Annotated in this window: 41 protein-coding genes, 1 tRNA gene and 13 pseudogenes (2 of these 55 only partly in view); 26 read left to right on the top strand and 29 right to left on the bottom strand. The window is 34.7% G+C overall.

From position 1 onward, the window contains the following. The 3 genes from wVul_RS07170 to wVul_RS07160 all read left to right on the top strand — a co-directional run. Positions 1–695: the final stretch of a hypothetical protein gene (locus tag wVul_RS07170; RefSeq protein WP_047759714.1), read on the top strand. It extends 1,177 nt beyond the left edge of the window; only the last 695 of its 1,872 coding nucleotides appear in the window; its start codon lies off the left edge, out of view; the stop codon is at positions 693–695. Positions 696–807: 112 nt separating this feature from the next. Next, on the top strand, positions 808–1,071 hold the full coding sequence (gene infA, locus wVul_RS07165; protein WP_047759713.1) for a translation initiation factor IF-1: 264 nt from the start codon (positions 808–810) through the stop codon (positions 1,069–1,071). Further along, complete coding sequence (locus wVul_RS07160; RefSeq protein WP_047759712.1) at positions 1,049–1,645, top strand: Maf family nucleotide pyrophosphatase; 597 nt, start codon at positions 1,049–1,051, stop codon at positions 1,643–1,645. Before infA ends, wVul_RS07160 begins: the two co-directional genes overlap by 23 nt. A 16-nt stretch (positions 1,646–1,661) precedes the next feature. Here wVul_RS07160 and wVul_RS07155 read toward each other — a convergent pair whose 3' ends face one another. Together wVul_RS07155 and wVul_RS07150 are read right to left on the bottom strand one after the other, a co-directional pair. Next, a complete protein-coding gene (locus tag wVul_RS07155; protein WP_153295700.1) occupies positions 1,662–3,989 on the bottom strand; it encodes a hypothetical protein in 2,328 nt (775 codons plus the stop codon). Positions 3,990–4,218: 229 nt separating this feature from the next. Further along, positions 4,219–5,562, bottom strand: a complete 1,344-nt coding sequence (locus wVul_RS07150; protein ID WP_047759711.1) for an alanine:cation symporter family protein — start codon at positions 5,560–5,562, stop codon at positions 4,219–4,221. A gap of 532 nt (positions 5,563–6,094) precedes the next feature. Here wVul_RS07150 and dapB point away from each other — a divergent pair. The 3 genes from dapB (at position 6,095) to wVul_RS09220 (ending at position 8,524) form a co-directional block, all read left to right on the top strand. Next, the gene (gene dapB / locus wVul_RS07145) at positions 6,095–6,889 is read left to right on the top strand and encodes a 4-hydroxy-tetrahydrodipicolinate reductase (RefSeq protein WP_047759710.1); all 795 of its coding nucleotides are present in this window, start codon (positions 6,095–6,097) and stop codon (positions 6,887–6,889) included. Further along, on the top strand, positions 6,886–7,644 hold the full coding sequence (pstB, locus tag wVul_RS07140) for a phosphate ABC transporter ATP-binding protein PstB (RefSeq protein WP_047759709.1): 759 nt from the start codon (positions 6,886–6,888) through the stop codon (positions 7,642–7,644). The genes dapB and pstB overlap by 4 nt, the downstream gene beginning before the upstream one ends. 109 nt (positions 7,645–7,753) lie before the next feature. Continuing rightward, positions 7,754–8,524, top strand: a complete 771-nt coding sequence (locus tag wVul_RS09220; RefSeq protein WP_153295698.1) for a hypothetical protein — start codon at positions 7,754–7,756, stop codon at positions 8,522–8,524. Positions 8,525–8,588: 64 nt separating this feature from the next. Here the strand turns inward: wVul_RS09220 and dxr are convergent, their stop codons facing one another. The 10 genes and pseudogenes from dxr to wVul_RS07085 all read right to left on the bottom strand — a co-directional run bounded on the left by dxr (position 8,589) and on the right by wVul_RS07085 (position 21,715). Next, entirely contained in the window at positions 8,589–9,764 is a 1,176-nt protein-coding gene (gene dxr, locus wVul_RS07130; RefSeq protein WP_047759708.1) for a 1-deoxy-D-xylulose-5-phosphate reductoisomerase, read from the bottom strand. 42 nt (positions 9,765–9,806) lie between these two features. Further along, the gene (locus tag wVul_RS07125; RefSeq protein WP_047759707.1) at positions 9,807–10,298 is read right to left on the bottom strand and encodes a hypothetical protein; all 492 of its coding nucleotides are present in this window, start codon (positions 10,296–10,298) and stop codon (positions 9,807–9,809) included. 117 nt (positions 10,299–10,415) lie between these two features. Further along, a complete protein-coding gene (gene hemA, locus wVul_RS07120; protein WP_047759846.1) occupies positions 10,416–11,621 on the bottom strand; it encodes a 5-aminolevulinate synthase in 1,206 nt (401 codons plus the stop codon). A 71-nt stretch (positions 11,622–11,692) separates the two neighbouring features. Beyond that, positions 11,693–14,278, bottom strand: coding sequence for a host RNA manipulator TomO (locus wVul_RS09955; RefSeq protein ID WP_238580440.1), 2,586 nt, complete (start codon positions 14,276–14,278; stop codon positions 11,693–11,695). A 42-nt stretch (positions 14,279–14,320) separates the two neighbouring features. Next, a complete protein-coding gene (gene htpG, locus wVul_RS07110; RefSeq protein WP_047759706.1) occupies positions 14,321–16,225 on the bottom strand; it encodes a molecular chaperone HtpG in 1,905 nt (634 codons plus the stop codon). A 150-nt stretch (positions 16,226–16,375) separates the two neighbouring features. Next, positions 16,376–17,578 carry a KAP family P-loop NTPase fold protein gene (locus tag wVul_RS07105; RefSeq protein ID WP_047759705.1) on the bottom strand — a complete coding sequence of 401 codons (1,203 nt, stop codon included), beginning with the start codon at positions 17,576–17,578 and terminating at the stop codon, positions 16,376–16,378. A 51-nt stretch (positions 17,579–17,629) separates the two neighbouring features. Beyond that, on the bottom strand, positions 17,630–18,466 hold the full coding sequence (locus tag wVul_RS09490) for a hypothetical protein (protein WP_047759704.1): 837 nt from the start codon (positions 18,464–18,466) through the stop codon (positions 17,630–17,632). Between the two features lie 151 nt (positions 18,467–18,617). After that, the gene (recR, locus tag wVul_RS07095) at positions 18,618–19,211 is read right to left on the bottom strand and encodes a recombination mediator RecR (RefSeq protein ID WP_047759703.1); all 594 of its coding nucleotides are present in this window, start codon (positions 19,209–19,211) and stop codon (positions 18,618–18,620) included. Positions 19,212–19,369: 158 nt separating this feature from the next. Next, a pseudogene (locus tag wVul_RS09205) lies at positions 19,370–20,094 on the bottom strand (transposase). A 294-nt stretch (positions 20,095–20,388) separates the two neighbouring features. Next, positions 20,389–21,715: pseudogene (locus wVul_RS07085) on the bottom strand (IS110 family RNA-guided transposase). A gap of 271 nt (positions 21,716–21,986) precedes the next feature. Here wVul_RS07085 and wVul_RS07080 point away from each other — a divergent pair. Continuing rightward, positions 21,987–22,473: pseudogene (locus wVul_RS07080) on the top strand (IS4 family transposase); the annotation flags it as partial. 231 nt (positions 22,474–22,704) lie between these two features. On the opposite strand, the gene frr reads toward wVul_RS07080, so the two are convergent. Genes frr through rpsB form a run of 4 tightly spaced genes read right to left on the bottom strand, consistent with a single transcriptional unit; the run spans position 22,705 to position 25,687 of the window. After that, positions 22,705–23,262, bottom strand: coding sequence for a ribosome recycling factor (frr, locus tag wVul_RS07075; RefSeq protein ID WP_047759701.1), 558 nt, complete (start codon positions 23,260–23,262; stop codon positions 22,705–22,707). Between the two features lie 7 nt (positions 23,263–23,269). Continuing rightward, the gene (gene pyrH, locus wVul_RS07070; protein WP_047759700.1) at positions 23,270–24,013 is read right to left on the bottom strand and encodes a UMP kinase; all 744 of its coding nucleotides are present in this window, start codon (positions 24,011–24,013) and stop codon (positions 23,270–23,272) included. Next, entirely contained in the window at positions 23,997–24,851 is an 855-nt protein-coding gene (gene tsf / locus wVul_RS07065) for a translation elongation factor Ts (protein ID WP_047759699.1), read from the bottom strand. Before tsf ends, pyrH begins: the two co-directional genes overlap by 17 nt. Then, complete coding sequence (gene rpsB / locus wVul_RS07060; protein ID WP_047759844.1) at positions 24,848–25,687, bottom strand: 30S ribosomal protein S2; 840 nt, start codon at positions 25,685–25,687, stop codon at positions 24,848–24,850. The genes tsf and rpsB overlap by 4 nt, the downstream gene beginning before the upstream one ends. A 181-nt stretch (positions 25,688–25,868) precedes the next feature. Between rpsB and wVul_RS07055 the strand changes: the two genes are divergently transcribed. From wVul_RS07055 to wVul_RS10340, 4 genes and pseudogenes are all read left to right on the top strand, one after another. Continuing rightward, positions 25,869–25,945 (top strand) — tRNA-Asp (locus tag wVul_RS07055). A 128-nt stretch (positions 25,946–26,073) separates the two neighbouring features. Next, positions 26,074–26,487 (top strand): preprotein translocase subunit YajC, encoded by a 414-nt coding sequence (yajC, locus tag wVul_RS07050; RefSeq protein ID WP_047759698.1) that lies wholly within the window; start codon positions 26,074–26,076, stop codon positions 26,485–26,487. A gap of 15 nt (positions 26,488–26,502) precedes the next feature. Continuing rightward, positions 26,503–28,314: a glutamine--fructose-6-phosphate transaminase (isomerizing) gene (glmS, locus tag wVul_RS07045; protein ID WP_047759697.1), complete on the top strand. Its 1,812-nt coding sequence runs from the start codon at positions 26,503–26,505 to the stop codon at positions 28,312–28,314. A gap of 242 nt (positions 28,315–28,556) precedes the next feature. Next, positions 28,557–29,288 (top strand): annotated as a pseudogene (locus wVul_RS10340) (transposase family protein); the annotation flags it as partial. Between the two features lie 205 nt (positions 29,289–29,493). On the opposite strand, the pseudogene wVul_RS09200 reads toward wVul_RS10340, so the two are convergent. Further along, positions 29,494–30,487: pseudogene (locus wVul_RS09200) on the bottom strand (IS630 family transposase). 138 nt (positions 30,488–30,625) lie between these two features. Between wVul_RS09200 and wVul_RS07030 the strand changes: the two are divergent. Then, positions 30,626–30,898 carry a hypothetical protein gene (locus tag wVul_RS07030; protein WP_047759696.1) on the top strand — a complete coding sequence of 91 codons (273 nt, stop codon included), beginning with the start codon at positions 30,626–30,628 and terminating at the stop codon, positions 30,896–30,898. Here wVul_RS07030 and wVul_RS10135 read toward each other — a convergent pair. From wVul_RS10135 to wVul_RS07020, 3 genes and pseudogenes are all read right to left on the bottom strand, one after another. After that, positions 30,878–31,045 (bottom strand): annotated as a pseudogene (locus wVul_RS10135) (transposase); the annotation flags it as partial. The gene wVul_RS07030 and the pseudogene wVul_RS10135 sit on opposite strands and share 21 nt — an antisense overlap. 114 nt (positions 31,046–31,159) lie before the next feature. Next, on the bottom strand, positions 31,160–32,089 hold the full coding sequence (locus wVul_RS07025) for an AEC family transporter (RefSeq protein ID WP_047759695.1): 930 nt from the start codon (positions 32,087–32,089) through the stop codon (positions 31,160–31,162). A 254-nt stretch (positions 32,090–32,343) separates the two neighbouring features. Beyond that, a complete protein-coding gene (locus tag wVul_RS07020) occupies positions 32,344–32,901 on the bottom strand; it encodes a GNAT family N-acetyltransferase (RefSeq protein ID WP_047759694.1) in 558 nt (185 codons plus the stop codon). A gap of 16 nt (positions 32,902–32,917) precedes the next feature. On the opposite strand from wVul_RS07020, the pseudogene wVul_RS07015 reads away from it, so the two are divergent. The 8 genes and pseudogenes from wVul_RS07015 to wVul_RS06975 form a co-directional block, all read left to right on the top strand. Then, positions 32,918–33,555, top strand: a pseudogene (locus wVul_RS07015) (MFS transporter); the annotation flags it as partial. Between the two features lie 527 nt (positions 33,556–34,082). Continuing rightward, positions 34,083–35,102 (top strand): RhuM family protein, encoded by a 1,020-nt coding sequence (rhuM, locus tag wVul_RS07010; RefSeq protein WP_047759693.1) that lies wholly within the window; start codon positions 34,083–34,085, stop codon positions 35,100–35,102. 37 nt (positions 35,103–35,139) lie between these two features. Beyond that, positions 35,140–35,608 (top strand): annotated as a pseudogene (locus tag wVul_RS07005) (crossover junction endodeoxyribonuclease RuvC). 109 nt (positions 35,609–35,717) lie between these two features. Continuing rightward, positions 35,718–36,901 (top strand): annotated as a pseudogene (locus tag wVul_RS07000) (DNA modification methylase). Between the two features lie 13 nt (positions 36,902–36,914). Then, positions 36,915–37,388, top strand: a complete 474-nt coding sequence (locus tag wVul_RS06995; RefSeq protein WP_047759843.1) for a hypothetical protein — start codon at positions 36,915–36,917, stop codon at positions 37,386–37,388. A gap of 3 nt (positions 37,389–37,391) precedes the next feature. Next, positions 37,392–38,858: pseudogene (locus tag wVul_RS06990) on the top strand (ankyrin repeat domain-containing protein). Beyond that, positions 38,855–39,440: pseudogene (locus tag wVul_RS09190) on the top strand (phage terminase large subunit family protein); the annotation flags it as partial. The pseudogenes wVul_RS06990 and wVul_RS09190, both read left to right, overlap by 4 nt. Before the next feature lie 234 nt (positions 39,441–39,674). Then, positions 39,675–40,877 (top strand): annotated as a pseudogene (locus tag wVul_RS06975) (IS256 family transposase). A gap of 169 nt (positions 40,878–41,046) precedes the next feature. On the opposite strand, the gene wVul_RS09185 reads toward wVul_RS06975, so the two are convergent. The 9 genes from wVul_RS09185 to wVul_RS09165 all read right to left on the bottom strand — a co-directional run bounded on the left by wVul_RS09185 (position 41,047) and on the right by wVul_RS09165 (position 51,127). After that, positions 41,047–41,772 (bottom strand): hypothetical protein, encoded by a 726-nt coding sequence (locus wVul_RS09185; RefSeq protein ID WP_153295696.1) that lies wholly within the window; start codon positions 41,770–41,772, stop codon positions 41,047–41,049. Positions 41,773–42,009: 237 nt separating this feature from the next. After that, positions 42,010–42,513 (bottom strand): hypothetical protein, encoded by a 504-nt coding sequence (locus tag wVul_RS09180; protein WP_153295694.1) that lies wholly within the window; start codon positions 42,511–42,513, stop codon positions 42,010–42,012. Between the two features lie 373 nt (positions 42,514–42,886). Continuing rightward, positions 42,887–44,209, bottom strand: coding sequence for an ankyrin repeat domain-containing protein (locus tag wVul_RS09175; RefSeq protein WP_153295692.1), 1,323 nt, complete (start codon positions 44,207–44,209; stop codon positions 42,887–42,889). A gap of 154 nt (positions 44,210–44,363) precedes the next feature. After that, positions 44,364–45,215 carry a hypothetical protein gene (locus tag wVul_RS06960; RefSeq protein WP_047759689.1) on the bottom strand — a complete coding sequence of 284 codons (852 nt, stop codon included), beginning with the start codon at positions 45,213–45,215 and terminating at the stop codon, positions 44,364–44,366. Next, complete coding sequence (locus wVul_RS06955) at positions 45,181–45,582, bottom strand: hypothetical protein (RefSeq protein ID WP_047759688.1); 402 nt, start codon at positions 45,580–45,582, stop codon at positions 45,181–45,183. Before wVul_RS06955 ends, wVul_RS06960 begins: the two co-directional genes overlap by 35 nt. A gap of 217 nt (positions 45,583–45,799) precedes the next feature. Beyond that, positions 45,800–46,624, bottom strand: coding sequence for a P44/Msp2 family outer membrane protein (locus wVul_RS06950; protein ID WP_047759841.1), 825 nt, complete (start codon positions 46,622–46,624; stop codon positions 45,800–45,802). 74 nt (positions 46,625–46,698) lie between these two features. After that, positions 46,699–48,660, bottom strand: coding sequence for an ankyrin repeat domain-containing protein (locus wVul_RS09170; protein ID WP_153295690.1), 1,962 nt, complete (start codon positions 48,658–48,660; stop codon positions 46,699–46,701). 336 nt (positions 48,661–48,996) lie between these two features. Continuing rightward, positions 48,997–49,131, bottom strand: a complete 135-nt coding sequence (locus wVul_RS10090) for a hypothetical protein (protein WP_255351245.1) — start codon at positions 49,129–49,131, stop codon at positions 48,997–48,999. Positions 49,132–49,567: 436 nt separating this feature from the next. Beyond that, positions 49,568–51,127, bottom strand: a complete 1,560-nt coding sequence (locus wVul_RS09165) for an ankyrin repeat domain-containing protein (protein ID WP_153295688.1) — start codon at positions 51,125–51,127, stop codon at positions 49,568–49,570. A 564-nt stretch (positions 51,128–51,691) separates the two neighbouring features. Here wVul_RS09165 and wVul_RS06930 point away from each other — a divergent pair. From wVul_RS06930 to wVul_RS06910, 6 genes and pseudogenes are all read left to right on the top strand, one after another. Further along, positions 51,692–53,236: an ankyrin repeat domain-containing protein gene (locus wVul_RS06930; RefSeq protein ID WP_047759686.1), complete on the top strand. Its 1,545-nt coding sequence runs from the start codon at positions 51,692–51,694 to the stop codon at positions 53,234–53,236. Between the two features lie 49 nt (positions 53,237–53,285). Further along, positions 53,286–53,618 (top strand): hypothetical protein, encoded by a 333-nt coding sequence (locus tag wVul_RS06925; protein WP_047759685.1) that lies wholly within the window; start codon positions 53,286–53,288, stop codon positions 53,616–53,618. A gap of 47 nt (positions 53,619–53,665) precedes the next feature. After that, positions 53,666–55,063: pseudogene (locus wVul_RS06920) on the top strand (IS4 family transposase). Further along, entirely contained in the window at positions 55,056–55,250 is a 195-nt protein-coding gene (locus wVul_RS06915; protein ID WP_047759684.1) for a hypothetical protein, read from the top strand. The pseudogene wVul_RS06920 and the gene wVul_RS06915 overlap by 8 nt, the downstream one beginning before the upstream one ends. Further along, entirely contained in the window at positions 55,247–55,375 is a 129-nt protein-coding gene (locus wVul_RS10085; protein ID WP_255351244.1) for a hypothetical protein, read from the top strand. The genes wVul_RS06915 and wVul_RS10085 overlap by 4 nt, the downstream gene beginning before the upstream one ends. A gap of 18 nt (positions 55,376–55,393) precedes the next feature. Further along, a protein-coding gene (locus wVul_RS06910) for a DUF1601 domain-containing protein (RefSeq protein ID WP_047759683.1) crosses the window boundary here: on the top strand, positions 55,394–57,671 show its beginning. Its footprint extends 3,008 nt past the window's final position; only the first 2,278 of its 5,286 coding nucleotides appear in the window; the start codon lies at positions 55,394–55,396; the stop codon falls past the right edge of the window.

Raw genomic sequence — 57,671 nt, 5'->3', positions numbered from 1 at the left:
ATCATAAAGTTGATGCTGATAATAGCCTTCCTTCTATTAATAGCAATGCATCAATTCAATCAGAAGTCAATTTACAGCACACTAAAACTCAACCAGAAATTGCTTCACAACAAATCGGAACTCAAGCAGAAACTAACTCACAACGAATGAATGAATTGATTCCAGATAATCAAATGCTATCTAAAGAAAATGTTGAATTAAAGCAAGAAATAGAAGCAGAAACTAATCAAACAATTGTAAGGTTAGAGAGGCAGGGTAGCAATTTGAAAGATGAACTTGAAGAAGAGAGACTAAAGTTCGACATTGAAGAGTCAGAAAACGAGTACGAGGAATTTCCAGAAGATATACTTGAACTCACTAAAGATGAAGATAATGAATGCAATGATGATCACATTATAGAAATGCTTGATAGACTAAAAGAAAAAATTCGTGCTGATGGACAAAGGAGCCTCAACGATCAATTTTATATTCTAAAAGGGGGCGTTTCTAGTGAGCCTGATAATGAGTCTTATGTTCCACTGAAAGAAAAGACAACATTACGCAGATCTTTAAGCTTTGATGGCGGATATGGTAGCGATGAGGAAAATTGTGATAATGATTTATCTTCTAACATAAGTTCTATAAGTTCTATTGAGAAGGTGGCAGAGAGTAGAAACGTAGGTAGCTCGCTTTCCTCTTGCATTATGTGGAGATGATTGGGGTTAAGTTGCAAGAGCAATACTCAAGTAGAATATAAAAATCTCTTGTATTGATAATAGTTTAAAATCTATAGTAGACTGAAAAAGATTATTAAATTATAATACGACAATGATAAAAGACGATAAATCAAAAACAATTTTTGAAGTAGAAGGGGCAGTAACTGCTTTACTACCTGCAGCAGAATTTAGAGTGAAGTTGGACAATGAACGTGAGGTTATCTGTCATGTATCAGGGAGAGTAAGAAGAAGTAAAATACGCATAATTATAGGCGATAGAGTATTAGTTGAGATGAGTGTTTATGATAGAAATGCGAGAAAGGGTAGGATCATTAGAAGGCTTAAAGGTACAAGTGACAGAACGATCTCTAAATAATCTTATTCTCGCTTCATCATCGGAAAGGCGTATAGCTTTACTAAAGCAAGTAAATATTAAACCAGGTTTAATTCTGCCAGCAAACATAGATGAAACTCCTTTGAAGAAGGAACTTCCAAAGGATTATTCAATCCGTATGGCAAAAAGTAAAGCTGAGGGAATACAAAGCTCAAATCCAAGTTATTTTGTGCTTGGTGTTGATACAGTTGTTGCTTGTGGTAGAAGGATATTGTTCAAAGCTGAAAACGTTGAGCAAGCAGAAAAATGCATCCGCTTGTTATCAGGAAGAAGGCATAGAGTATACACCAGCGTATGTCTATTAACTCCCGATCAATCCAAACAACATATTAGAACTGTGGTTACAATAGTGAAATTTAAACGTCTCAGTGAGCAAGAAATTAAGTACTATTTAGCATCAGAAGAGTGGAAAAATAGGGCAGGAGGATGCAATATACAAGGCCTAGCTGGGATGTTCGTATTGTTCTTACGCGGCTCCTATTCTTCCGTTATCGGATTGCCGTTACACGAAGCCTATTGTTTACTAAGTAATTATTTTAGTCTTAATAACAATTAGTTGGTTTCGTCCCTAATTAGCGGTGGTGCGAGTTTTTGTCAGCATTTTCTCGTTCTGCTAATGTTTTTTCTAACCATTGATGTATAGGTTTATCATGTTTTATTTGTCCCAGGAATGGATTTTTTGAATTTGTAACAAGAGTGCTTGCGATTTGTCGTGCTGGTCTTTTTAATCCTTTACCTGGCTTTCCTAATGCCTCTCTTAACTCGTTCATTACTTGGCCAGCTGGATCAATAGGTTGACCAACTGGCTCATTACGAACCTTGTTAGAACTTACTTCAATTTTTTCCTCAGCTTCAAGCTCTCTATTTAACGTTTCCTTAAATTCATCGTTTCTACTTTTAAAAGCTGCCACTGTTTTTACATCTGCTAAATCGTCTTTTTGCAATTCAGACTGAATTTTCTCTGGTGTATTAAAACTAGTTTCTTTAACATCTTCGTTAATTCCTTCTTCAGACTCTTGTCCACTCCTGCGAGAGCTTTTCTGTGATCGAGTGTCACTACCTTGTTCAACATCTATCAAACTCTCCTTACTTCCATCAATGTTCACCGAAGATAGAGGTTTGCCACCATCGTTCTCTCTTTTTTCTACAATATTACCTTGACCATATTTTTTGGATAGTTTTCCCTCTAGTGCATCCAGGTTTTGATTATCTTCTTTACCTTCAATTTTATCCTTTAGCCACTTACGTATAGTGTCATATTGTTTACCTTCTCCTATCTTTTCTAAAACGTTTTCTGAGAATGAATCTTTAGAAATATTTTCTTTAGTAACCTGTTGTTCTGGTTCTGTTAATCCTCCATTTGGTTTTTCCAATACTTCTTTTAGCTCACCCATCACTTGATCAGCTGGGTTAGTAGGTTGAGCACTTTTTAACTTTTCATCAATTGACTCATTTGATGTTTTATGAGTTTCACTATCGTGATTCTCACTATTTTGTCCATGCTTTTGCGATGATTTGTCTTCCTTTTGGTGATTTAACTTCTCTTCCTCAAGCTTCTGGGTTAAATCTTCAGGATCCACTTTAGATTGTCCATGATTGGCATGAGTTGGAGATGAATAGCCCGAGTCACTTTTATTATTGAGCGCTGTAGTAGAAAGCGGCTGTCCACCTTCTTGTTGCGGAGTTTTAGGTTGTTGCTGATTATTAGGTGTTTGCTCACTTCTATCTGGTTTTCGGCTTCCAGGTACAGCATGCCCAAATGTAGCAAATATAGGATTGTCATACCGTTCATCCTCTTGCCTATTATCTTGATTGTGGATCACAGACTTGGTGAAAATAGTACTTTTTGAAGGATCAGAAGATGGAAATCTGTAGCCGTTTCCACCTGATAAAATAGTTCGCTGATACTCACCTTTTTGCTGATCATTAGGTAGTGAACTAGTTCTGAGCGGTGGTGATGGTGGAGTTCTTTTGCTCTGTGAGTTCTCTGCAAGAGGGGACTGAAAGTTTTCTAAACTTTCTTTTCCGTCTGGTTTTCGGCTTCCAGGTACAGCATGTCCAAATGTAGCAAATGTAGGATTGTCATACCGCTCATCCTCTTGCCTATTATCTTGATTGTGGCTTAGTGTACGATGTGTTTGAACACCAATATTTTTACTGTTACTTTCTATAAAAGTTTCTGATGATTGTTGATTCTCTTGTTCTCGTCCTTTCTTCCTGAATTGTATTTGATATAAGAATAACCCACCTATTTTTACGTCTTTGTTTGCTTTTAATTCCTCTGCAGTAATACCATTACGTTCAGTAAGATCTACACCATCTTTATCAATCTTGATTTTGATGGTACATTTCTTTCCATTTTTATCATGCCAATTCAAAGTCATTTCATATGAACCATCAGTTACAACATAATGCCTTATTTTTTTCCCTCCTTCCTCGGCAACAAAACCGTGCATTCCGCTCTTTCCATCGCTGTGCAACGTTGAAAATCCCGAAATTCCATTCTTCTGACAAAAATCACTATTTAAAAACTCGCTGATTTTAAACTCTTTTTTATTATTTTTCAATTCGATACTTGCGTGGTCACCGTATATTGAAATTTCTTTAACACCATCATTAACATCACCATAAATATACTCATTCAATATCTCTTTAGCTTTTCTTTGAAGCCCTTGTCTATCTTCTTTTATCTTGTTGTGTTCTTGAAGGATCACTTTACACGCTTCATTTTTGTCTTCATCTTCATCCAAATTCCAGGTGGAGTGCTTTATTAGAAACTTTACTGCGTTAAAACCAACCCTAGAATTATAAATTGGATTGTCTTCCTTTTTTATTTCATCAAATAAAGTAAAAAATCCTCGAATGAATTCGTGATACTGTTGTGTGTTTTGAGTATACATATTTTCCCTCACTAATAACCCTCTGCCTTTTAGCCTTAGCTAATATAATTATCAAGAGAATTGGTTGAGTTTTTATTAAAGGAGGTTGTATTGCTAACGTGGTGACACTAGCTATAGCTCCATCCTATGACTTGTAAAAAAATCTGGATCAATCCCCCGTGACGCTGGAATGATAACTTAAAATATCACTTATAATTAGCTATAAACATATTTTTCAGCCTAAATTGCTTTAGCTATAGCGCTTCTTTTGCAACTTCAAATATTTGTTACTCATAGTAAATACTTCTGGATCTTGAGAAGTGAGTTTGAGTATAGCAAATATGTTAATAAATAGCAAAGCAGCAATCGAGATATCAGCGATGTCCCAGAGTAGCTTAACTCCACCGATTGCACCAAGTGGAATGATTAAGGTAAAAACTATAGTCCAGATTTTAGTGTATTTATTATGCATAGACACATAACGTATTGTTTGTTTTGAACAAAAAAACCAAGTAAAAATAGTAGTAAAGGCAAAGCAAAACATTATGGCCATAATTAAACAGTCAATATAGGGCCAATTCATAGCTTTTCTAAAAGCAAATATGCACATGTTAGTGCTCTCTAAATCAGTAATCCAAGAATCTGTGACAAGTAGTACCATTGTCGTAATGAACACTATAAGTGCAACTATAAAAGGCGATATTATTGTGATTAGGCTCTGCTCAATGATAAATTTATTATTGTTTTTCTTAGGAACAATTGAAGAGTGAACGATACCTTCGAGGCCAAGCCCTATATCTGTTGCAAAAATACCTCGCAGAGTTCCTACTTGAATAATAGTCAACATTTCTAAAATCAAACCCAAAGATAAACCAGAGTTAAAGCTACTAGTTGTAAAAAAAGTGCTTGTTATTAGTTTTAGAGAAGGAAGAATATTTTCACTAAACTTAAATAATATGATACCGCAAAGTGTGAGGTAACTCACCGTCATTATCGGTATCATAGCCGATATAAAAATTTTAATTTTTTTTAAACTGAGAGCTGTAACAATAAAAAATATTATAGCCATTACAATGCCGCCAATGACTACAGGTACATCTACCATGCTGAGTGGTATTGATAGAGAATTTACTTGAACAAGGTTACCAACTGTTATTGAAGCTATTATCATAACAACTAGAAAAACAATTGTAGCTTTGCTAGAGTTAAATGCATCAATTATGTAGGCTACAGGGCCACCTATAAACCGTCCATTTTTTTCCTTTCTGGTTTTTATACTTAGATAACAAGTAACATATTTTATCACAGAAGTGATAACAATAATTATTACCATCCATAAAATAGAGCCCGGTCCTCCGGTTTTTAGAGCAACAGCAGTTCCTGAAATATTTCCTACTCCTAAATTTCCTCCTAAGATTGTAAACAGGGCAGCTATAGAAGAAAATTTATTTCCTCCTTTTTTAGCTCCAAGGAGTGAAAGGGCGTATGGTAATCTAAATATCTGTAACCATTTTAATTTAACCGATAAGTAAACACCAGCGATTAGTATGAGTAATATTGTTGGCAGTAATAAGACAAACTTTACTGTATCCATCTGTAAAAGTCAGATTTTCACTTGAGTATACAACAAAAGTTGAAAATACCTAACCTATTTTTTGTTTCTGCATCCTAGCACTATTATCTTGCCATTTAAGTAGCTGATACTGGGACCAGTTTTCTATGTCAAAAATTTCCTTAAAAGACAAATACAGAAAAACAAGAATATCAACTTTGAGTGCACTAAATTTGCTCATTTTCTCTTAACTTGACGCATATGCTTTTTTGAACATTTTCAACATTCCCTCATTAATCTAACTCTATTCAGATTAACTTCATAATGTTTCACAGGGGGATCTTTAAGAATTTAACAATATACCGTGGTATCTAGACACCACGATATCACAAACACTCAAGCAAGAAAAAGGAGTTTTTGCTCTGGTACTTAGTTTACTATATACCCCATATTGCAATAGTTGTGGTCAAGGCACTGGAATCTGGTAGGCCTAAATGCAGTATTCATACAGTTATGCTATAGCTTATAAAGATGACAAAGCTTCAAAAAAAGGCTAATATAGTGAAAAAGCTTTATGAAAATCAGAGTTGGAGTAATAGGCTGCTTAGGCAGAATGGGTAAGAAAATACTCAATGAATTAATTACGAATACCAAAGTGGAAGTAGCAGGTGCTGTTGCTCGCTTGGGCAGTGAGTATATAGGCTTAGATATTGGGCTTATTGTAGGCCATAGTTGCAATTTAGGGATCAAAGTTACAAGTTCTATTAATGAGGTATTTGAATCGTCCGATGTTGTAATAGATTTTACAACTAAAGAATGTATGCTAGACTGCCTTAAGGCGGCCGTGAAATTTAAAAAACCGCTAGTTAGTGGCACAACTGGAATAGAAGATCTAAATTTAAAAGAATATGCTGCTAAAGTTCCAATATTATGGTCAGCAAATATGAGTATAGGAGTTAATGTGTTGCTGAAATTGGTAAAAGAAGCTGCCAAGCTTTTAGGTAATGAGTATGACGTTGAAATTTGGGAAATGCATCACAATTTAAAAAAGGATTCACCATCTGGAACAGCTATAGAGTTTGGTAAAGCAGTTGCTAACGCTGCAAAAGTGGATTTTGAGCTCAATCAATATTCACATAATAATTCAAATATAAGAGGGAAAGGAGGAATAGGCTTTGCAGTATCTCGTGGAGGTGGAGTAATAGGAGATCACAGTGTCATGTTTGTTAATTTCGATGAACGAATAGAATTAAATCACAAAGCAATTAATCGTACAACGTTTGCTAGAGGGGCGGTTCAAGCAGCAATATGGTTGTGCGAGAATAAAAAGGAAATACCAGGACTTTATTCAATGCAGGATTTAGTATGAGCGATAAATACGCTTTCGTTAAAAATTTAAATCTTTGGTATGGCTCTAAACAAGTTTTATTCGATATAAATTTGAATATTTGCAAAAAGAAAGTCACAACTTTTATCGGACCTTCTGGGTGCGGTAAATCGACATTTTTGCGTTGTTTTAATCGTATGAATGATTACGTACCTGGATGTAAAGCGACCGGTGAGCTGGCAATCGATGGACTGGGTAATATATATTCACGTGATATGGATGTCGTATTGCTCAGAGCAAAAGTTGGTATGGTATTTCAAAAACCAAATCCTTTTCCAAAGTCAATATATGATAATGTTGCTTATGGGCCTAAATTGCATGGCATGGTGAAAAATAAGCAAAAATTAGATGAAATAGTAGAAAGTAGTTTAACTAAAGTTGGTTTATGGGAAGAGTTGAAAGATAGATTGCAAGATAGTGCACTCAATTTATCTGGTGGCCAGCAACAAAGATTATGCATTGCTCGTGCAATTTCAATAAAGCCAACTATTTTATTAATGGATGAACCATGTTCTGCTCTTGATCCAATGGCAACCAATGCAATCGAAAATCTTATACAAGAGTTGAAATTGAGGTTCACCATAATTATGGTAACTCATTCAATGAAGCAAGCTAAGAAATTATCTGACAGTATAATTTTTTTCTGCAACGGCAAGATTGTTGAATCCGGAAGTACTCAAGAAATATTTGAAAATGCTCAATCTCCCTTAACGAAGGAGTATATCCTAGATCATTAAAAGCCTATCATAAAAAAACGCTCTGGAATTATATAACATTCAGAAAAAAAAGTTGACTTTTCATGGCAACATATTAGTAGTTAATTCAAGTTTTTATAGAGGTAACTATATGTCTAAAGCAGAACAACAAAATTTTCATAGACGGTTAAGGAAAGGTAATCAGGGCGCTCTGAAGGTAGTATCAAAAGATGATTTACTGAAAGTTTTTACTACTACGAATATAATTAAAGAATTCCTAAATGGCGAAAAACATACTCTAACACCGCTTGGCTATGCTATAAGTATTAATGGTCAATATGGTATTCAGGCCACTTTAGATGCAGCTAGAGTAAAGAATGCATTAAAAGAAGTTCTTACTACTGCAAGTACAAGTATAGAGTTTCCAAATGGTATAATAAAACATACTCTAACACCGCTTGGCTATGCTATAGGTACTAATAGTCAGCGAAGCATTAATGCCATTTTAGACGCAGCTAGAGCGGGAAATATATTAAAAGAAGTTCTTACTACTGCGGGTGCAAGTGTGGAGTTTCTACATGGTATAAAACATATTCTAACACCGCTTAGCTATGCTATAGGTACTAATAATCAGCAAAGCATTAATGCCATTTTAAATGCAGCTAGAGCGGGAAATATATTAAAAGAAGTTCTTACTACTGCGGGTGCAAGTGTGGAGTTTCCAAATGGTAAAAAATATACTATAGCACCGCTGAGCCATGCTGTAAGTATTAATAATCAGCAAAGCATTGGTACCATTTTAGATGTGGCTAGAGTGGAGAATATGTTAAAAGAAGTTCTTATTACTGTGAATGCAAATGTAGAATTTCCAAATGGTGAAAAACGTGCTATAATACCACTTGGTCCATGCTATAGGTATTAGCAGGGCTACTTTAGATGCAGCTTTGGTACATCAGAAGAAGTTTTTGTTACTAAATGCTGCAGTGCTAACAAGCGGTAGTTGTACACAAATTTTTGATAATTTCATTGGCAATAATACGGCTTTCAAAATTAATGCTTATTATATCAGATAGTGAGTTAATATCAGTGTGCTTGTCAAAAATTTCTATTGTTGATTTTACTACCTCTACTATTTCTAAAAAACCGATTCGTGATTTCAAGAATTCATTAACAGCTATCTCATTTGCAGCATTGAAAACAATACTATTTATATGTGGAGAGGAAGAATTTAACACTTCCATACTGAGCTTTAGTGCAGGAAAACGTTTGTGATCTGGTTCTTGAAAGGTTAATTTTTCTTGCTTTGTTAAATCTAATTTACGATTTAAAGCCGATCTTTCTGGCCAAGACAAAGCGTATCCAATAGGAATTGCCATGTCAGTTTCTGCAAGCACAGCAAAGCTGAAACCATCCTGATAAACTACAACTCCATGTACTATCGATTCAGGGTGAACTACTGCTTCAATTTTATTTGGGCTGATATTGAATAAATGATGTGCTTCTATTATTTCTAGTGCCTTATTCATCATTGTTGCACTATCAACTGAGATTTTCTTTCCCATGTTCCAAGTAGGGTGACTTAGAGCCTGATTTACTGTAATATTTTTTAATTGTTCAAGGCCATAATTTAAAAATGGTCCACCAGAGGCAGTGAGTATAATCTTTTCTACACATTTATCATCATTTTGCAAAACTTGAAAAATTGCGTTGTGTTCAGAGTCAATAGGGATTATTTGTACGTTTTTTTCTTGAGCTTTTTTAAGCAGTAACTTGCCACCACAAATAATACTTTCTTTATTTGCCAGTGCAATAACTTTAGTATCGCTTTCTATAACCTGCATAACCGGCTCAAGGCCTGCGATGCCAACTATTGCAATAACTGAGAGATCAACAGGTAGAGAAGCAATATTTGCTAGACCTGGAGCACCAACTTCTACTTTGACGTTTGTACCAAACAGATCTTCTTTTAAATCTTTGTAAAGCCTTTCATCAGAAATGGCAACATATTTTGCATTAAGCAGTTTTGCTTGGTGTGCTAACAGAGCAAAGCTTGAACAGGCACTCAGTGCTTCTACCTGATATTCTTCTTTTCTCTTTGAGAGCAAATCTACAGTCTTTTTTCCAATGCTTCCTGTTGATCCTAAAACTGAAACTTTTTTCACTAAGACAAATTCATACTTAACTATAATAAAATCTTCTTTCCATTAACCAAGCTCATGCCCATGATCATCACCAACAGATGGTGAAGGACCAGGCGAAAAAGATTGGCCATGGTAATCACCTGCATCATGCATGTCATGCAGACCATCAGCACTATGAGCCATTTCATTATTAGCATAGGGATAATCATCTGGATGAGGACCTCCATCACCTTCCATTCCTTCTGATGGCATATCTTCTCCACCACCACCACCTGAAAAATATTCAGCAAGGCTTTCAAGAAATTTTATGCCAAACATATTACCTGATTTCCCAAATAACGTTACTAGACTGCTACCACTGACCAAACCTTCGAACACATTACCATAAGCAGCAATTGCTCCTTCATGAAAGTTGAACATCCACTCCATTCCATCCACAATTGTTGCAACAGAGTCACTATGACCAAGACCGAAACCACTTTTCTCACTAGCGGCTTCCTGGTGTTGCTGCTGTGCCTGCCATTCTGCAATATTTGGACCTTGTGCTTCACTCATAAACTTTTATTCTAAGCCTTAAGCTATTATTTTATCACAAACATCGCAAAATATCAATAAGGCTCTTAAGTTGACGCCATTGCCTGAACAGGTACGTCAATGATCCTTCAGTTACATCTAGTGGTCAAACAAATTCAAAGGGATGTTGATCTTCTCAAAAACTTTTACAAGAGATGCTGTTAAATGCTCTATCATTTCATCTGTATGATAAGGTGTAGGGGTAATACGGAAGCGCTCAGTTCCCTTTGAAATTGTTGGATAATTTATATGTTGAACATATACTCCATACTCATCAAATAACAATTTTGACGCTTTTTTGGACAATTCGGGATCACCAATTATTATTGGAATTATATGAGTTTCTGTTTGAATAAAATTCACTCCTGCATTTCTCAGTGAGTCTTTTACTTTTTTAACAACCTGTTTTTGCTTCTCTCTTTCAACATTGCTTGATTTTAAATGTTCAACGCTTGCTTTTGCTGCCGCTGCTAAAACGGGCGACATAGCAGTAGTAAAAATAAATCCTGGAGCTGAACTTCTTATTACATCCACCAAGCTCTTTGAAGACGCTATATACCCACCCATCACTCCAAACGCTTTTGATAACGTACCCTGAATAACGGTTATTCTATCCATCAAGCCTTCTCTTTCTGCAATTCCACCACCACGAAGGCCATACATGCCAACTGCGTGCACCTCATCCAAATAGGTAATTGCATTATACTGATCTGCCAGATCACATATCGCTTCAAGCGGTGCTACATCACCATCCATTGAATATACGGATTCAAGCGCTATTATTTTCGGCATTTTTACATCTATAGACCTTAGCAGCTGCTCTAAGTGATCAATGTCATTATGCCTAAATATGTGTTTTGGTCTTTTGCCTGATTTTATACCTTCTATCATTGAAGAATGGTTTTTCTCATCTGAAAAAATTACCACACCCGAAATAACAGACGATAAAGTGCTAAGTGTAGTTTGATTAGCAAGGTAGCCACAAGCAAAAGTTAAAGCAGCTTCTTTTTGATGCAAATCAGCTAAAGACTTCTCAAGCTCAACAACTTCTTTTGTCGTACCGGATATATTTCTTGTTCCTCCAGCGCCAACAGATGAATTTTGAATAGCAGCAATAACACTTTCATTTTGTGACATTCCCAAATAATTATTACTGCACCAGACAATAACTTCCCTATTTCTTTCATAATCCATAATATAGGGAAGCCTGCCAGGCAATGACGCGAAATGTGTGAACTCACGATAGCGCCCTTCTTCTTTTATATCTTTGATTTTACTTGAAAATATTTCTTCGTAGTCTACCAAGTTTTTATCTATTAATAATAAATACAATTATAATAAATTATTAAACGATAGACTACTATATTTATTCATTATCAGCGACAATAAGATGTACTTTTATCAAACTTTTCAACCTCATTATCCTCAAGTGAGCTTTTAGGCCTATAGCAGTACGTAATTGTAGCCGCAATAAGACAACAAGCTGCTGCAACTGCTACTCCTACCGCTAACATTTCCAAGTAAACTGCAACAGCCACTCCTAAGGCAATACCAGCTATTGCAAGTACAGAAGCAGCTACAACGTACTTTTTTGTATTTAGAGCAGTTGTTTTTTGGTTACTTTCGCTGCTTTGCTTATTAATTGTTGGCAACGTTGGTTTTGGCTGTGTATTTTCGTTAGACATTTCCTCTACACACTCAGCAGATTGCTTTTCCCTGTTATTATCAATTGATATTACAGTGTTAAGATTTTCACTTGCAAAATTTGATGATGGTGATGGAACAGTAAAATCTTCATCGTGCGTAGTACCACGTTGACTATCATGAACAGGACTTTGAGCTGATCTATCCTGATTTACAGAATTTGATACTGCAGGATTATCTTTCTCGTCATTTAGATTATCAAATTGCTCATTATTGGATTCAGCTCCCTCAATCTCCACTGAGGGCATTTCTGATGCAGAAACTGTTGCTTTAGGTTCCACTGTTTCAATTATAGGTATTCTTGTTTCATGACTTTCTTTATTAATTTCTTCAAATGGAGAATTACTATTAGAGTCTGAAGAAGTTCCGGCAGAGTCATCACTCTTATTACCTTCAAGTTTAGAAAAATCATCATCCTCAGAACTCGGCGATAGTGAATCCGGCTCGCTTTCTTTACGCTCCGCTACAGGAACTTCTTGGCTACTTGCAGCAGCACCCATACTTTTTACACTATCGTCCACTGGTGGTATAGAAATGTTTTCGAGCTCTTTTTTAAGAAGTTTTTTAATCTCGCTTAGGGACCTTTCACCTTTCTTTTCAACTTTCATCTCATTAGCTTTCCTCAAAGCCTCATTAATGATTTGCTTTGGACTATTGTCCTCTTGCTTTACCTGTTCTACTAAAGACCTTATCTTTTCATAATTAAGACCGAAGATAGCATCAGATAATTTTTCCTCTATAGTTTCTGTACTTTTAAGCATTTTACCCTCCTCAAAATTATTACCTACAGCTTCTTTTGAAGCATCTTCATTATTCATAATATTTTCTCCTTTATCAACATTTTCTTGTGGCTGTTGGCTGTCAGTACTTTTGGATTCTGAATTTTCTGATAAAACATCACTCTTTATGACAGAAATTGCTGATCTATTTGCATCGATAACATCGTTATTGCATTCAGGATGTCTTTTGCATAAGTGCTCAATAAATGTGATATTACCAGCATCTAATGCAGTTTTCAGAATCAAATTATAAATTTCTTTCCTACAACGAGCTTCTATATTTTTCAAGATTTGCTGATTGAGTACTTTAATAACTCTATCGTCCGCAAATGCTTGCTCATATATATCATAACCTTTTTTATTGATATATCGCCCGCACAAGTACTTGATGGTGGGCAGATGTTCCTGACTTATTGCAGTTTCTAATAGAGTAACAAAACTCCTTTTTAGCAGATCTTTCACATCTTTAGTTGGCTCATTAATATACCTTTCAAATGCATTTAGCACTATCGTGATAAATTTTTCATTTTTGACCAGAGATGCTGTTTCAAGTACGCCATATAAAGGATCGGGATCACTTGTTTTTAATACATGCTCAAAATCCTTTAAGACGTGTTCTACAAGAACTGTCTCTAGCAACTCTTGTTCTTTTCTTAATGCTATGACTGAGAAAAAGCCAATCTTATTAAGCTCACCAAATTGTATAGTTTGATCCTTCACTTTATCATAAACCCCATCGATACCATGGAATTTTTCTATAAAAACTTCTATGTATTTTTGACTACCAACAAGTAAAGGTAAAAGACTTAAATTCCCTTCAGCAAAAAGTATGTCCCGATATTTTTCTGCCAATTTATCATTAGCTGCAATTGCGAGTAGCACCAATTCTTTTACTGAATAATGATACTCAAAATTCTCTTGATCAAATTTATATCGTGATAATATATTTGAGTATATATGCTGATTATTTTGTAAATTCAAGTTAAGTTGTTGCCTACAAAAACTCTTTAAATTTACAGTATCGAGCGTAATAGACCTACCTTCATACTCTTCAATATTTTGTACAATCTTATCTAATTCTTCACAATTGTCTTCCCTTACAGCTTGATTGAAGATATTTACTGTTTTAGCAAAGGTTAAATTTTTAGGAATGATGTCATACGAATCTTCATCTTTTGACTCCACAATGAACAACTTATCACAATCACCAGGAAAGTTTGCAAGCATTGCATTCCCTAAGCTTAAATCCTTAGCATGTGAAATATTTAGTATCTCTTGATTTTCATTACCTAAAGCTTCAGAGTCTTCTTGACTCTCATTACCTGAATCTTCAGAATGGTGACGTTCTTTAATTTCTTCTTGCTCTAAAATTTCAAATTCTTCTTCAGCACCTGAATCTCTGGAATCTGATTTATTAAAAACTTCACTTGGCTGACCCTGCTTCTGTGATACAAAGTCTCTAAAATTAGAACCAAACATATTTTTCCCCTAATTATAAGCTAAGCTAAGCTAAGTATAGCATTAAACAGAAATTTTGCCAAGCAAATTATTAAGTCTTTTAGCAAACAGACTTGCATCGTCCATCTCTTCGCCTTCCACTATACAAGCTTGATAGAACAATAGGTGAATCATATCCTCGAGTGTTGGGTTTTCACCACTTTCAGCGTGAGATTCCATTATACTTCTTATCACAGGATGCTTGGTATTAATTTCCAGCACCTTTGGTGTACGATAATTTAGCTGCTTTTGTTCGCGCAAAAAACGCTCCATGCGAAGATCCATAGCTCCTTCATCAACCGCTAGACATACAGGACTGTCGGTCAATTTTTTTGAGATTTTCACGCTTTTTACTGAATTACCAAGAATCTTGGTGAAATATTCGAGTATAGAATCCGTGCTTTCTTCGCTTTTGTTTTCATCTAATTTATTTTCTTTATCTTTCTTGCCTTCTTCTGAAGAGAATTTTTCTAAGTCAACATCAGCGCGAGTCACAGACTTAAATTTTTGATCTTTATATTCATGAATCACGCTAGTCCAGAAATCATCAACTGGATCAACAAATAAAAGAACTTCCAATCCTTTACTGACGAACCCTTCAAGTTGTGGACTGTTTTTCACTGAATCAAGGCTATTGCCTGTGAGATAGTAGATATGCTCCTGCTCAGCCTTCATTCTGCTTATATAGTCATCAATACTGACTAACTTCTCATCACCAGTGCTATTAAATCTGCAAATGGAAAGTAGTGCTTCTCTCTCATCAGTTGGCATAGCTTCGCAAAGCCCCTCTTTTAATACCGCACCAAAATTGGCCCAGAATTTTGTGTATTCCTCTAAATTCTCTTTTGCTTTTTTACCGAACTCTGATATAGCACGCTTAGTTAAAGATTTCCTAATTTGCTCAACAACACGATTATTTTGCAGTGTTTCTCTGCTGATATTGAGAGGCAAATCCGGTGAATCAACCACGCCTTTCATAAAACGCAAGTACTGTGGTATTATTTGCACGTTATCTTCAGTGATAAACACTTTATTTACATATAATTTTACAGAGCAGCGTCTATCTGGATGAAACAAATCAAAAGGTTTGATAGAAGGAACATAAAGCAAATTCGTATACTCTATTGCACCTTCATTTTTATTATGCAGTATCATCCAAGGCTCACCACCTACATGCGCAACACCGCGGAAGAAGTCGTTATGCTCTTCTTGAGTAACGTCATTTTTTGGCTTAGTCCAAATTGCAGCTTTGCTGTTTAATTTTTCACTTTTTCCTTCTTCATTTACAAATTCAACGGGAAAATTTATGTGGTCAGAGTAAGTAGTAACAATGTTTTCAATACGAAATTTGTCCATAAACTCGCTCTCTTCAGGACGCATGATGAGCGTAATTTTTGTGCCACGAGCGATTTGATCATCTAACTTGCTAATTGAATATTCTCCATCTCCTTTCGATTTCCAGATCCAAGACTCTTCTTCTCCAGCTTTTCTCGATTCCACTATCACTTCTGATGCAACCATGAAGCTTGAATAAAAACCAACACCAAATTTTCCAATCAGCTCTACAGCTTGATTTGAATCTTTATTATTCTTGATCGCATCTAAGAATTTTTGCGTACCAGAACTCGCAATCGTGCCAAGATTATCTATTAAATCCTGCCTGCTCATCCCAATACCATTATCGGTTATATACAGCTCATCCTTATCTTTATTGGAGCTAATGGTAATCTTCAATTCATCACTTGAATCTAGTAAATTAGGATTTAGCTGTGATTCATAGCGCAATTTATCACATGCATCTGATGCATTTGATATTAACTCACGTAAAAAGATATCTTTATTGGTATAAAGCGAGTGGATTACTATATTCAGTACTTTTCCTACTTCAGCATCAAATTTTAAATTTTCAGTTTCTTGTACGTTGTGCATTTTGAGCTCCATTATTAGCCTACTATTCTAATAATTTAAGTATTGCACAGCGATCTTTCAAGGTCATATATGCTAAAATTTATGTGAGCCAATTTGTCATGCAAGCTGAAATGATAAGAAGAGGGTTCTGTTCTGCAATTCTCTTTATTCTTAGAATAAGATATCTCTTATTTGCTTCAAAGATTTGTGAGTCTTTGATTCTTTTTCTTTAAAAGTAGTCTCAAGAGAAGTTTTAAGCTTTTCCCATTCTTCCTGACCGTTTAGAATCAAAGCGCTCTCAATCTTCTCCAGTGCTTTCTGAGGTGATGAATATAATTCCTCATACAAATTAGTGTTTACTGACTGTAGTACTACTAAAAATGTAAATAAATTCGGATCAATTTTCGCATAACATAGCTTTATTTTCTTTACGCAGTATTCTATTGCCTGCAATGATAATGAGAAGCTTTCTGCATAAAATATAAAGCTATCTATAATTAAGCTCTTTGATTTTTTCGGCAATTCAATATTTTGAAACAGCTTTCTTGTAAATTTCTCTATTGGCTGTTTTGGCAAATGCAAAGAGAGATCAGTAAAAGATTTTAGGCTGAAATTTGGTCCAAGTATTGTGCTGATTGCTCTTTGCACGTTACTTTTATCTTGACTAACAGAGATAATGAAAACCAGTCCCTCAACATCAAGCATGTACTTTATGGATTCTAAAAAATCGACAATGAATTTAGGGCGACATATATCAAGATCATCCACCATTATATAAATATTTTTGTCTTTCCTGATTTTATTAACCACATCTGCTAGTTGTATCTTAAAATCTCTAATGTTCTCTTTTCTCCTTTGGAGAAGATTTAATTCACCCAAGACAAAACCTATGTCTTTCTTATCAGCCTCTTTTGCAGCATCGAGAAATACTGAAAGCATAGCGAGTGGAGATTTACTGATTAGCTTTCCTAATGTATTGAGAGAAAATAGTTCTTGGTTTATGTTTTTGAACTGCTGTATAACACTCCTTTTTACTTTGTATGATGCGAATAGATCCTCAAACAGAAAATGCAAAAAAGAAGGCAATGGTTGATCTAGCGCACTAATATCCCATGCGCTGTAATAAGCTGCAATTTCATTTTGCTGCTCTAGATCCTTTACCCATTCTTTCAAAAAAAATGTCTTACCCCACTTATCATATCCTTCTAAGGATACGATTGAAAAAGACTTATCGATTGTCTTGATTATAGAACTAAATTTACTTGCAACTTGTTTATAACCTAAGCAATCATTCTCCCAAGTTGTTACCTTAGGCAATTGCTCCTCTTCTTTTTTTCTAAATGTTATTAGCGATGTAAGTTTCTTTAAGCACATAAGATCCTTATGCTATATTTTACTATAGCATTTTATAAGTTAAGAGTCCACTTACTTAAATAATCCATAATTTTCTATCACTGCATGAATGGAAAGGTTCTTCAAACTGCTTTTGGGACTATATTGAATATCTATGCCGGTTAACTCTTTTACCCTTCCTTCTGTATCTTTTGTTAACCTTTCTACTAAGCCATGTAAATTGCCAGAATTTATCATTTGCATAATAGAAAATTTCCCATTTGAAATATACTCTTTCTCTATAAGTGGGGATATTTTAATTATCCCATCTAGGCTTTCACGACTATTTATTGATAACTTACCTTCTTCTTGAAGTGAATATAACTTTTCTATCATCTCAGCTCTATTACCGGAGTGATTTTTTACAAGATCCTCTAATAGTTCTCCATGTTCATCTATAGGTACATGAACATACATTAGCCACAAAAGAAGAACTAAGTCCGTATTATCTTTTGTTATTCCCTTTATTTTATGTGCCTGACTGATTGCATAAAAATAAGGATCTTGCCCATCATAACAATAACTAAACCTCGACACCCCCGACCTAATTTGATCATCAATTCTTACTCGAATCACATTTTTCAGATTTTCAATAGATCTATGTTCTTGTTCCATTACTTTAAACATTTTTGAAAAATCTATTTTTGGGACATATTTGATTTCAAGTTCAGGCTCAATATTTATCAGATCTTTTCTAACCAGATGATCTTCTATTATATATCCAAGATGATCTTCTATTATATATCCAATTCGTTTACTATCTGCGTATTCTTTGTTAAATAGCGCAATGAAATCAAGAGCGGTTGATCTTGATTTTTTGATTAACCAATTATAAGTATAACGTACTCCATCTAGTGCAAAAGTTAACATAACCCTCCATTTTAAAACATCATATTTAAATGTATAATATTTTCAATTAGTAAGCAAGTTTCTAGGCTGAAGTATGCCACTAAAATTTAGTATTTTATAAGTAGTGGTAGTATGATAAAAAACTTATAGCTTGCTAAAAAGAAATGGAATATTATTTAATATCCTGTCTTGACGTAAGCGCTATCTTCAGCGTCCCTTCATCTAGGTAGTCAATTTCTCCACCTATTGGTATGCCGCAAGCAAGGCGCGATATTTTGACATTCGAGTTTTTTAACAATTCAATTATATATTGCGCAGTAACTTGGCCTTCTAATGTCGGATTGATTGCAATAATGACCTCTTCAATTTTAAATTCTGTAACTCTTTTAGGAATGCTATCAAGATTGAGTTCTTTTGGACCTATGCCATTTATTGCTGACAATCTGCCACCTAAAACATGATACATACCTGAATATATATTTCCTTTTTCAAATGCCCATAGATCACCTAATTCTTCTACTACACACATTAATTTGGTATCACGTTTAGGGTTAATGCAAATAGAACACGGTGATTTGGTATCTAGATTTCCACAAATCTTACACTCTATTATAAGATTCGCTAATTCTCTAATCAAAGATGCAAGCGGTAGCATGACTTTCTCTTTGTTTTGGAGTAAATGTATAACTAACCTTCTTGATGATGATGGCCCTAAACTTGGCAATTTAGAAAAAGCATGAACTAAATTTCTTATATTAGTATTCATTCAATAAATTCAGGATAGCTCATTAAACCATAACATCAAACCTTTCATAAAGAAAGCAGTAAGTCTTTAACTTTATGGAAAAATTTCCCACTTTTCTCAGAACCTGTCTTGAAAAAAAAGTTAAGCATATCATATTAAAAGAAATATTATAACCCTTCTCATAATAGTGGAAACAAATGAAGAAAAGCAGAATCGACAGCTTGGCAAAAAGATTTAAACAGAGCTTCTGGCTCTGTTTTTGATAGCAAATCAATGGTGTTCAATGTCATTAAAATCAGGAGAATACGGAGAGAATTTCTGCATCAACGCTTTTGGCAAATTCGACAATCTTTATAGACTTATGAAAAATTGTATTATCCAAAATTACCGTTTGTCCAGATCGGTGCCAGAAGTTGCTCGAACCAGCCATTAAAAACCTCTGTATCACAATAATCTTCGAAGGTCGACCCTTGTTTAAAGCTGCAATTATGCTGAGTTTTTTTACCTGACTTTAGTGCATTCTCCCTTTCTACAATACCCGTACATTTTGTATCCAGATTCATCAATATACACCAGATTTTTAGGAGATTCTGCAAATATAACTTTCAAAAATTCAGCTCGTTATTCCTTTCTTTGTATCCATAAGTCTTTTTTTGCGTGTAAATCCATTTTTTTAGAGCTCTATGAATCGTTTGACGACTTATATTGCCTCAGCACCTCTGATTGTGTTTTACCGCCGTACAAATTCTGCAAACGCATTCCAGTCGGTGATTTTATCCCTATTCCCCAGTTTCTTCGATTCCTGTTTCTTTGCGCCTTTCTCCCATTTGTACAATGTTACTCTACCAATTTTGAACCTCTTTGCTACTGCTGTTTTACCCTCTCCTTCATCCAACGCCTGAATGGCTTTTTTCCTTAAGTCATAGCTGCTGCTGGCACTTTTACCTTCTTGTTACCCCGTCCCTATTTTATCCTGTTCCTACTATTGTTAGAAGGGCTATAGCTGAAATTCTGGACATAAAATCCTCCTGTGTAAAAAAGATTAGAAAAAAATGCAGCATACATACGACAGATGTGTGTATACGTTGAAGAAGATACGTTTGTTGAAAAATTAATTGAAAGTCTGCAAACAAAGATAGATTTTGAGCTCTCAAAATATCTCTCCTAATAAACTCCTTCAATTAACTGATCCTTTCTCCTAAGAAACTCCTTGAACTAACTCATCTTTTTTTACCAGGATATAGCCAAATTCAGAAGCTTTTTTACTCAGATTTTTCATAACCCTGTTTTGATAAAGTTTTTCGTAAGAATCAATTCCTTTTTCGACATACTCTTGTCCATACTTTAGCATATTATAAAAGATACATGCTAATTTCCTTGCCATAGCAGTGATCGCTTTTGGAGCTCCCAGTCGTTTTTTCCACTTTCTGCATTGTGAACCAAGAGCAGTATTACTTTTTGATACACATTGTGCAGCAAGCCGTAAGGCATTTGCAGCACGATTTACGACTTTACAAGTTTTCGTGCTAAACACTTTCTCTCCAGTGATTTTATTACCAGGACTCAGCCCCAACCAAGACGAAAATGTTGGCCATTTGTTATGGTTGATACCAGTCTCTGAGATTATGGTCTGTATACTTAGTACACTGAATCCTGGAACTCTAGTAAAATCTATCCCGATAACCCGGTATAATTCTTCATACAAATTAAAGTTTGGATCATTTTTTTGCTTGCCTTGTGCTTTACTTGTTGATTTGCTCTCATCAGATTTTGTTTCAAATGTTTTATAGTAGCTTTCAACGCTTCTATCACATTCCTTTATTTGTTCCTGGAAAAAAGTATATGCTTCATATTCTTGCTTAAGTGTAAACAAGTGTTCCTCTCTGTAGTCACCGGTTAATGCCTTTACAATAGTAGATTTATCATTTCTTATTCGTCCATCCCTTAATTCAGCTAATTTTTCAGGATCTCTTTCACCTTCAATTATCGCTTCAATAATCCTAATACCTGTTACACCATTAATATCACTAATTGCCTTATGTAACTGAATGTTCATCTGAATTAATGCCTTTTGCATGCGTTGAGTGTGTGTACTTGCGCTTCTGATTAGATTATTACGTTGTCTGACGTAGCCACGCAGTACGCAAATTTGATCATCTGGTCTAAATGATCCTTGGAGCAGTCCATAGCTATGTAACTGTTGCAACCACTGGCAATCTTGAACATCAGATTTTCTACCAGGTACATTTTTAATATGCCGCGCGTTTACTAATTTTACTTCAAATCCATATGATTCAAGTATTTGAAATAAAGGAATCCAATATACTCCCGTTGATTCCATAGCTACCGTTTTAATTTCACACTTCTTCAACCATTTTGCTAAGTTATGCAGATCCACTGTAAAACAACCAAACTTTTGGATATGTTGCTCATCTCTTCCTTCTGGAACACATACATAATGTACAGATATCTATTCCTGCCGCATTAGGGTTCATTACTTCCAACTTATTTTTTACTTTTGCCATTTTATATCTTTAGTATATAATTTATCATTGAAGAAGCGCTTCAGCTTGAGACGGTAAAATTAAGGCACTCTCCTAAACGAGGTAGTCTGAATAGACTCCATCAATGGTTTAACCGTCACCTTCAAAACCATGCTAACCAACGGGCACTGTGGCACCATTGGGATATCGGTCATAACTGCAGAAGTGCTTCCTACGCAATTATACCAACAAATTACTAAAAACTTAAATTAGGGAGTTTCTTTTTGGTTTGACAGGTTTTGCCTGTTCGATGCTAGCCAGAAGAAGAAAAGCTAATAAATTAGCAAAATCACATATTTTCTAAAAAGAATCAAAAGTTATTAGATTGGTCAATATTTATAACTAATGTTCCAGAGAGTAAAATTAATGCTGTTGACGGTTTATAGAGTAAGATGGCAAATCGAATTACTATTTAAACTATATAAAAGTCATATCAATCTTGATAAACTAAAAGGAAAGACAAATCCATTTAGAGTATTATGCGAGCTATACACAAAATTATGTGCTATTCTCGTATTTCACGGAATGATTACAAAACTAAAAAAGAACACAGTTTAACAAAGGCATTTATTGAATTGAAAAGGTGGGTTAGAGAGCTCTTTTTGATATTAAATAATATTGTCAGTAATTTAAAAATTTTTCTAAAAAAGCTTACTGTAATCTGGTCAAAGTTTTCTTTGAAAGACAGATATAGGAAGACCAGGGTATCTACTTTAAGCTCTCTACATTCCTTAACTTGACGCGTATGGTTTATTTAACACTCCCGCGTTTTTAGTGAGATTACATAAAGATTGGTTCCAGTCTGAAATAACATCATCTACTATGCAAATTACCTGCAAATAGTAATGTGCGATAATTGTGTGCATAATACTGAGAATCTAGATAAACTATGAATCACAGCACTCATACAGTTGCATTTGTACGACACCCTTGTATGTTTTTTCACTACTGAAGATTTCTTTCATATTAACCTAATGATGCAATATATCCTTTTCTTTAATAGATAAGTCGTCATCGATTTTTTTTACATTATCATCAGTAATGTTTTGTATTTCCTTTTTGGCACCATGAAAATCATCTTCTGAGATTTGCTTATTTTTCTTCATTTCCTCTATTTCTTCCATAACATCTCTGCGTATATTTCTAATCGCAACTCGTGCATTTTCAGAAAATTGATGCAATAATTTCACTAATTTTTCACGGGTTTCTTGCGTTAAGTCCGGAAGAGCTATACGTATAGTATTGCCTTCAACAACAGGATTTAAATTCAGGTTAGCATTTAGTATCGCATTTTTTACTTCACCCATAACAGTGATATCCCAAACTTTAACTGATAGAGTTTTGTTATCTATAGCTGAAACACCTGCAACTTGGTTCAGTTTTTGATGCCCACCATAGATATTTACAACTATACCATCAAGTAATGATGCGTTAGCTCTACCAGTACGCACACCTTTCATATCATCATGAAAAGACTGAATAGTTTTTAGCATTCTTTCTTTTGTTTTAGCTTTTATTTCGTTTAACATAAATTACCTAATGTTTACAATCTGAGACTATAGTATAAGTACCTTGACCCTTAACAATATCGGTCGTTTTTTCTTCTCTTAAAGAAAAAACTATAATTGGGATAGAATTCTCACGAGCAAGTGAAATTGCTGATGCATCCATAACTTTTAAATCACGAGTTAGCAAATCTGTATAAGAAAGCCTATCATACATCACAGCATTCTCATTTTTTTTTGGATCGGCAGAATATACACCACTTACTTGCGTACCTTTTATAATAACATTACAGTTCATTTCAACAGCACGTAAAGCTGCAGCTGTATCTGTAGTAAAAAATGGGTTGCCTGTACCTGCTGCAAAAATTACCACTCTACCTTTTTCTAAGTGGCGAATAGCTTTCCTTCTTATGTAAGGTTCACATACAGTGGCCATGGGTATTGCAGATAATACCCTAGAAGCTACTAAATTTTTTTCTAAAAAATTTTGTAAAATCAAAGCATTGATTATAGTTGCAAGCATTCCAATATAATCACTACTTGCTCTTTCACAGCCACTTAAAGATGCAGATGCACCACGAAAAATATTTCCACCACCAACAACAATACAAACCTGAACTCCAAGCCTGTTAACATCAGCTATATCTTTGCATAATTGGCTTATTATTCCCATATCATGGCCAAAAGACTGTGACCCCATCAAAGCTTCACCAGAGATCTTCAATAACACTCTGGAGTATTTTACTTCTGGAGTTTTGTTATTTATTTGCACCACCTAAAGCAAGCAACTTATAATTAGTTAATTTAACAGCATTTGATTCTATAAAATCAGAAATCTTCATTTTATCATCTTTTATAAACTTCTGTTCTAGTAGAACAACTTCTTCATAGTATTTAGCCATCCGTCCATCTACTATTTTTTTCGCTACCTCTTCAGGTTTATTTAAGCTCTTTACTTGCTCTTCAATTATAGAACGCTCATTGCTTAACTTTACCTGATCTAAATTACCTATAGACACAGCTTCAGGCTTCATAGCAACTACATGCATAGCTATTTGCTTTCCAATCTCTTGTAATTTTGCCTTATCACTACATGATTGCAATACAATTAAGGCACCAATCTTACCTAAACTACGCACATCACCATGTACATAACCAGCAACAATCCCATCCTTAGCCTCCAGATAGCAAAGCTTGCTTAACTCTAACTTTTCACCAAGAACTGATATACCGTTCATAATAGCTCCCTGCACTGTGCCAATGTCTCCATATTTGGCATTTTTTAACTCATCAACACTAGTACAACGTTCTTGACAAGCGATTGATGCTAAATTTGAAACTAATTCTATGAATTTTTCATTTCTTGCAACAAAATCAGTTTCACAATTGAGTTCAACCAATACACCATAATTTTCAGTCAAGCACATAGCAATAAGCCCATCCGAAGCTACTCTATCAGACTTTTTGTCAGCTTTAGCAAGTCCTATTGTACGTAACTTATCAATGGCTTTCTTAACATCACCATCACACTCTTCTAACGCTTTCTTACAGTCGCTTAAGCCAAGCCCTGTTCTATCGCGTAATTCCCTTATACTACCTGAATCCATTTTCATTTACTTATTATTACCTCCCTTTCTTTTTCTGTGTGAACCTTACTACGCTTCTTTTTAGTTTGCACAATACCCTCTTCTTTTTCTTGAATAATAAGCTCATCACTCTTTATATTATCAATCTTAACTTTAGACTTTGCCAAACTAGACTCTATTCCAGCTAATATATAGTTAGCAACTAATTTACAATAGAGCTCTATTGATTTTCTTGAGTCATCATTTCCTGGTATAGGATAGACAATATCATCTGGATCAGAATTGGTATCAAGTACTGCAACAATTGGAATGCCCAGTTTTTTAGCCTCTTTAACTGCTATATGCTCTTTGTTAGTATCAATAATAAATAAAATATCAGGAACTGCTCCCATTTCTCTAATGCCACCCAATGTCTGATCAAGCTTTCGCCTTTTCTTTTCAATATTTCCTAATTCTTTCTTTGTTAAGATACTATCTTCATCATTTAATATTTTCTCATATTGTATCAAGGTTCTTATCGAAGAAGAAACAGTATTCCAATTAGTAAGCATACCACCAGGCCATCGATGATTTACATAATATTGACCACAACGAACCGCTTCACTTGCAACAATATCCAAAGCTTGAAATTTCGTACTAACAAATAGAATGCGACCACCTTGAGATGCAACGTCGTACAAAGCTTTTATTGCTACTTTTAGCAACGATAATGTTTTTCGCAGGTCAATTATGTGTATACGATTCTCTTGATGTATACCGTATATATATGGGGCCATTTTGGGATTCCAGCGACTAATTTTATGGCCAAAATGTACACCAGCTTCAGCTAAATCACGTATGGTAACTTCAGGTAAATTTGTCATATTTACTCCTCCAAATAGTTTATCTTCCATGGCATAACCCTCATGGGACTACTTGCATAAGCCATGTGTGAAATTAAGTTACTTACATAGTAATACAAAAGACAACAAAGCGCAAACAAAAAATATTGACAAGTGGCAATACGTTGATTAGCTTTAAGGTTGCAAACGTTAGAAAGAAATGGGGGGTGTAGCTCAGTTGGTTAGAGCGCATGCCTGTCACGCATGAGGTCGTGAGTTCAAGTCTCATCACTCCCGCCATTATATCAGAAGCACTTTTACTGATCCATTTTCTTGTTGATTTGTAGTAATTTCTTTCAGAGACTTGACATGGTATTGTAATTACTGCTTAATTTACTTGAATTTATCGTTAACAATTAGGATTAAATATGTTCATTTCTGAAGTCTTTGCAGCAGATGCAACTAGCAATGTATCGACATCTTTTGCTAGTTTTATTCCACTCATTTTAATATTTGTGGTATTTTATTTTCTCATTATTCGCCCAAATCACAAAAAACTAAAGGAACATAGAAGGATGATAGATCAAATAAAACGCGGTGATAAGGTCATTACTTCTAGTGGAATAATAGGTGAAATTAGCAAAGTTGATGAGGCAAGTGCGCAGTTTATAATAGAAATAGCACCAAAAGTTGAAATAAAAATCCTGAAGTCTGCTATATCTGAAGTCTTAAACAAAGAAATTCAAAAAGTAGTAGCTAAACCTATTGAAAAAGGCAAGATTGAAAAGAATGACAAAAAAAACAAACTAGAGGAAAGTAAAAAGGGCAAAAATGCTTCATAATTTAAGAAACTGGTTGTGTGTGGAATACTGGGTATAGTAAGTAACGGTGATTCAGTAGTACCAACTTTACTGGCTGGACTAAAAAAATTGGAATACAGAGGGTATGATTCTTCAGGTATAGCAATAATAAATAATAAAGGTGAGGTAGAAGTCAAAAAATCAGAAGGTAAAGTTGAAAGGTTATGTGAAGTTATTCATGAGAGTAAAATATCTAGCAGTACAATTGGTATAGCACATACTCGCTGGGCTACACACGGATCTCCAAATCTTAAAAATGCTCATCCCATTTGTATAAATAATGTTGTTGTTGCTCATAACGGTATAATTGAAAATTACAATCTGTTAAAAAAGGGCCTAGAGGAAGAGGGAATATCTTTCCATACTGACACTGATACGGAAGTGATACCAAACATGTTAATCTCATATCTTGATGAAGGGTTGTCGCCAGTTGATTCTATATTTAAGTGTTTAAGCAACTTACAAGGTTCATTTGCTTTGATTTTATTATTTATAGAATATCCAGACGCTCTGTTTGTTGCAAAAAGAAATTTGCCTTTAGCAATAGGCTATAACTGTAATGCAGTGTTTGCTGCATCTGATTCTAATGCTTTAAGTGCACTTGTGGAAAGAATATTGCATTTGGAGGATAATGATATTGCAGTAATAAAATCTAGCGAAGTTAGTATATATAATAATGGCGCACAAGTTAAACGCAGCATAGAAAATAGTACTCCAAGCAATTTTCTAATTAGCAAAAACGGTTATTCTAGCTTTATGCTAAAAGAAATTTTAGAGCAACCATATGCATTAAACAAAACAATAAACCAATTTTACAAGCAATATAAAAAAGCCAACAAAAAATTATTCTCTGAACTGGGTTACATTACTATAGTCGGATGTGGGTCATCTTATTTTGCTGGACTAATAGCGAAATATTGGCTGGAAAGTGTTGCTCAAGTTCGAGTGTATCTGGAAATCTCATCAGAATTTAGGTATAGCAACGTCAAGCTGGAAGAAGGTAGCACTGGGTTATTCATCTCTCAATCTGGTGAAACTGCAGATACTATGGAAGCACTACGTTATGCGAGATTGCAGAAACAAACGATTATTAGCATAACTAACACAGTTAACAGTAGCATCGAGAAGATCTCAGATATTGTATTGCATACTTTTGCTGGACCCGAGATTGGTGTTGCTTCAACAAAAACCTTTTCTGCGCAGCTTGCAACTTTAGCATGCTTTGCTGTAGAGCTTGGAAAAATAAAAGGTATACTCAATGAAAAGAAGATAAAACAACTAAACGATGCTATTAATTCCATTCCTAAATATGTTGAGCATGTTTTGGATGTAATGAAAATACAACATATATCAGACAGTATATTAGAGCACAATAATGTTATTTTAATTGGCAGAGGAAGCTCATATGGAGTTGCAATGGAAGGCGCATTAAAAATAAAAGAACTTTCGTACATTAACACAATTGGTATTGCAGCGGGAGAAATGAAGCACGGTTCCATTGCTTTAATAGACTCTACTGTGCTTGTTGTAGCAATTATCCCTTACGACGATTTATTCTTTAAAACGCTATCCAATATACAAGAGATTATTGCAAGAAAAGGTAAAGTAATTGCTTTTAGTGATAGGCAAGGTGCGCCACTCTTAAAGGGAATTTGCATAGATGTGGTGCAACTTCCAGAAGTTGATAATTTTGTCTCCCCAATTATCTACAGTGTTGCTATGCAATTCCTTGCTTATTCTACTGCAGCAAAAAAAGGGTTAGACGTAGATTGTCCGAGAAATTTAGCTAAATCTGTTACAGTTGAGTAACTTGTTTAAAGTTAGTTTCTAATCAACAGCTCTAATTGTCAGTTATAAATTAATGAATTTTGCTAATAAATTCATTGCTATCATTAATATTAGACTTCTTGCATAACCATTGTTTATATGAGAAATCAGTATGTATTCGTTCAGAAATAGACTTCTTTAAAAACTAGGATAAGAGGAAAAAACATGGCAAGATAAGTATTTTTAGTGAGGGAAAAGGTGGAAATAGTAGAAGAGTTGGATGATTTCGCAGGTTAACAGGAGTAAAAAAGGTAACATTTAATAAAATGGTGGAGATTTTACGGGAAGGAAAAAAGGCTAAAGGAGGTAGGAAAAACAAGCTGAGCGAGGAAAATATGCCGCTTATGGTGTTGCGGGAATATGGAACATATTTTCATAAAGCTATGGAGTAAGTGAAAGCACAGCGTATAAAATAGCAAAATGGGTTCTCTAATAAAACATTCAGATTTCCTGGCCAAAATGAGCTAGTAAAGTCAGGTGTAGAATATGAAGTTATAGTAGTGGATAGCACTGAAGCAGCAATAGAGAGGCCAAAAAAAAAGCAACGAGATTTCTACTCTGGCAAGAAAAGAAAGCACACTATAAATACATAAGTAGTGATAGAAAAAGAGAGCAATATGTACGTCATTTTCAAACGGTAGGGTGCATGATTTTTGGATTTTTAAAGAGTCAAAAGTAGCGATATTACCAGAACTTAAGGTCTTAGTAGATGCAGGCTACTGAGGCATACAAAAAGTTCATGGAAATGTAGAGGCTGCCATATAGGAAGACACAAAAAAGAACCCATTGACAGAAGAGCAAAGACGAAAAAATCGAAAGCTAAGAGAGTAGTAATTGAAAATGTAATAGAACTGCTCAAGAGGTTTAAAATTATAGCAGACCGTTATAGAATCTTTTTGTTAAGACTTTTGTTAAAGAATGCGAGAAAAAGATATTTGAATATTCTGAGGAGATAAAACCAGGTTCAAAAAAACTAAAAACAGGCAAAACATTAACCTGTATCAATTCTACCATGAATAATTCCATTCCACCAGGTTCGTCTAGATTAGGTGTTTCTAAAGTTATTGAAGGTATAGTTTATGTTTTTGCAAAAGAACATAGGGAAAAAGGTTTCTGCAGCAATTGTGCCTATAGAAGATGAAGTAATACCAAAATCCATTACTAAGCGAACAAATAAGAAACATTACAAACTCGTTTAATAGTAGTGCTGGAAATATTGACAATAAAATTACACAAAACATCTTCAAGTAAACCTATGGTATCGTAGATACTATTGCGTAAAGTATTGTATTTGATATATTGCCACAACCTTTCAACAGGATTTAGTTCCGGTGAATAAGGAGGCAAGTATATAATGGTAATGTTTTCCTGAATTTTCAAACTTTTTGATCTATGCCAACTTGCACAATCCATTACAAGAAAGGCTTCTTTCGTGCCTAAATCTTTCGACATCTGCTCCAGAAATATATTCATACAATCAGTGTTTACATATGGAGCAAGTAGGCTAATTTTCTTACCACTTCTTGGATTTACCGCACTGTAGATATAGAAATTTTGTCTACCAATTTTCATTTTAACCTGCGTTCTGAACCCTTTTTTAAACTATCCGTGTCCGATTTTTGAATGAGTTCCAAATCGTGATTCATCAAAAAAACACCTCCTTTTTAGGGTGGGAATTGACTATTTTATTGAAGTATCTTTTAAACTCTTCTTGCTTATTTTTATCTTGTTTATGGTGCATTGGCCTCGGTGTTATGTAAATCCTTTGTATCTCACGGTGCACTGTTGATTTGCTGATGTTTAGGCCAAATTCCTCTGAGATTTTTATTTGCACTTCCTTAATAGTAATATTTGGATTTCTTTCTACCCATATTTCAATTTGCTCACGTTGATTTTTGTTTAATTTGCTTTTTCTTCGCCGCTGAGACGGGGCAAATAATTTTTCTACTCTACCAAATTTTAGATGCTTTATCCATTCAGTCAAAGCAGTCCTTGAAATTTTACATATTCTTGCCACAGCGCTTATACTACTTTCTTTTCCTGCTATCACCGCTTGTAACTTTTTTGAAACATATGCGTTATTTCTGACCTTTTTTAACATTTCTTTCGCCAAATTTACAACTTTTTCGTCTAATAGTTTTGATCTTAATGCCATTTAAACCTCGCTATTTCACTTACTTTAGTATGACTTCTTTCCCATTATTATCTATCTGTTCTTTGTATAGCGGGAATTGGTATAAGAAAAATTTTAGTAGATGCTGGCTTGGAAATTTTTCAAAGTTTTGAGGAACAAATGACTAAGGTTATGGATATTTCTTGGAAGAGGGGGATTGAGAAGTTAGCGATGGATGCTGTATCTAGAGTAATAAATTATATTTCAGCTAATAGTAAGGAAGAAGGATTTTCCGTTAATCTTATAACTAAAGGTCTTATTTTAGGTAAATCAAAAAGTAACACACTTCCTCAGTGTGTGTTTCGCAAACCAGTGGAATTGTTAATTAAAAATATTGCTTCAGATGAATCAAAAAATAACCCATCTTTTGGTCCACTTACAACCACTTTTTAGAATGTATAGCACTCCACAAAATATGCCATACAAATCAACTTTTCTTGGTCTTGTTTTCTTCCTGCTGCTCTCCAGAATTAGCCTGATTTTTTCAAATTGCCCTCGACTTATATCACTTGTTTTGCATAGATATACCTCATTCTTAATCTATGCTTATTTTACCTCATCATCTAGAGATTCTTAACAGGTTCTTATATGATTATCCAAGAAGTCTAGTCTAAATTCAAGTTTTATCAATAGTCCTGGCGCTTAAATTTTTGATCAAAAAAGGACAAGTTTAGTAAAAAATAATGATATTATAAGTGGAACATAAAATAGTCCCACTGCAGTACTAATTAGGAGCAATAAAGTAGCTTTATCTGGTTGATAATTTAAAATATTAGCAAGTATTACACTAGATCCAGAAACTGGAATAATAGCTAGCAATATCAGTGCTTTATATATGCTTTCATCGTATATACCTACAACATTTTTGTCTAGTAGAACAATTCCTAAGACAAATAATGGCCAGAATATATACTTTGCTACAATAGTGGTCAAAGCAAGCTTCCAATCTACTTTAAAATTTGTAATTTGTGCAACACTTACTCCAAGTAGCACCATTCCTAATGTAATAAATGTACTTCTGATATTTATCATAACATCTGTTAAAAAGGTAGGTATTTGTATATCGTATATACTTAAAAAAAAGCCCAGAATCATCGCATATAACGAAGGAAGTTTGAGTAACTTTAATACACATTCTTTTGCGGTATAGATACCATTTGCAGCTATATAAAATCCTAAGCTATTTTCAAACAGTGCCATTCCTATATAACAGACAACATACACAGACACTGAATCTTCATCAAATAAAGCCATGGCAATCGGCAGGCCAAAATAACCCATACTTGTGCTACCTGAGCTAAATGCTAATATGTTTCTCGTGTTGTCCTTAAACAAAAAAGAAGAAAGATAATACACTGATAAGGACATAGTGCTACCTATAAACCATATCAAAATCGGCAGAGAAATTACTTTTAAATTAACTTCTGTATGAGATACTCCATATAAAATCACTATTGGATTAGCTATATAAAAGAGTATTTGAGATATAGTATTTCTATCAATTTTAAGGTATTTTCCTGCTAAATAACCAATAAACATTGTAATATAAATAGGCAATATTTTTAGAAAAAGAGTAAGGAACATACTAGCCTATCGTGATACTTTTGATTGATAAAGTGATATTAGATCTTAAGGTATTATAAAAGTAAATAAAATTTATTTTCCAATTTATCCAGCTCATAGTTAATAAAAAAAGATTCACTTAGTGCCAAAATTTGTTTTTATATAGGACTTAAGAATAATATTTTCATAATAAAATTATGTTAAGTTTGTATAAAGCTTCTTGTATATTTTTATAAACCACTTGTAATAATTTAGGTGGACCGTTGAAAAAACACTCATCTTGCGTGGTTCTCAGGAATTCTTACCTTAATCATTAAAATCGCACCATTGCTTTCCCTAATTTTTTTAAAGCCAACTTTTTCGTAAACACGGATTGCACGAACATTCGCTGTATCTGGGTCGACAAAGGCATTTTCAAAAATTTTAAAGACAAATTCGTTTAAAAATATATTCAAAGCTTGTGGACCAATGCCTTTGCCCACATAATCCAGCTCTCCGATATACCAGTCTATAGCAGCACAGCTTTCTGGAAGCTCAGAAGTATCGTAGCCCTGCTCAGGTGGAAAATCATGTTTGTTATAGTATTGAATATAACCAATATCAACTCCGTCACAATTAATAATGAATGCATGCATCGGTTTTTCAATAATTTGTGTCTCAAATTTCAAACATTTGAATCCTTTAACATAGTTGCTATATTTTTTCTCAATTAACTCTGGTGTCCAATTTATATCCGCATCCCACCATAGCTTTACGTGAGGTGTTTCTAACCATTTTAATAACAGTAAAAAATGTTCTTCTTTCAACGTTTTAAATGTGATATTTTTATTCATTAATTAAAAATCTCAAATGTTACTACCCTTTCTATTAATCCTATCTCTAATTGCCAAATTTATTGAAATTGACATTTCTATACCTAGCTTTCCAGATATAGTACGCTATTTTAATGTATCAGAAGGCACAATTCAATTAACTATCGCCTATAATTTTTTAGGCTTTTGCATAGGAGGGTTGTTTTTTGGTCCATTATCCGAATGCTATGGCAGAAGGAGAATTATGATCATAGGTAATACTTTTCTATTAATTGGTGCTGTTGGTTGTGTTGTTGCACCGTCAGTTTTTTATCTTCTAATCTCCCGCTTTATTCAAGGCATTGGTGTAAGCACATCTGTAGTTGTGTTTGCAATTATTGCAGACAGCTATAAAGGTGACAAAGCGGTGAAATTTATCGGGATCATGAATTCTGTTCTAACAGTTGTCATGGCAATTGCACCAGTGTTAGGCAGTTTCATTAACGAAATTGTTGGGTGGCGTGGCAACTATGCAAGTGTTGCAATACTTTGTTTAATCTCTTGGGTTTTGCTGCTTTTTCTGTTACCAGAAACAAAAAAGGACCGTGATATTTTTAGTCTAAAAAAATGATGAAAGATTACAAAAAATTATTATCGAGTTCAAAATTTATGGTTATATCTTTAGTATATAATTTATCATTGAAGAAGCGCTTCAGCTTGAGACGGTAAAATTAAGGCACTCTCCTAAACGAGGTAGTCTGAATAGACTCCATCAATGGTTTAACCGTCACCTTCAAAACCATGCTAACCAACGGGCACTGTGGCACCATTGGGATATCGGTCATAACTGCAGAAGTGCTTCCTACGCAATTATACCAACAAATTACTAAAAACTTAAATTAGGGAGTTTCTTTTTGGTTTGACAGATTTTGCCTGTTCGATGCTTACCACACCATAATAACATAATAGACTATTTAAATAGTTAAGATAGAAATCTGAAAGTCTTGACCAATAATTATACAATGCTTGTTTACTGATTTTTAACAAAGTTTTTTCTAAAAAGTTTATTTAAGAAGAAGATTTTTTGGACAAAAATTTTTCAAATCCTGAATATATATTATATAAGCTTAAAACTTTATGATAAAAGCAATCCAAGAACAGAGTATGGAAATCTCTTTCAAATAAAATTGCTACTTAAAGCAGATAACAATTTGAAAAGATGTATGAAACCAGATAACAATGAAATCTTATTTTATGAGACAGAAGATGGAAAGGTACATATAGAGGTCAGGTTTGAAAATGACAATCTGTGGCTTACACAAAAACATATAGCTGAGCTATTTGGTAGTTCAAGTGATAATATTTCATTGCACCTAAAGAATATTTATCTAAGTAAAGAGTTAGATAAAAGTTCAACTACCGAAGAATTTTCGATAATTCAAAAAGAGGGAGAAAGAGAGGTAAAACGTAATGTAGTGTTCTACAATTTAGAAGCTGTTATATCAGTAGGCTATCGTGTTAGTGGCATAGCTTTTCGTACATGGGCAACCGATAAACTAAAGAAGTACATTTTTAAAGGCTTTGCAATAGATAGTAACAGGTTTAAAAATGGTACAAAATTTGATGCCAGGTTTTTTGACGAGCTAGTTGAAGAAATAAGAGAAATTCGAGCTAGTGATCGTATGGCTTACCAGAAAATTACAGATATTTATGCAACTTCAGTAGATTATTCAAATTGTGCAATTGAAACGAAAAATTTCTTTGCTGTAGTACAGAACAAATTGCATTTTGCCATTACCGGGAATACAGCAGCGGAAATTATAACAAATAGAGCAAATAGAAATAAACCAAATATGGGCCTAACAAATTGGCGAAAAGCACCTAAAGGGAAAATATTTCTTTCTGATACACATATAGCAAGAAACTACTTAGATAGAAATGAAATTGCTCAACTGAATAAGATAGTGAATATGTATATAGACCACGCAGAGTTTCAAGCTGCTCGAGGTAAGGTAATGTATATGAAAGATTGGAAGGAAAAGCTTGATGCATTTTTAAGATTTAATGAGCAAGAGATATTAAAGAACTGCGGTAAAGTTTCTCATGAGGTAGCAATTGCCTTAGCTGCAGAAGAATATAAAGAATTCAGAAAAACACAAGATAAATCATACAAGTCAGACTTTGATAAATTGGTAGAAGAAAATAGAAAGAAAACTCTAATTAAGAAATCTCCTTATAAGTAGAAAAACTAAAGGTCTATAAGTATACAAAAAAGAAAATATGTCAATCCTAACACTCGACCTCGGCAAACAAACAGGCTGGGCAATTCTTACAGATGGAGTAATTCAAAGTGGTAGTGAAAACTTTCATGGTAGCCGTTTCAGCGGAGGTGTTCTTAAATTTTCGTAGGTGGCTCAATGAGATGAGGGAAAGATTTTCAGATATTGAAGCAGTGTATTTTGAGGAAGTAAGAAGACACCTTGGAACTGATGCTGCGCATTGCTACGGTGGTTTCCTTGCAGTGCTGTCTGCTTGGTGTGAAGAGAACAATATTCCCTACCAAGGTGTTAATGTTAAAACTATCAAACGCTTTATAGCTGGTAATGGTAATGCAAGCAAAAGTGAAGTTATTGAAGCGATACGTGAAAAAGGTTTTTCACCTCGAGATGATAACGAAGCAGATGCTTTGGCATTGATGTTTTACGTTAATAATTTTAGTAAAGATTTTAATATGCTAGATAACACATAGGAAGTGGGTCCTTTCGGCCAGGCTGGCGGACTTGGTGGGTTTGACCCAAGGCCTTCTTTAGCGTCAGATATATTTTGAATATTAACTTTTTAATTAGTATAGCAATTATATGAATTTAGCAATCCACTATTATCCTACTCGAAGCCTAGTTGAATATGAGCGTAATCCACGTAAAAATGACGATGTGGTCAACAGAATGTGTGCTTCAATCAGGGAATTTGGCTTTCGTATACCAATAGTTGCAAAAAGCGATGGCACTGTGGTTGATGGTCATTTAAGACTTAAAGCAGCAAGAAAACTCGGTATGGAGAGTATTCCAGTGGTCTTAAGTGATAATCTAAATGAACCACAAACCAAAGCTTTTCGATTACTGGCAAATCAATCAGCTAACTGGGCAAAGTGGGATGATGATCTTTTAAAGGTAGAAATTCAAGAGTTAGAAGATTTGCAGTTTGATCTTAAAATGACTGGATTTGAATTGGAAAAAGTTCAAAACTTTCTTGATGATTTAGATGGTGAAAAAGAAGATCTTTCTGACTTAGTTGTTGATGACAAAAAAGTAGAAATAACAAAACCAGGTGATCTTTGGATTTTAGGTGATCATAGAATCTATTGTGGTGATAGCTCTGTAGTTGAATCATTTAAAGCAGTATTAGATGATAAAATGGCAGACATTACTGTTTGTGATCCTCCATATAACGTTGATTATGGTAGTAGCTAAGACAAAAAGATATTAAACAAGGTGAAAAGTATGAGCTTTTTCTCTATGGCATCTGTTCCCATATTTTAGCATATACAAAAGGTGCAATTTACATCTGCATATCATCATCAGAGTTTTCAACGTTGCAAAAAGTATTTGAGGAGGCAGGAGGAAAATGGTCAACATTTATCATTTGGGCAAAGAATCATTTTACGCTAGGCAGATCTGATTATCAAAGACAATACGAAGCAATGCTCTATGGATGGAAAAGGGGCAATAAACGTGAGTGGCATGGAGAAAGTGACCTCTGGTTTTATGATAAATAACTCACTGCACCCAACAATGAAGCCAGTAGAGCTAATGGAGAGAGCAATAGTAAACAGCAGCAGATCAGAAGACATAGTACTTGATCCATTTAGCGGTTCTGGAAGTACACTGATTGCATGTGAGAGAACAGGAAGAATTTGTAGGACAATAGAGCTAAATTTGTAGATGTAACCATAAAACGTTGGCAAATATACACAGGTAGGAAGGCAATTCTTTCTGGTATTGACAAAACTTTTGCACAAATTCAAGAAGAAAAACAGCAATAAAGGGGCAAAAAAAGTGGAAAAGATCACACAAACAGAATGGGCAAGAGAGATAGGAGTTTCAAAGCAATATGTCTGTTATTTAGTAAAAAAAGGAATAATTGAGTTGGAGAATGGTTTGGTAAATAGAGAACAAGCAAATGAAGCGGTGGCAGCAATACGAGATCCAAGTCAGCCACTGAGAAGGAAAAATCCAGAAAACACAACTAATCTTTCTACAATGTTGCTAAAAACTCGAATAAAAAATGAAATGGAACGAGGTAAACTTCTTGAGGCAAAAGCTAAAGCTGAGATAGGAGAACTTGTAGCAGTAGAAGAAGTAAAGCGCGATGCATTTAATGTAGCAAGGGTTGTCCGTAATAATTTGCTTAATATTCCAAATAGAGTTTCAGCACTACTTGCATCACTGAGTGACACTGAAAAGATTCATATGGCGCTAACTGAAGAGATTACAAACTCACTTGAAGAATTATCTAATATTAAGTTTTAAATAATGTCTGCTAACTTAAGTTTAGAATTAATAAAGTGTCTCATTAATCAGCAAGGAGTGGATGTAAATGTTAGAGGATTAAATGGAAAGACACCGCTACATTATGCAGTAGAAATTAACGAGCTTAGTATGGTTGCTCTCTTACTAAATAGGAAAAATATTAATCCACTGATCACTGATGATGATGGTAAAAGTGCGCTCTCTTGTGCAAGAGAAGAGATATTACAAGCACTAATCAATCACAAATATGGATTGGAGAAAGATAGCTTACTTCACTTAGCTGCGATGTTGAATGAAGCAAATGCTGTAAGGTTTTTACTCGACAAAGGGACTAATGTTAATGAGCAGAATGCTTTACTACATACACCGTTACACTTAGCGGCAGGAGCTGGGAATGAAGAAATAGTAGAAATTTTAATTAGAGAAGGAAACGCGGATAAGGATGTTCTTGACGTGAGAAATCATGCAGCAATGCATTATGCAGTAAACAACAAGAAGCTAGAAATAGTAAAATTACTTTCAAATCTTGGTGCGAATGTCAATATAGCTGGTAGCGGCAGAAATGCAATGAAATTATCTTCTTTGCATGTAGCTATAAGTAGTAGTAATTATGACGAAAAAGACTTATGTTTAGATATTGTAAGATGCTTAATAAATGTTCCTAATGCTGGAGTTAATTTACAAGACTATGAAAATAAAACACCACTACATTACGCTGAAAGACTTAAAACAGTAGAAGTATTACTAACCCGAGAAGACATAGATCCTTTGATTAAAGATGATAATGGCAAGACACCATTTTGTTATGCGAAAGAAGAGAAAAAATCTGAAATAGTAAAAGCTTTAATAAGTAATAGGTATGGAGTAGAGAAGAACAGTTTACTTCATTTAGCTGCAAAAAAAGGATACGAGGAGTTCCTAGAAGCGATTTTGGAAGAGGGAGTTGAAGTAGATATTTTAAACAATAAAGGAGAATCAGTGATATATCTTGCGGCAATAAATAGGCATTTTAATATAGTAAAATTACTGCTAAAGAAAGGAGCAGATGCTACAGATGTTTTTCAGTACGCAATAACAACAAATAACGTAAAACTGATAAAGTTACTAAGCAAAGAAAAGGATATAGTTTTATTTGGAAAAAATGACAACTTTCCGACATTTCATTTATTGAGCAACAAGTATTTTGAAGAAAGAAAAATAGCAGATAAAAAAATAAAGAAATATAGCAGTATTATCTGTGTTTCTATAACAGTATGCGCAATAGCAATAGTAGGAATTTACCCTAACATTATAGCTGTGGTAATGGTGGGAATAGTTGCGCTTATAGCTGCAATAGCAATGAGTAATTTAATTCAAAAGTATATAGAAGAAGCGCTTGAAAAAAAATGTTTACTGAACTTGAAAGTGAGAAAACAAGTAGTCCTAATTTAAGTGATGTTATCTAATGATGGTGAAGAGCTAGTGATATGATATACGCCACATCTTTTTCTGAAGGTTTAAGACCAGATTCGTCGCTTAAAGTGTCAGAGTGGGCAAATGAGTATCGAGTTTTAGCAGCAACTGCAGCATCAGAGCCAGGAAAATGGAGAACGGAAAGAACTCCTTATTTAAAAGAAATCATGATCTCCGTCCTCACCAGCAGAAAAAGTAGTATTCATGAAAGGAGCGCAGATTGGAGGAACAGAAGCAGGAAATAATTGGATAGGCTATATTATCGATCAAACACCAGGTCCAATGCTGGTAGTACAGCCAACAGTTGAAATGGGAAAGCGTTGGTCAAAAGGAAGATTTGCGCCGTTAATAGAGAGTACGCCATGTTTAAAGAGTAAAGTAAAAGACCCAAGGTCAAGAGACTCAGGCAATACTGTACAAAGTAAGGAATTTCCAGGTGGAATAGTAGTAATAACCGGAGCAAATAGCAGTGTAGCACTGAGATCTATGCCAGTAAAATATCTCTTTCTTGATGAAATAGATGCCTATCCAGGAGATTCAGGAGGTGAAGGAGATCCAGTACTGCTCAGTTGTAATAGTTTAAACTTACATATGAAACGATTCCAGAACTCCAAAGTTATTGCGTAAGAGCTAAATGTCCCTGACAGCCCTTCAATCAAAACTCGAAAAAGTAGAAAGTGTGGAGCAGCCAGTCTTTTCTGAATCCAACACGAAAGGCTATGTTTAAAAAGGAATAAATATCAAGAAAGGAAAATAATTTCTTGGGAGTGTTAAATAAACTGTGTCAAACCAAGAAATAAAAATATAATTGATATAAAAAAACGGAGGTTTGACATGAGTCAAGTAAATAAAACTACCGGATTGGTAGATTATAAAGAATTAGAAACCTGTCGTCTATACGAGAAGGAAGACCGCTAACAGGAAGAGATGACACCGTTTATAAAAAAGCTGCTTGAGGCAAGTCTGGAAGGTGAAATAGAACACCACTTGTCTGGTGAAAGCGAAGAAAATAATCGAAGAAATGGGAAAAACTTTACGTACAAGTGCAGGCTCATTTGAATTGTTAACACCAAGAGATAGGGAGGGAAGCTTTGAACCTCAAGTAGTTAGAAAAAGACAAACAAGCCTACATCCCGAACTTGAAGCAAAGGTCTTAAGCACATTTGCCAGTGGTATGGAGATATAGCGTCACATGTTGAGGAAATTTATGATCACAAAATATCTGCAGCAGAAATATCAAGTATTACCGACAAATTGCTACCGATAATCAATGAATGGCGCAGTCGCCCACTGCAATCTGTATACCCGATAGTGTTCATGGATGGCATGTTTTTTAAGGTCAAGGAGGATGGGCATTGTGTAAGTAAATGTATGTACAATATATTGGGCATAGACCAAAATGGTAAAAAAGAAGTACTGGGCTTTTATTTAGCTGAAAGCGAAGGAGCTAACTTCTGGTTGGGTGTATTAAATGACCTAAAAGAGAGAGGTATAGAGGACATTCTGATAGCTTGTGTAGATGGACTAAAAAGCTTTCCTACAGCAATAAATAATGTGTTTCCTAATGCAGAAGTACAGCTATGTATAGTGCATCAGATAAGAAATTCATTGAAATATGTATCTAGCAAAGATGTGAAAGTTTTTATGAATGATTTGAAAAAAATATATCGTGCTACAAGTAAAGAAATTGCTGAAAATTATTTGCTTGAGCTGGAAGAAAAATGGGGCGAAAAGTATCCGTTAGTTGTAAAATCTTGGCAGAATAATTGGGAAAATTTGTCCAGTTATTTCAAGTATTCAGGTCCAGTTAGAAAGTTAATTTATACTACTAATCCTATTGAGGGGCTGCATAGGCAGATCAGAAAATTTACTAAGACCAAAGGCTCATTTACCAACACAAACGCCTTGTACAAACAGGTATATTGTGCTATAAAAAAAGTAGAGCAAAAATGGGTCATGGCTTTGCCTAATTGGGCATTAACTATTTCTCAGCTTGATATTTTCTTTCCTAACAGATTGAAAATTCAGTTGAGCTAAAAATGTGGTTTGACACAGTTTATTTAACACTCCCAATTTCTTTAAAATGATCTTTTAATTATTAACTGAACTTTTCTAAATCCTCATGCTATTTCTCCTTGCTTTGAAAATACATCAATTTTTTTTACCCCGCCAAAACCTTCTTTTTGTTTAATAATTTTAGTTGACTTTATGAACACACTACTATTTCTTTCGAATTTTGCAGCTGGTCTAAACTATCAATTGGCCTCATAAGAGTAAACGGAGCATCTGATTCCTTTACTACACAATCTAATTGCTTAATAGTTTCACTTGACTCTATAGATACATTTCTTTCAAAATTTCCATCTTTTACAGCTTGTAGAATGCTTTTTCCTCCTAAAAGGCAATTTTCCCCTAAACTTGATTGACCTTTTAATTTGTCAAATTTTTCCTGGCTCTCTCCATCAAGCTTTACTTCTATTATATTACTATATTCAGCACTAGGACATAGATGAATACTAATCTTGCCTACTTCAGTGATAAAGGACATTTCAATGCCACCTCCTAAGACATCTGTATAATTTCTTTTTCCTCCTACATTTTCAACTCTTACTATACTCTCTCCAATATGAAATATATGGTGTCTAAAACTTAAATCTTTCACTTTTGGATTATTTATAACTTTTGCAGCCTCAACAGTGCTATCTTGCGAATATTTTATATAAAAATATCTATTATCCATCTCTGTGTGTAAAGCTTTGCCTTTGGCACTACTGTTTATAATACCTTCATATGCTACGCTTTTTAGCTTGTTATCGATTTCTTCACGTTCTGCAAAAATCTCATAACTGAACCCATAAGTTGCATACAATAACCTATTGTTGTAAAAGGAACTGCATTTTACTCTTCCACCTTTTAATAGTAAATTATTCATGATATTGCGTATAACACCTATATTTTTGTCATCTGATACACCTTCGTAGGTAGGAATACCTCTTATTCCCTTAGAAACTAAACTTGTTATAGTCTCACTATCGTCTGATAAATTCTCATAAGGTGGTAATCCCTTATGCTGTCGTATTCTATCAGGGATATTTCTTATTTCCTTAAAAATTAAACTTGTTATAGTATATCCATCATCATTACATTTTGAATTGAGCCTTATCCCTTTTTACAAATATTTATTTGTTATGCATTCTATACGTTCTAAATCAGTGTTTGTAAAATTTTCATGCTTATCCCTATAGCCTTTTGCTACTATATCTTTTAACTCTTTACAAAATTCATCAACTAGACTTTTCTCATTCTTAGTCAGCGGTAGATCTAGCTTAATTAAAGCAGAGTCTCTTGGACTAATAGAGTAATGCCCATCTCTTTTCCAGTATAAATCACTATCATCAGTTAAGCTATTATCAATTCCACTTTGATACGACAATGTATGTTTTACACATGTGTCAGCAATCTTCCCAATTTCATGTCTCTGATCAAGGTCATAACATTCCGGACGATTACTTATTCCTTGGGCAAACAAACTATAATCATCTAAATCTGCTACGTCATTTTCAAAAGTTGACTCTTCATCGCTATTACACTCAAATTTTGGCCATCCTGGCTCAGTACTTATTCCTCTCTTATGCTCTTGCTTACAACATATTCTTATTGACTCTGTACCCATACTGCCTCCTAGCCTAGATAGATGATGTATTATGTACAATATATAATATGAGTCAAGTGAATTTTGACATAATATTTTTACTATTTTGCAATGTTTGAGTTTCTGTAGTAAATTCAGGTGTTTACATAAACTTTCTTTTAACCTACCTGATAGAATAAACCTGCAATTATGACTTAGAGTGCTAAGTAGTACATATACCCAAAATTTATATTTTCTTTTCTTCCATTGAACTTGACACTTCCATAAACTTCACTAAAATTGACATCCTATTGCTGCATGAATTTTCTTTATTTGCTTTCCTCCTGAGTAGTTGTGCAGTTAACACATAAGCAAAATTAACAAGAAAAACATCCTGCCTACCAGCTTAATAGTTTCATCTACCCATTCCTGGTTCGTATAAGTTCTCCGCGTTCACATTATTCATGTTGCCATTAGGTCCTTGCATTGCAGCTCGCTGCAATAAATTGACTGCTTCCCTATGTTCACAGGGCCGAGCCAAATGCAAAGGAGTACGTCCTTTACCATCCACTGTGCGAATATTTGCTCCTCTCTCTAACAGAACTTTCACCATTTCTGGATAATCATTGCTAGCAGCAATATGCAAAGGGGTACGTTCTTCTATACTATCCTGTGCATCGATATCTGCTCCTCCCTCTAATAGAATTTTAGCAACTTCTACATGATACCGACTAGCAGCATAATGCAAGGGAGTAAATCCTATGCTATCTCGTATATTGACATCTGCTCCCCTGTTTAGTAGAGCCATGACTGCTTCATGACGACCCTTTTCAGCAGCTAAATGCAAAGGAACACGTTCTCCATTATCTCTCGCATCAATCGCTGCTCCTTTCTCTAATAAAAATTCAATTTCTTTTTTAGAATTCCAACTAGCAGCAACGTGCAAAGGAGTACATCCTTCATTATCTTTTGCATGAATATTCGCTCCTCCATCTAATAGAGCTTTAATTGATGCAAAACAACACTCAGCAGCATAGTGCAAAGGGGTACGTCCTTTATTATCTCTTGCGTGAATATCTGCTCCTTGCTTTGATAAACTGTTAATTGCCCTCAAATTAATTTTGTGAGCAGCATAATGCAAAGGAGCCCACCCTTTATTATCCCTTATGTTAACATCAACTCCATCTACTTGCAACAGATTTTCCAACAGCTCTTGTTGATAATTGGAAACAGCATGATGCAAAGGAGCAAATCCTTTACCATCTTTTTCATTAATATTAGCTTCACGAACAGGAGCAAAAGGGGGCGCTACTCTTATATCTTGAACAGCGGCTTCAAGTATGCTAGTGCCAGAAGAGTACCATGAGCAACCCTGGCCAGAGGCATGACTCGAAGTTGAAGGAGCCGATACTATGTCATCACGAAAAAGGGCCATACTTCCATATTTTGAGCTGTAGGCTCCAGGTGTGCGAGCAGGATCATGAGTACAAGGTGCTTCATACGAACTATCGGTAGGCCAAGCTGGATTTTCTGGAAGTGACTTTACCCTCAGATCCAGAGGTTCCAATTGCACATCTGGGCCTGGAGCTTCCAGTTCCACACTCTGATCCAGAGGCTCCAATTTCACACTTGAACCTTCCCAATTCCTTTGAACTACTCCGTTAGATCCTACCTCTTCATCTAGACCCAAAGTTCTGGATCTTGAGCGATTTACTTTACCACTATTACGCAAAAACATACTACCTCCAATTTAAATTCTTATACTAACTTCTTTTACACAAAGCTGATATTAACATATATTTTCAAGACAATAATATACTATAAATTAGCACTACAAAAGTTTTACTTTCCTCAAAAAAAATAGTGTGATGGCATCATTTTCTCATGCCTTATTATGGAGTCTTAATACTAGAGCTAGCAGTTTCCAAAGATTCATCATTGGTAATGAGTTTACTACTGGGACGATCAATAAGTAACACTGCATTTTTCTTTATCTCTTGGTACAATTTACTATGCTGAAAAGTATTTAATTTAAATCTATTGTTTAACTTATTTTCTTTTAAATACGTATGTGCTTCGTCAATAAAATCCCCTAGAAGTTTTTCATATGTACATGGCGACTTACTTCTTAAGACTCTTTCCTGTGATTCCAGGTAACTCATATTACCAACAAGCATATGCGTTAATTTATCCACATGAATACTATCTTTTATTGTTTCACACTTCCCATCACCGTAACGATGCAAGAGAATAGCTGTCACTTTGAAACCGTTCTTACCTATACTCTCATGATTGCCTTCAGATTTGCGTAAATTGGGAACTGACTGTGCTGCTGAATCTATAATCATGTCACCCCATCTATTTGCAGCCAAGACAGGAGCTTTTGTTGACTTTATAATTTCATTTGGCTTATAATCAGCGCCGCAATACCTAAAAAACGCATCTGTAATGACTGCAGTTCGTCGAAAAAACACTCCAACAAGAGAGTTTTGAGACTTTGGTACATTTATCCATGAATCATAGGAGTTACTGTGTATAAAAGTAAAAAAAATATTTTCTTCTTCAAACTTCTTTAAAACCTCCGCAGCAATTCCCCCACCTAAAGAATTCCCCATAAGAATAATATCATCCGGATGTACACCTTTCTCAAGTAAACCTGTAACCATTGCCATTCCTGCTTTGATTGGATCCTTGCCTTTCGTAACAAACTTAGTGAGTGATGCAGTGATAGAGTAAAAAACCATGATAGCAGCTGCAATTATAGCCGGTATTAAGAACACAATAAAAACTGGCAATTTGAGCCAAATTAACATTTGGGGATGCAATGATAAAATAGCCTGAGAAACCTATTACTGAAACAGTGGCTACAGTAATTAAAACTTGCTTTAGCCTGAATTTTGTATCATGAAAATACTCAGGGTAACAAAAGTTCATATAATGGTAATCAAATAAATGGATATCAATATTCTTGTTTGATACCCACTTTCCCCAATCACTACTTTCATTATTATATTTTATAGATTCTCCTAATCCAAAAAAATAAACCAGATGTTTTCTATTCCCTTTACTACCTTGATTTGTATTGTTAACTATTGTTTTAATAACTTTCACCTACACCTCCCTAACGTTTTTTGAATTATGATAAAATCAAAATATACTAAGAACTAGCATCATAAAAAGTTTAATCCTTTCTCAAGAATAATTTGATAAAAGGAAGCTAAGCTTAAGGTATGAACCTCCCTAAGCTCACCCCTAACTTGACGCATACGTTTTTTTGAACACTTTTTTAGAATTTTTCATGGAACTTATACTTTCTTTTTTTCTACACTCACTTTTCTTTAACGTTGGCTTTCCAATTTCTAGTTTTAAACGCTTCCTTTTGTAAAGTAAGACCAATTTCTATACCATGTGTAAAAAATAGCTTGTTGCTTATACCTACATCTTCTCTTCTTGCCACACTTTCCTGCGGACCAGGGTGTGTGATAATTCTTGGCCTCCTACCAGATCTACCCTCCTCCTCTACCCCAAACCTTTCTGCTTCACGTGTAAGATAATTGCTAAGAGCACCAAAATGTCTATACCCGATATGCATATTGACACCTTCAGTTATCTGAAAGTCAAGACCAGCTTTTAACTGATACGCAGGCCTTATTTGTGCTTTTTCAAACATCTTCATTCTTGTTCCACCGATCCCAATTCCAACATAAGGAGAAAAAAGATTTTTCCAATAGTAGTAAATATTCGCTGTTGTAGATGTGTTTTCAACTTGCTCATTATTAACTTCAGTCTTGTACCTATAGATTTTTCTATTTGCACCTTCGCCAAAATATTTCCCATATGAGACATCTTCTGAACCAATATCATTTGCTTTTACAGAGGAATACATCCCCTCTAATTCAACTCTATAGTTGTGATTATCAAGTTCTCCTGCATAACCAAATGCTATAAGCGGACTATAGCCTCTTCCGTATTCACTTAATTTTTTATTACTTATAACTGTATCTGTAGTTTTTACTTCCAGTGGACCTGCTCTACTAAGAAGTTGACCCGAGTATCCAGCACCAAAGTAAAACCCCTCTGTTCCATTTGCAAAAGATTGTTGTGATAACAGCAAAGCAACTATTATAAATGCTAATTTTTCTTTATAAATTATCATACTTCCACCTAAATTAATTACTCTAATACTAACTTATTAAAAATGACCTTATATGCAACTTGCAATAACTTTTACCCCAATCTTAGATTTTCAGCTTGAGTTAAATGACCTTGAACAGAAACATTATTTAAGTAGCTTTTAGGTTCTGAGCTTGTTTGTTGTTCTTTAACTCCTAGCATGCTATTTCTATATATTTGTTGTATCGATTGGTTTAGCATTGCATCTAATTTATTATCAAATTCAGATATAAATTTATCAAATTTCTTCTGACTTAATCTACCAGAGCATCCCGCTTTCTTATCAGGACATACCTGCTCTATGTGTGATTTTAAAACTTCTGAAATCCTATCAAATTTACCGCCTACAATTTTTCTAGTAATCTCTTTTTGCATTTCTATAAAATCAATATTCAACCGGTGCATTGATATGCCATTTTTCAATGCAGCTTGCTCTACTACTTTCTTAAATCCTTCTACAATATTGACCGCGTAACCTAGCGCTTCCTGTTCAGAGATATCTTTTATATCAGTATATTGAGTTGCCTTAGAAGATTGAGAATGCTTCGTGTCTACAGCTGGCTTGATGGGAGAAAAGATAACACCTTTAATAGTATCTACTATAGTACGAGTAACCACATTTACCCACAAAGGCGTCCCATCTATGGCTTGATTACTTTTTGTTACAGGATTATCACTTTCAATACTATGACTAGCACCTTTTGACTCAAAAGAAACAGGTTCTTGTAAGTGCCTTTTTCCTCTATGATGTTGTAAATTTTTCAAAGAGTGTATTATATCCGACTTATTAAGTTCAAGTGCCACCTCCAGAGGCGTCTGACCACGATTGTTTTTAGCATCAATATCAGCTCCATTTTCTTTCAAGTATTGCACTACATGTAATCCACCATAAACAGCGGCATGCAAAGGAGTATCACCATAATTATCTGTAGCATTTACTAAATCAGCTCTTTCTCCTATAAGGTATTGAAGTGTTTCCAAGTGACCACCTTCAGCAGCCAAATTCAGAGATTTAACATCAATATCAACTCCTTTTTCCTGTACGAGATACATTGTTATATTCAGTCCATCGCAGCGGCTAGCAGCAAAGTTTAAAGGAGTATAATAATCAGTAACTAAACCTAAAACACTATCACCTAAATTAGGGTTAGAACCAAAACACACTATAGCAGTAGCATTTAAATCTGCTCCTTTATCAACTAGATATTCCACAACTTCTAAGCTGCTTCTTTCTGCAGCAACATGCAAAGGTGTGTATTTATCCTTATTAGCAACATTCGGATCTGGAGCATAACAAGTGTTACTTATAGTAATGGGATGTAGTACATTAACACTTGGTGCTACGGAAAGTTGGCTGCTGTTTTTAAACAAGAAATTATCTATAGTAGTATAATTTGCAGGAATATTTGTAGTTTCAGTACTATTTTCATCAGCGAAATATGATGCTTCAGTACTGTTTTCTAGATAAGGTCGAGAGACTCCTGAAGTGATATTAGAAAGAGCATTGCAATCGTAACTCTTGTACTCCTCTGAACACAACGAACTATCTATGCCAGTGCTGTTTCTTGAGTAGGTTTGAACAACTTCATAGTCCGATATTGAATCTTGTGTAACCTCATTACTGCTTTCAGTTGTAATATATAGTGTATTATTTTCTGCAGAAGGTTGTACAGTTGTGCTATTATCTTCAATAAAATTTTCTTGTGTTACTTTAATAGTACCTTCACGTGAAATACAAAGAGCCTTATCTCCAAATAAGATTTCTAGCATTTCTAGATTATCAGAAAGCGCAGATGAATGAAGCAAAGTCCAGCCATCATTATTAGCGATTTCAATATTAGCCCCTTTTATCATGAGAAATTTTACAACATCCCAAGAATTACTTATAGCTGCTTTTAGTAACAATGTATTGCCGTCTTTATCAGTGGCATCTAAATTAGCTTTATTATTTCTAACAAGCTCTTTGGCCTCATCATACAAGCTCTGCTCTACTGTGGTAAAATTAGATGTATGCATAACCCCTCCTAAATATTGTAATACTACTAAAATAAAGCAAGATTTTTAATTGTAAAGCATATAATTCTAAATGTTTCATAGATCTGTTAAGGGTAGATATAGGTGAAAGGCTACTTGAAAAAGCAGTTGATGCCGCTGTAGTAGCCATCGTCACTTCCCTGAGCTTTGGTGGATAATTTAGATCCTGATTCTTGCTTTTAGCCTTTTAATTTGAACTTCCAACTCTTTACTTCTTGAGGTTAACTTAACTTTTTCACTCTCTAATTTTTTTACATTCTGAGCCAGATCATTTTCTCATCTTCCAATTTTCGTTTTGTCTCATCTAGATCTTTGATTTTAGTTCTCAAATTTTTTATTGTATTCCCTTGCTAATCTATTAAGTTCTATTCCTTTGACATCAAGCTTTTTATTCTGACAAATTATTTTGTATGAAAATGCAATTACTACTGCAGAAAGTACAAATAAAGTCAAAGCAATGGGGAGAGCTACATTTAAAGCTGTAATTGAAGCTAAAAACGCAACATAAGGAGCTACAGTAAAAACTCCAGATGTAAGCAATATAAGAGAAGCAAGAGCACCAGCTACAAAAAAAGGCGCATTAGCTTTGCTAAACCATTGTACTACCTCAATGGTATTTCTTTCTTTACTAAAGGTGAATCTTCCCTTAAAAAGAAAGGAAGGCAGTCATCTGAGCATCATAATCAACCTTTGGATATTTTAACTCAGAATAAGCTAATGAATGCGTTTGTTTAAAATTTGCTCCATCAGTCATAACTACCCATGAATGATTATCATAACATATTTTTTACTATTGTACATATATACCTTAAACCCGCTATACCTCTAAGATTCTTATCCCTCTTTAATCTGACCGTACTATAATTACCTCATCATCAACTAAGACTGTTTAAAACGGCCGCCAACCAACACTACTACCTCTTCCTACTCTGAAGTTTTCAGTGTTTACATCACTCATTCTTGAATCTGGCTGATTATCAACTTGACTTGCAGATCCTGAAGCTCCTATATTCATTTGATCAAAATATGAGGGCAAAGCCACTGCACCTTCTTCATACGACTCATCACGACTAANAGAGACCGCTTCACCACTATAAGGAGGCGTATACTCACCTGTATGCAAAGCTGCCATATTTTGTTCTACTGGCCTCTTAAGTTTCACTATTATTTTCTCTCTTGAATCTTTTATATCTTTCAATGCTTCCTCTACCACACCTCCGCCTGTCAATGCTGCCCCTATTAAACTTCTCATATCTTTATCACTCAGATATTCAAGAATCCTCTGAGCGATTAAATTCACTCCTTCAAGCCCACGGAATTTTAGAATGGCTTCCTCAGCTCTCTCTAAAAGAAATGGCCTAAACTTTTTTTCAAATGCACTCCAAAAATTGAGGACCCGTTCATAATATTTGGTAGATCCAAATCGTATGGTTGACAAATTTTGTTCTAAATTTTTTCTTATTTCATAAGATCCAAATATAACATCGCATGCTATTATGTATTTTACATTGAGATCCATTAATTTTAACACATCCTGTTGTATGCGATACCCTTCTGAAGAAGTATTGAAAAGGGAATACACTATATAAAATTCGATTATACTGTCCACATTTGATACATATTTAGTAAAATCAAACCCAGCACTTGACAAAACTGTAAGCTCTTCTGGAAATTTGGACAAACTTCTTGCTTCAGCTTCTGTTAGACCTTGGAATCTTTCTGGATTACTATGAATACCCCTCAAAAAAAGAATATTATTCGAAGAACACATATCCCCTAAACTTGTTATTATATGTGGAGGAGCCTGTCTATTTAGATCCATTATGTCAATGTTACTCAAAAAAACTCCTGCCATCTTTTCACGACCAAATCCAGCAGTATAATGTAAAGGAGTCTTTTCAGCTTTATCTATCATATTAACATTAGCCCCGTTGTTCAATAAAACTTCTGCCACCCCTTCATAGCCAGATCTAGCAGCACAATGTAAAGGAGTACCTCCAGTTTCATCTATCATATTAACATTAGCCCCATTGTTCAATAAAACTTCTGCCACCTCTTTATGACCAAATTTAGCAGCATAATGTAAAGGAGCCCTTTCAATTTCATCTGTCATATTAACATTAGCCCCGTTGTTCAATAAAACTTCTGCCACCTCTTTATGACCAAATTCAGCAGCTAAATGCAAAGGAGTATTTACAGTTCTACCTATCACATCAACAGCACCCATATTAACATCGGCTCTGTTGTTCAATAAAACATCTACTATCTCTTTACGACCAGATCTAGCAGCATAATATAAAGGAGCCTTTCCATTTCTATTTATCATATTAACATCAGCTCCTTTGTTCAATAAAACCTCCACCGCCTCTTTATTACCTGCTTCAACAACTAGATGTAAAGAATCCCTTTTACCTCTTATTTTGTTTATTAAATTACTAACTCTTTTCATAATAACCCCAATTATACACTATTTTAACCATCTTGTGGAATTAAAACAATAAGTCAATAAAAACATACTAAAAATTAGTGTCATAAAAATCTTGAATGTTTACTTTTTCTAAAAACACAAAAATAGTGCGTACGTTTGTGAGAACAACTTAAATAGAAGCAGGGTTGTGCAAATAAAAGCGTGAGATTTTTACAACAAAGTTAGGCAAATTGGTTCGCATCTAAATGTGGAAAAAGTAGGCTAATATAGCTGGTCTTGCAATATAGTAAAATTACTATACAGAAAAATTCGTATGTATTACTTGGTAGACCATGCCATCCCAAAACGAACACTTCTCACGAGCGTTGGTTTTTATTGCTAAAAATGGCTATATTATTTAAGTTTTTAGTGATATCTATATAAAATTAATAAAAAATCTTCATCAAAAGTTATTTCAAAAAAAAATTCTAAATATGGCTTGACAAATTTAAAGTAGCACTCTATACCTAAAATAGTATTGCTCTCTTGAGGTCTTATGGGTTATTCAAAAAAGCATTTATGTTCAGTCTATTATGGGGGTTTTATATGTTTCAAGCTGATGATATGAAGGAAAAGGTAGTTGCCATATATAGAACAGAAAAGGGAAAGAAAGTGTTGGAAATTTTGGATATAATGTCCTATTTTTCATCTAAAAATATCCCTATTAAAATGTTTGTAGATTTAGTAGGGGGAACAGAGGAACTTGAGTCTGCAGTTGAATTATTAAAACAATATTCAGTAATTAATCTATTACAACAAAATCCAATAATGTTAGATATTAGCGAGCCAACTCAGCAGGTTATAAGAACAATATTAAAGGAAGAAAATAAAGAAGAAGTTACTTTAAGAAAAGCACTCAAGTTATTTCAAATTGGACTGGAATCAGACAATTTAGATCACGCGATTTCTACTTGGCATTATGCTAATGGGTGTCAGGAATTGATTGAGGAATTTTATATGCTTCCAAGTAGTATTGTACAAAAGCTAGGTGATTGCGGTAGATATGAGGAGGCATGTTCGTTTGGAATGGAGCAGTTGAAAGTGTTAAGGTTGCATGATGAAACTCTATTATATTTGCAGTATAAAATAGGTAATGTACTATTGAAGCAAAGAAAGTTTGAAGAGGCTCTGAGAATTTATGAGAATAAAACACATGTTCATAAGGATGTTAAAGTTTTTTTACGCTATGCTGCTGAAGATGGTAATCTTGAAGCAATAAAATTCCTTATAGAAAACAAAGGTGCTGACGACGATGTTTATTATGGTAAAAGCCTTATGCACTGCGCTGTTCGAGGCAATAATCTTGAAGTAGTGAGGTTCCTTGTAGAAGAGAAAGAAGTGGACTCTAATTTAGCTAATATTTGGGGCGTCACTCCTATTCAACATGCATCTGAGCAAGGCAATTTAGATATAGTAAAATTTCTGGTAGAAAAAGGAGCTGATTTCAATTCTATGGACAATACTCGCCGGACCTCTGTTCATTATGCAGCTAAACAGAGTAATCCAAGCATAATAGAGTTTTTTGTAGAGGGAGGGGCTGACTTTATGGCACATGATAGTGATCTTAAGACTCCTTTACATTATGCTGCTAAAGGGGGTAATTTGGATGTAGTAAAGTTTCTAGTGAAAAAAGGAGCTGATGTTAACTATGCTGATAGAGGTGGTAAAACTCCTTTACATTGGGCTGCTTATATGGGTGATTTGAATATAGTAAGGTCTCTTATCAAAAAAGGTGCGAATGTTAGTGCTATCGATAAAAATCGTATGACACCTCTAGATTATGCCTTTGAAAAGTTTGATCCAATGGAGCCTATTGATTGCATAGGAGGTACACAACTACACTATGCTGTCCACTTTGGTAATGTCGAATTAGTTCAAAATTTGCTAAAACGTGTAAAAGATGATCAATTACATGACTTCATTAATCAAATGACAAAAGGAGGTAATACAGCACTAAGTTTAGCAGTGAAAGTAAATAATAAAAATATTATAAAAATATTGGACCAGGCTTTACAAGAGGTACCATATACTAGCATAGAAAACGTAAGTATAGCGGGTCCAAGTTGTTTAGGTTTGGATAACCTTACTTAACAGTTAACTTAATTTAAAGTAAAGCAATAGCAAGTATTGGAGGTGTTTTATGGGTGCGTCTGGTCAACCTAGGCAAAGTCTAGCCAACAGCCTAGAACAAACCATTATGCTGCGTAAGGTAACGAACGTAGTAAAGCTAATGGAAAGGACAATACAGGGTGCAACGAAAGTGAAGGTATTGAGTCCCGAAATTGCCAACATCATGGAGGTCGACACTTTTCATATAGTGGAAGACAGCATGAAGGATAACGACAAGGCAAGTTATCACTCACTCTATCGGGATCTGAGGCCGTGTCATGTATTGAGATGGAGTTTACGTAAACTTGGGAGATTCTTTGTATTCCTATTGCTTACTATTACCCACAAATATAAATGGACATAAAAACAAAGTATTACAATATTAAAGTTTGCAAATATTAAGGGTGTAAAATGGAAAGCAAGAGTAATGAATGGGCTAAAAATGAATTTGGAAATGCTGTACTTGGGGATAAAAGATTAACTGATCGATTAGTAGATATTGCTGATAGCTTGGCAAATATGCCTGAAAGTTCAATCAATCAAGCATGTGAAAGTTGGTCAGAGGCAAAGGCAGCATATCGCTTTTTCCAAAACGAGAGCATAAAAGAAGCTGACATCTTAGCATCACATATTACAAAAACTGTTGAAAGAGCAAAAGATTATAAAAGAATTATTGTAATTCAAGATACAAGTTTTCTTTCATATACTGGCCACAAAAAAAACAAGCGGGTTGGGGGCTATTTCTAGCAAGATGAGTAATGGTCAAGCTAAGGGCATGGTAATGCATACAGCTCTTGCTGTTAGTACGGGAGGATTAGTGTTGGGAATACTAGATCAAAAGATTCATTCGAGACCTTCTAATTCTGAAGAAATCAAAAATTTAGAAAAAAGAAAGCATAACACTGCTATTCGTATTGAAGATAAGAAGAGTGTGAGGTGGTTAGAAGCCTTTAAAAAAACAAATAATCTTATAGATAGTACTCAAACTGAAGTTGTCACTGTGTGTGACAGAGAAGCAGACATATATGATTTTTTTGAGTGTGCACATAATCTTAACTCAGCAGTTTTAGTAAGAGCTTACCAAAATAGAAGCATAAACAAACAATCCAGATTTTCTAATGATAAGCAAAGATTATGGGAAGTTGTTAAAGGCTTTCCTTGTCAAGGGATAATAAAAGTTGAAATTCCTGCAAGAGATAATAAGCCAAAAAGGACAGCGTGTTTGGAGGTGAGATTTGGAAAATTTATGATGAATCCGGACAAAAGCAGCATAAGACATAAAACCGAAGAGTTACCCAACCTACCACTTTACGCAGTTTATGTTGTTGAGAAAGACTCTTCCTCTAAAGAAAGCCCGCTAGAGTGGATGCTTTTAACAAATCTTCCAGTAAATAGTTTCGATGAAGCTGTTGAAAAGGTTAGTTGGTATTGTCTTAGATGGAAAATAGAGATATTACATAAAATTTTAAAGTCTGGCCTCAAAGTTGAAGAATGTAGGCTTGGAACAGCAGAAAGGTTAAAGCGATATTTAACAATCATGAATATTATTGCTTGGAGAATTTTCTTTATTACAACAATTGCAAGAACTGATCCAACATTACCGTGTATTACCTTATTAGCTGAAGAAGAATGGAAAGTTTTATACGTAAAAATACATAAATGCCCAAATGTAGCCCCTACTATAAAAGAAGCTATTTCATGGATTGCTCAACTTGGGGGTCATTTAGCCAGAAAAAATGATCCAGAACAGGCCCCATTACTCTTTGGAAAGGATGGAGACTTGCTACTGAACTTTATATTTGTGGGTAATAGTAAGTTCCTACTAAGGTACGTTGGAACAAGTCAACAAAGGCGAGGACTGACGGAAGATAGAAAGGAAGTCGGACTGATTGATAGTACTCAGAGTGTGGGAAAGCCACATACAAGGGGAAGCGATCAGCGGTATAGTAACTGGTTTGGGGATTGTTACACCAACACAACAGAGGTTGGAATATGATGCAAGGAAAACTAAATCAGATAGCAGTAATCAAAGATGCTGTGAATGCTACACTGAAGAGCCGTATGCGGGAAATTCACGCAAGTACGGTTCTGTTGGGGGGGGATCATAGCAGTGAAACCTAATAGGAGGATTTTAAAGTTATGATCCCTAACAGACAGTCAAGTACGCCGGTTAAATATAATCTAAAAATGAAAGACATCACTGTACAATCCCCCTATCCTCCATCTTTAAAAAATCGCAATGTAATACTCACTAAGGAAGGTATGGGGAGTGATTACCCAGTCGATTTAGCTCAACACCACATTATTTCACGTGTCATGCTCAGAGATTTTTACAATAAGCTGATAGAAAAAGGTGATGTTAAAAAATTCAGAAGATTTTTCTCTGCTCTAAGGGAAAACATCCCTGAGTATTATAGAGAATCAAGAGAGGGCAATAGTAATAGTAGGGAAGATATTACGAGAGCTCAAGAATTTATAGATAATTTAATGGAAGGATCTATTATACATAGTAATAATAATGAAGCAGCTTCTTGCACTGATATTAAAGATCCCTTTCTTACTTGTTTATTATGGCTTCCTGGAAACATTTTTATTGGTCCTGATGCTAAAAACAGATCAGATGATCCAGAGACGGGTTTTGAAGAGAATGCACGCACGATTATAGGTGAGAAAAACTTTAAGAATATAAAAAAAATCAAAAACCTTATGGATAGTTACATTCGAGGAGATTTGACAAGCTTAGGATTTTTTGAAGCACAGCTTATTAAATTAGTAAGGAAAAGTAAACCATACCCATTACGAGCAAAGCAGTGGATTATTAGTCATGGTAAATACAAAATAGCTGTACAGGATTTTACGCCGTGTAAAACAAGAAGCAAGAGAGCAGCTAGTGGAAGGATGTTATGTATAGACTTAAATGATATGTTTCGTTTGTCAGAAGAAGCAGAAAGAGATGTGTATACAGAAGAAGGTAAAAAGACATTTCAAGAGATTCTGCAGCATTTAAATGAAGGTAAACATAATCTTAATGCATCGCTTGTAATCATCTACCGTATATTAGCGGATAAATGGCAAAGATTGAGATTTCTTGAAGAGACGGAGGAGGTATTGTATAATTTCCTTGGTGAATTAGCAAGTATATGGATAAGGGCTTTGCAAGATGAAAGCATACCCTTTAAGAACATAGATCTTTCTAGTGTCTATGATAGCTTATTGAAGCTGAGAAACTTTAATGATCGATGGAAGATAGAGGATCCGAAGCTCCCTAATCTAATCTTGGAGCTTGCAAATAAGGCACAAACATATACGAAATTTGGTTCTCAAGATATTGCAAATACCTTAAATGCGCTATCAAAGTGGGATCTATCATCGGACTTTAATTGGAAAGATCATTATAAGCCTCTGATTCTCGAGCTTGCAAAAATGGGAATAAAAATATCAGATCAGTTTAATGCTCAAGATATTGCAAATACCTTAAATGCGCTATCAAAGTGGGGTCTGTCATCGGACCTTAATTGGAAAGATCATTATAAGCCTCTGATTCTCGAGCTTGCAAAAAAGAGAGAGGAAATACTTAGTCAGTTTAATGCTCAAGATATTGCAAATACCTTAAATGCGCTATCAAAGTGGGATCTGTTATCGGACTTTAATTGGGAAAATCATTATAGGCCTCTGATTCTTGAGCTTGCAAAAAGGGAAAAGGAAGTACTTAGTCAGTTTAGTGCTCAAGATATTGCAAATACCTTAAATGCGCTATCAAAGTTGGATCTGTTATCGTGCCTTAATTGGGAAAGTTATAGGCCTCTGATTGTTAGTCTTGCTGAAAAGGGAGAGAGAATATCAAATCAGTTTAATGCTCAGGATATTGTAAATACCTTAAGTGCGCTATCAAAGTGGGATCTATCATCGGACCCTAAGTGGAAAGATCATTATGAACCTCTAATTCTTAAGCTTGTTGAAAGAGGAATGGAAATATCAGATCAGTTTAATGCTCAAGATGTTGCAAATACCTTAAATGCGCTATCAAAGTGGGATCTGTCATCGGACCTTAATTGGAAAGATCATTATAGGCCTCTAATTCTTAAGCTTGTTCAAAGGGGAATAGAAATATCAAATCAGTTTAATGCTCAAGATGTTGTAAATATCTTAAGTGCGACATCAAAGCTGGATCTGTTATCGGATCTTTATTTTTCCACATATCATAAACTTCTGATTCTTCGGATTATAAAAAAGAGAAAAAAATCAGATTTGGTTTATTATCTAGATCAGTTTAATGCTCAAGATATTGCAAATGCCTTAAATACGCTATCAAAGTGGGATCTGTTATCGGATCCTGATTGGGAAGAACGTTATAAGCCTCTAATTCTTGAGCTTGTTAAAGAGGGAATAAAAATATCAGATCAGTTTAATGCTCAAG

Source organism: Wolbachia endosymbiont of Armadillidium vulgare str. wVulC (assembly GCF_001027565.1).
Lineage (GTDB): Bacteria > Pseudomonadota > Alphaproteobacteria > Rickettsiales > Anaplasmataceae > Wolbachia.
This window is presented reverse-complemented; position numbering and strand designations above follow the sequence as displayed.

Excerpts from the sequence above, each read along its gene's own strand:
- infA (WP_047759713.1), top strand. The coding sequence starts at position 808 with ATGATAAAAGACGATAAATCAAAAACAATTTTTGAAGTAGAAGGGGCA.
- wVul_RS07155 (WP_153295700.1), bottom strand. The coding sequence starts at position 3,989 with ATGTATACTCAAAACACACAACAGTATCACGAATTCATTCGAGGATTT.
- wVul_RS07150 (WP_047759711.1), bottom strand. The coding sequence starts at position 5,562 with ATGGATACAGTAAAGTTTGTCTTATTACTGCCAACAATATTACTCATA.
- dapB (WP_047759710.1), top strand. The coding sequence starts at position 6,095 with ATGAAAATCAGAGTTGGAGTAATAGGCTGCTTAGGCAGAATGGGTAAG.
- pstB (WP_047759709.1), top strand. The coding sequence starts at position 6,886 with ATGAGCGATAAATACGCTTTCGTTAAAAATTTAAATCTTTGGTATGGC.
- wVul_RS09220 (WP_153295698.1), top strand. The coding sequence starts at position 7,754 with ATGTCTAAAGCAGAACAACAAAATTTTCATAGACGGTTAAGGAAAGGT.
- wVul_RS07125 (WP_047759707.1), bottom strand. The coding sequence starts at position 10,298 with ATGAGTGAAGCACAAGGTCCAAATATTGCAGAATGGCAGGCACAGCAG.
- wVul_RS09955 (WP_238580440.1), bottom strand. The coding sequence starts at position 14,278 with ATGTTTGGTTCTAATTTTAGAGACTTTGTATCACAGAAGCAGGGTCAG.
- htpG (WP_047759706.1), bottom strand. The coding sequence starts at position 16,225 with ATGCACAACGTACAAGAAACTGAAAATTTAAAATTTGATGCTGAAGTA.
- wVul_RS07105 (WP_047759705.1), bottom strand. The coding sequence starts at position 17,578 with ATGTGCTTAAAGAAACTTACATCGCTAATAACATTTAGAAAAAAAGAA.
- wVul_RS09490 (WP_047759704.1), bottom strand. The coding sequence starts at position 18,466 with ATGTTAACTTTTGCACTAGATGGAGTACGTTATACTTATAATTGGTTA.
- recR (WP_047759703.1), bottom strand. The coding sequence starts at position 19,211 with ATGAATACTAATATAAGAAATTTAGTTCATGCTTTTTCTAAATTGCCA.
- frr (WP_047759701.1), bottom strand. The coding sequence starts at position 23,262 with ATGTTAAACGAAATAAAAGCTAAAACAAAAGAAAGAATGCTAAAAACT.
- tsf (WP_047759699.1), bottom strand. The coding sequence starts at position 24,851 with ATGAAAATGGATTCAGGTAGTATAAGGGAATTACGCGATAGAACAGGG.
- rpsB (WP_047759844.1), bottom strand. The coding sequence starts at position 25,687 with ATGACAAATTTACCTGAAGTTACCATACGTGATTTAGCTGAAGCTGGT.
- yajC (WP_047759698.1), top strand. The coding sequence starts at position 26,074 with ATGTTCATTTCTGAAGTCTTTGCAGCAGATGCAACTAGCAATGTATCG.
- wVul_RS07030 (WP_047759696.1), top strand. The coding sequence starts at position 30,626 with ATGACTAAGGTTATGGATATTTCTTGGAAGAGGGGGATTGAGAAGTTA.
- wVul_RS07025 (WP_047759695.1), bottom strand. The coding sequence starts at position 32,089 with ATGTTCCTTACTCTTTTTCTAAAAATATTGCCTATTTATATTACAATG.
- wVul_RS07020 (WP_047759694.1), bottom strand. The coding sequence starts at position 32,901 with ATGAATAAAAATATCACATTTAAAACGTTGAAAGAAGAACATTTTTTA.
- rhuM (WP_047759693.1), top strand. The coding sequence starts at position 34,083 with ATGAAACCAGATAACAATGAAATCTTATTTTATGAGACAGAAGATGGA.
- wVul_RS09185 (WP_153295696.1), bottom strand. The coding sequence starts at position 41,772 with ATGAATAATTTACTATTAAAAGGTGGAAGAGTAAAATGCAGTTCCTTT.
- wVul_RS09180 (WP_153295694.1), bottom strand. The coding sequence starts at position 42,513 with ATGGGTACAGAGTCAATAAGAATATGTTGTAAGCAAGAGCATAAGAGA.
- wVul_RS09175 (WP_153295692.1), bottom strand. The coding sequence starts at position 44,209 with ATGTTTTTGCGTAATAGTGGTAAAGTAAATCGCTCAAGATCCAGAACT.
- wVul_RS06960 (WP_047759689.1), bottom strand. The coding sequence starts at position 45,215 with ATGGTTTTTTACTCTATCACTGCATCACTCACTAAGTTTGTTACGAAA.
- wVul_RS09170 (WP_153295690.1), bottom strand. The coding sequence starts at position 48,660 with ATGCATACATCTAATTTTACCACAGTAGAGCAGAGCTTGTATGATGAG.
- wVul_RS06930 (WP_047759686.1), top strand. The coding sequence starts at position 51,692 with ATGTTTCAAGCTGATGATATGAAGGAAAAGGTAGTTGCCATATATAGA.
- wVul_RS06925 (WP_047759685.1), top strand. The coding sequence starts at position 53,286 with ATGGGTGCGTCTGGTCAACCTAGGCAAAGTCTAGCCAACAGCCTAGAA.
- wVul_RS10085 (WP_255351244.1), top strand. The coding sequence starts at position 55,247 with ATGATGCAAGGAAAACTAAATCAGATAGCAGTAATCAAAGATGCTGTG.